At 43.0% G+C, this 57,671-nt stretch carries 46 protein-coding genes, 2 rRNA genes, 1 other RNA gene and 1 riboswitch (2 of these 50 running past the window's edge); of the genes, 15 read left to right on the top strand and 34 right to left on the bottom strand.

The genetic code is table 11. The annotated features are described in order from the left end of the window. The 5 genes from tmk to HXT29_RS06020 form a co-directional block, all read right to left on the bottom strand. Positions 1–409, bottom strand: the 5' portion of a protein-coding gene (gene tmk, locus HXT29_RS06040; protein ID WP_162861608.1) for a dTMP kinase. The gene continues 296 nt to the left of window position 1, outside the view; 409 of the gene's 705 nt are visible here — the first part of the coding sequence; its start codon is at positions 407–409; the stop codon falls past the left edge of the window. A 48-nt stretch (positions 410–457) separates the two neighbouring features. After that, a complete protein-coding gene (topA, locus tag HXT29_RS06035; protein WP_422118351.1) occupies positions 458–3,313 on the bottom strand; it encodes a type I DNA topoisomerase in 2,856 nt (951 codons plus the stop codon). Between the two features lie 131 nt (positions 3,314–3,444). Next, positions 3,445–4,752 (bottom strand): phosphatase PAP2 family protein, encoded by a 1,308-nt coding sequence (locus tag HXT29_RS06030; protein ID WP_116971479.1) that lies wholly within the window; start codon positions 4,750–4,752, stop codon positions 3,445–3,447. A gap of 45 nt (positions 4,753–4,797) precedes the next feature. After that, positions 4,798–4,894: signal recognition particle sRNA small type (ffs, locus tag HXT29_RS06025), an RNA gene on the bottom strand. A gap of 41 nt (positions 4,895–4,935) precedes the next feature. Continuing rightward, the gene (locus HXT29_RS06020; protein ID WP_004118456.1) at positions 4,936–6,078 is read right to left on the bottom strand and encodes an inositol-3-phosphate synthase; all 1,143 of its coding nucleotides are present in this window, start codon (positions 6,076–6,078) and stop codon (positions 4,936–4,938) included. Positions 6,079–6,250: 172 nt separating this feature from the next. On the opposite strand from HXT29_RS06020, the gene HXT29_RS06015 reads away from it, so the two are divergent. Then, positions 6,251–8,575 carry a transglycosylase domain-containing protein gene (locus tag HXT29_RS06015; protein ID WP_422118350.1) on the top strand — a complete coding sequence of 775 codons (2,325 nt, stop codon included), beginning with the start codon at positions 6,251–6,253 and terminating at the stop codon, positions 8,573–8,575. A 94-nt stretch (positions 8,576–8,669) separates the two neighbouring features. Here HXT29_RS06015 and HXT29_RS06010 read toward each other — a convergent pair whose 3' ends face one another. The 13 genes from HXT29_RS06010 to HXT29_RS05950 form a co-directional block, all read right to left on the bottom strand. Next, positions 8,670–9,413 (bottom strand): HAD family hydrolase, encoded by a 744-nt coding sequence (locus HXT29_RS06010; protein WP_004118454.1) that lies wholly within the window; start codon positions 9,411–9,413, stop codon positions 8,670–8,672. Positions 9,414–9,563: 150 nt separating this feature from the next. Next, positions 9,564–10,160 carry a heat shock protein transcriptional repressor HspR gene (locus HXT29_RS06005; protein WP_004104765.1) on the bottom strand — a complete coding sequence of 199 codons (597 nt, stop codon included), beginning with the start codon at positions 10,158–10,160 and terminating at the stop codon, positions 9,564–9,566. Between the two features lie 87 nt (positions 10,161–10,247). Next, a complete protein-coding gene (locus HXT29_RS06000) occupies positions 10,248–11,300 on the bottom strand; it encodes a DnaJ C-terminal domain-containing protein (protein ID WP_004118453.1) in 1,053 nt (350 codons plus the stop codon). Positions 11,301–11,426: 126 nt separating this feature from the next. Continuing rightward, positions 11,427–12,110: a nucleotide exchange factor GrpE gene (gene grpE, locus HXT29_RS05995; protein ID WP_422118349.1), complete on the bottom strand. Its 684-nt coding sequence runs from the start codon at positions 12,108–12,110 to the stop codon at positions 11,427–11,429. Then, positions 12,110–13,993 (bottom strand): molecular chaperone DnaK, encoded by a 1,884-nt coding sequence (gene dnaK, locus HXT29_RS05990; protein WP_004104772.1) that lies wholly within the window; start codon positions 13,991–13,993, stop codon positions 12,110–12,112. The genes grpE and dnaK overlap by 1 nt, the downstream gene beginning before the upstream one ends. A 267-nt stretch (positions 13,994–14,260) precedes the next feature. Further along, entirely contained in the window at positions 14,261–14,992 is a 732-nt protein-coding gene (locus HXT29_RS05985; RefSeq protein WP_004104774.1) for a HesA/MoeB/ThiF family protein, read from the bottom strand. A 35-nt stretch (positions 14,993–15,027) separates the two neighbouring features. Next, positions 15,028–15,840 carry a thiazole synthase gene (locus HXT29_RS05980; protein WP_004104776.1) on the bottom strand — a complete coding sequence of 271 codons (813 nt, stop codon included), beginning with the start codon at positions 15,838–15,840 and terminating at the stop codon, positions 15,028–15,030. A gap of 89 nt (positions 15,841–15,929) precedes the next feature. Continuing rightward, on the bottom strand, positions 15,930–16,136 hold the full coding sequence (gene thiS, locus HXT29_RS05975) for a sulfur carrier protein ThiS (RefSeq protein ID WP_004104778.1): 207 nt from the start codon (positions 16,134–16,136) through the stop codon (positions 15,930–15,932). A gap of 122 nt (positions 16,137–16,258) precedes the next feature. Next, a complete protein-coding gene (gene thiO / locus HXT29_RS05970; protein WP_004104781.1) occupies positions 16,259–17,329 on the bottom strand; it encodes a glycine oxidase ThiO in 1,071 nt (356 codons plus the stop codon). Then, positions 17,322–17,425, bottom strand: a riboswitch (TPP riboswitch). Its footprint overlaps the gene before it by 8 nt. A 671-nt stretch (positions 17,426–18,096) precedes the next feature. Then, the gene (locus HXT29_RS05965) at positions 18,097–20,844 is read right to left on the bottom strand and encodes a TIM-barrel domain-containing protein (protein ID WP_257958264.1); all 2,748 of its coding nucleotides are present in this window, start codon (positions 20,842–20,844) and stop codon (positions 18,097–18,099) included. 126 nt (positions 20,845–20,970) lie between these two features. Next, a complete protein-coding gene (locus HXT29_RS05960; protein ID WP_032835185.1) occupies positions 20,971–21,777 on the bottom strand; it encodes a carbohydrate ABC transporter permease in 807 nt (268 codons plus the stop codon). A gap of 101 nt (positions 21,778–21,878) precedes the next feature. Further along, the gene (locus HXT29_RS05955) at positions 21,879–22,814 is read right to left on the bottom strand and encodes a carbohydrate ABC transporter permease (protein ID WP_004118448.1); all 936 of its coding nucleotides are present in this window, start codon (positions 22,812–22,814) and stop codon (positions 21,879–21,881) included. 47 nt (positions 22,815–22,861) lie between these two features. Further along, a complete protein-coding gene (locus tag HXT29_RS05950; RefSeq protein WP_004118447.1) occupies positions 22,862–24,247 on the bottom strand; it encodes an extracellular solute-binding protein in 1,386 nt (461 codons plus the stop codon). 273 nt (positions 24,248–24,520) lie between these two features. On the opposite strand from HXT29_RS05950, the gene HXT29_RS05945 reads away from it, so the two are divergent. Continuing rightward, a complete protein-coding gene (locus HXT29_RS05945; protein WP_004118431.1) occupies positions 24,521–25,546 on the top strand; it encodes a LacI family DNA-binding transcriptional regulator in 1,026 nt (341 codons plus the stop codon). A gap of 148 nt (positions 25,547–25,694) precedes the next feature. Here the strand turns inward: HXT29_RS05945 and HXT29_RS05940 are convergent, their stop codons facing one another. Beyond that, positions 25,695–26,531, bottom strand: a complete 837-nt coding sequence (locus HXT29_RS05940; RefSeq protein WP_004119097.1) for a TraX family protein — start codon at positions 26,529–26,531, stop codon at positions 25,695–25,697. A gap of 77 nt (positions 26,532–26,608) precedes the next feature. After that, complete coding sequence (locus HXT29_RS05935) at positions 26,609–28,309, bottom strand: alpha-amylase family glycosyl hydrolase (RefSeq protein WP_422118348.1); 1,701 nt, start codon at positions 28,307–28,309, stop codon at positions 26,609–26,611. A gap of 258 nt (positions 28,310–28,567) precedes the next feature. Between HXT29_RS05935 and HXT29_RS05930 the strand changes: the two genes are divergently transcribed. The 5 genes from HXT29_RS05930 to malQ all read left to right on the top strand — a co-directional run bounded on the left by HXT29_RS05930 (position 28,568) and on the right by malQ (position 37,130). Next, entirely contained in the window at positions 28,568–29,797 is a 1,230-nt protein-coding gene (locus tag HXT29_RS05930) for an extracellular solute-binding protein (protein ID WP_064340169.1), read from the top strand. Between the two features lie 159 nt (positions 29,798–29,956). Beyond that, complete coding sequence (locus HXT29_RS05925) at positions 29,957–31,363, top strand: carbohydrate ABC transporter permease (protein ID WP_004104794.1); 1,407 nt, start codon at positions 29,957–29,959, stop codon at positions 31,361–31,363. Further along, on the top strand, positions 31,360–32,283 hold the full coding sequence (locus HXT29_RS05920) for a sugar ABC transporter permease (protein WP_004104797.1): 924 nt from the start codon (positions 31,360–31,362) through the stop codon (positions 32,281–32,283). The genes HXT29_RS05925 and HXT29_RS05920 overlap by 4 nt, the downstream gene beginning before the upstream one ends. 310 nt (positions 32,284–32,593) lie before the next feature. Continuing rightward, positions 32,594–34,603, top strand: coding sequence for a type I pullulanase (gene pulA, locus HXT29_RS05915; RefSeq protein WP_174143536.1), 2,010 nt, complete (start codon positions 32,594–32,596; stop codon positions 34,601–34,603). A gap of 277 nt (positions 34,604–34,880) precedes the next feature. Further along, entirely contained in the window at positions 34,881–37,130 is a 2,250-nt protein-coding gene (gene malQ, locus HXT29_RS05910; protein WP_101886209.1) for a 4-alpha-glucanotransferase, read from the top strand. A gap of 183 nt (positions 37,131–37,313) precedes the next feature. Here the strand turns inward: malQ and HXT29_RS05905 are convergent, their stop codons facing one another. The 3 genes from HXT29_RS05905 to HXT29_RS05895 all read right to left on the bottom strand — a co-directional run bounded on the left by HXT29_RS05905 (position 37,314) and on the right by HXT29_RS05895 (position 39,795). Further along, on the bottom strand, positions 37,314–37,925 hold the full coding sequence (locus HXT29_RS05905) for a DUF624 domain-containing protein (protein ID WP_004104802.1): 612 nt from the start codon (positions 37,923–37,925) through the stop codon (positions 37,314–37,316). Between the two features lie 188 nt (positions 37,926–38,113). After that, positions 38,114–38,947, bottom strand: coding sequence for a carbohydrate ABC transporter permease (locus HXT29_RS05900; RefSeq protein WP_004104804.1), 834 nt, complete (start codon positions 38,945–38,947; stop codon positions 38,114–38,116). Further along, positions 38,944–39,795: a carbohydrate ABC transporter permease gene (locus HXT29_RS05895; protein WP_004118392.1), complete on the bottom strand. Its 852-nt coding sequence runs from the start codon at positions 39,793–39,795 to the stop codon at positions 38,944–38,946. The genes HXT29_RS05900 and HXT29_RS05895 overlap by 4 nt, the downstream gene beginning before the upstream one ends. Before the next feature lie 302 nt (positions 39,796–40,097). On the opposite strand from HXT29_RS05895, the gene HXT29_RS05890 reads away from it, so the two are divergent. Further along, a complete protein-coding gene (locus tag HXT29_RS05890; RefSeq protein ID WP_004118390.1) occupies positions 40,098–41,111 on the top strand; it encodes a LacI family DNA-binding transcriptional regulator in 1,014 nt (337 codons plus the stop codon). Between the two features lie 162 nt (positions 41,112–41,273). Here HXT29_RS05890 and HXT29_RS05885 read toward each other — a convergent pair whose 3' ends face one another. Both HXT29_RS05885 and HXT29_RS05880 read right to left on the bottom strand, forming a co-directional pair. Then, positions 41,274–42,617 (bottom strand): ABC transporter substrate-binding protein, encoded by a 1,344-nt coding sequence (locus HXT29_RS05885; protein ID WP_004104821.1) that lies wholly within the window; start codon positions 42,615–42,617, stop codon positions 41,274–41,276. Between the two features lie 360 nt (positions 42,618–42,977). Further along, positions 42,978–43,688 carry a histidine phosphatase family protein gene (locus HXT29_RS05880; RefSeq protein ID WP_064340164.1) on the bottom strand — a complete coding sequence of 237 codons (711 nt, stop codon included), beginning with the start codon at positions 43,686–43,688 and terminating at the stop codon, positions 42,978–42,980. A gap of 169 nt (positions 43,689–43,857) precedes the next feature. Here HXT29_RS05880 and HXT29_RS05875 point away from each other — a divergent pair, with 169 nt between their 5' ends. Together HXT29_RS05875 and HXT29_RS05870 are read left to right on the top strand one after the other, a co-directional pair. Beyond that, entirely contained in the window at positions 43,858–44,316 is a 459-nt protein-coding gene (locus HXT29_RS05875; protein ID WP_064340163.1) for a hypothetical protein, read from the top strand. 44 nt (positions 44,317–44,360) lie between these two features. After that, complete coding sequence (locus HXT29_RS05870) at positions 44,361–45,167, top strand: nitroreductase family protein (RefSeq protein WP_421789050.1); 807 nt, start codon at positions 44,361–44,363, stop codon at positions 45,165–45,167. Positions 45,168–45,202: 35 nt separating this feature from the next. Here HXT29_RS05870 and HXT29_RS05865 read toward each other — a convergent pair whose 3' ends face one another. After that, positions 45,203–45,460, bottom strand: coding sequence for a hypothetical protein (locus HXT29_RS05865; protein WP_032841754.1), 258 nt, complete (start codon positions 45,458–45,460; stop codon positions 45,203–45,205). 319 nt (positions 45,461–45,779) lie between these two features. On the opposite strand from HXT29_RS05865, the gene HXT29_RS05860 reads away from it, so the two are divergent. Further along, positions 45,780–47,306 (top strand): aminotransferase class I/II-fold pyridoxal phosphate-dependent enzyme, encoded by a 1,527-nt coding sequence (locus tag HXT29_RS05860; protein ID WP_421789052.1) that lies wholly within the window; start codon positions 45,780–45,782, stop codon positions 47,304–47,306. A 136-nt stretch (positions 47,307–47,442) separates the two neighbouring features. Then, on the top strand, positions 47,443–48,705 hold the full coding sequence (locus HXT29_RS05855) for an MFS transporter (RefSeq protein ID WP_422118347.1): 1,263 nt from the start codon (positions 47,443–47,445) through the stop codon (positions 48,703–48,705). Between the two features lie 44 nt (positions 48,706–48,749). Here the strand turns inward: HXT29_RS05855 and HXT29_RS05850 are convergent, their stop codons facing one another. Genes HXT29_RS05850 through HXT29_RS05835 form a run of 4 tightly spaced genes read right to left on the bottom strand, consistent with a single transcriptional unit; the run spans position 48,750 to position 52,106 of the window. Continuing rightward, entirely contained in the window at positions 48,750–49,274 is a 525-nt protein-coding gene (locus HXT29_RS05850) for a hypothetical protein (protein WP_421789056.1), read from the bottom strand. Between the two features lie 27 nt (positions 49,275–49,301). After that, the gene (locus HXT29_RS05845) at positions 49,302–50,513 is read right to left on the bottom strand and encodes an ABC transporter permease (RefSeq protein ID WP_421789058.1); all 1,212 of its coding nucleotides are present in this window, start codon (positions 50,511–50,513) and stop codon (positions 49,302–49,304) included. After that, a complete protein-coding gene (locus tag HXT29_RS05840) occupies positions 50,497–51,207 on the bottom strand; it encodes an ABC transporter ATP-binding protein (RefSeq protein WP_032842256.1) in 711 nt (236 codons plus the stop codon). Before HXT29_RS05840 ends, HXT29_RS05845 begins: the two co-directional genes overlap by 17 nt. After that, the gene (locus tag HXT29_RS05835; RefSeq protein ID WP_032842258.1) at positions 51,204–52,106 is read right to left on the bottom strand and encodes an efflux RND transporter periplasmic adaptor subunit; all 903 of its coding nucleotides are present in this window, start codon (positions 52,104–52,106) and stop codon (positions 51,204–51,206) included. The genes HXT29_RS05840 and HXT29_RS05835 overlap by 4 nt, the downstream gene beginning before the upstream one ends. A gap of 476 nt (positions 52,107–52,582) precedes the next feature. Between HXT29_RS05835 and HXT29_RS05830 the strand changes: the two genes are divergently transcribed. The 3 genes from HXT29_RS05830 (at position 52,583) to HXT29_RS05820 (ending at position 54,941) form a co-directional block, all read left to right on the top strand. Then, positions 52,583–53,254 (top strand): response regulator transcription factor, encoded by a 672-nt coding sequence (locus tag HXT29_RS05830; RefSeq protein WP_064340328.1) that lies wholly within the window; start codon positions 52,583–52,585, stop codon positions 53,252–53,254. After that, positions 53,251–54,411, top strand: coding sequence for a hypothetical protein (locus HXT29_RS05825; protein ID WP_064340327.1), 1,161 nt, complete (start codon positions 53,251–53,253; stop codon positions 54,409–54,411). The genes HXT29_RS05830 and HXT29_RS05825 overlap by 4 nt, the downstream gene beginning before the upstream one ends. 161 nt (positions 54,412–54,572) lie before the next feature. Continuing rightward, positions 54,573–54,941, top strand: a complete 369-nt coding sequence (locus tag HXT29_RS05820; RefSeq protein ID WP_004104853.1) for a hypothetical protein — start codon at positions 54,573–54,575, stop codon at positions 54,939–54,941. Positions 54,942–55,128: 187 nt separating this feature from the next. Here HXT29_RS05820 and HXT29_RS05815 read toward each other — a convergent pair whose 3' ends face one another. From HXT29_RS05815 to HXT29_RS05800, 4 genes are all read right to left on the bottom strand, one after another. Continuing rightward, a complete protein-coding gene (locus tag HXT29_RS05815; protein ID WP_241760333.1) occupies positions 55,129–55,479 on the bottom strand; it encodes an XRE family transcriptional regulator in 351 nt (116 codons plus the stop codon). Between the two features lie 21 nt (positions 55,480–55,500). Further along, on the bottom strand, positions 55,501–56,220 hold the full coding sequence (locus tag HXT29_RS05810; protein WP_004104849.1) for a nitroreductase family protein: 720 nt from the start codon (positions 56,218–56,220) through the stop codon (positions 55,501–55,503). A 396-nt stretch (positions 56,221–56,616) separates the two neighbouring features. Then, positions 56,617–56,733: ribosomal RNA gene (gene rrf / locus HXT29_RS05805) — 5S ribosomal RNA — on the bottom strand. Positions 56,734–56,912: 179 nt separating this feature from the next. Continuing rightward, positions 56,913–57,671 (bottom strand): 23S ribosomal RNA (locus tag HXT29_RS05800); it runs 2,303 nt beyond the window's last position.

Raw genomic sequence — 57,671 nt, 5'->3', positions numbered from 1 at the left:
TTAATTCGCGACCGCCTGCTTGGTAAGCAAGCGAAGAATCAATATAACGATCCGTTATTACTACTGCACCACGGCTAAGTGCAGGGCGAATTACTTGCGCAACATGCTGTGCACGATCCGCAGCAAAAAGCAAAGCTTCTGTTCTGGCAGATACACTCGTGCCATGCAAGAGTATTTCGCGCAAAGTTTTACCCAACTGCGTACCGCCAGGCTCACGCGTCACTACAACTTCTCGCCCCGAAGATTGCAAATAATCCTTAAGAGCCTCAACTTGCGTAGTTTTGCCAACGCCATCAATGCCCTCAAAAGAAATAAATAAGCCTTTATTTGCATAAGATTGCTCACTTCTGCAGCCGCAGTTTCCTCCGCAAGCGCAGCCACCAGAGAAATCGTCATTCTTAGATGCCATATTTTTTGACTCCATATGCAAGGTTTATTTAATCTTTAGATTTCATTCCTATGCTTTTTTAGCGGTAGATTTCTTTGAAGTAGTCTTCTTTGTAGAAGTTTTCCTTGCGGTAGATTTTTTCGCAGTAGACTTCTTTTCAGAAGATTTTGCAGTGCTCTTAGTCGCTCGCTTTTTGCGTTTTACGGGACCTGCGGCACGCTTTTGCGCCAAAAGTGCAAATGCATCCTGCGGATCAATCGATTCAGGAGTATACTGCTTTGGCAAAGTGCGATTCGTTTCGCCATCAGTAATATAAGCTCCGTAGAAACCATCCTTAATCACTACTGGCTTCCCAGTTTCAGGATCTGCACCAAGCTCACGAAGAGGCGGCTTGGCGGCACCACGAGTACGCTTACCGTACTTTGGTTGCGCAAATAAATCTTTCGCTTCTTGCAAAGTAACAGTAAAAATAGCATCTTCACTAGAAAGAGATCGCGTATCCGGCTTAGATTCCACAGTTTCTCCAGCAGAAGTATCTACAGCAGAATATGTTTTAGTTAAATATGGACCGTAACGACCATTATTTGCTTCGATACGAGCTAGTTTTACAACACCTTCTGCGTCAACTTCTTCATATTCGCCAACAAAACGTGGCAAATTCAAAAGTTGCAACGCTTCTTGCAAAGTTAAAGTCGCTGGATCCATGGTTTTAAACAAAGAAGCCATTTTTGGACGAGCTTTAGCAGCCTTAGAAGACTTAGAAGATTTAGAATCTTCCGCATTATCCTGCTCTTCTACCAGTGCCACATACGGACCAAAACGACCATTGCGCACTTCTACGTTCCCACCCGTTTCTGGATCTACTCCAAGCACACGTGGACCTTCAGCATTATTCTCAAGCAATTCTCGAGCAGCATCAACAGTTAACTCATCTGGAGCTAAAGTTTCTGGCAAAGAAGCGTGACGAGGGTTGCCTTCAGCATCAAGATTCTTAATGTCTTCCAAGTAAGGACCATAGCGTCCAATACGCACATGCAAACCATCGCCAATGTCTATGGTATTTATTTCACGCGCATCAATCTCACCAAGCTCTGCAACCTGCTGTTGCAAACCAATATGAGCTTCATCAGCAGAATTAGCGGCACCTTCACCAGAACCGAAATAGAACCTAGTTAACCAATCGCGACCGGTTTCTTCACCGTGCGCAATTCTGTCCAAACCATTTTCCATATCAGCAGTAAACGCGTAATCAACATACTTCGGGAAATTCGCTTCCAAAAGCTTAATTACAGCAAAAGCAAGCCAAGAAGGAATTAACGCACGTCCACGCTCATAGACGTATCCGCGATCAATAATTGTGGAAATAATCGTTGCGTAAGTAGAAGGGCGGCCTATTTCCTTAGCTTCCAAAGTTTTAACTAAAGAAGCTTCAGTATATCTTGCAGGAGGCTGAGTTTCGTGAGAATCCGCACTAACACTTTTAGCTTCAAGAATATCCCCAGCTTGCATTTGAGGAAGCGCCTTATCGCTTTCACCTTCAGATGCATGCGCATTGCCAAAAACCTTCATAAAACCAGCAAAAGTAATTACTGTTCCAGAAGCTTGGAACAAAGCTTCTCCATATTCTCCAGCAGAAGCATTTAACTTAACAGTTGCTGTAAAACCTGTAGCATCAGCCATTTGTGACGCAAGGGTTCGTTGCCAAATAAGCGTATACAATTTCAGCTGATCCGCAGGTAATTTATCTGCAAGCTCGTCCGGGCTTAAGAAACGCGCTCCAGCAGGGCGAATACATTCATGAGCTTCCTGCGCTCCTGCAGACGTAGTTGCGTACTGCTTAGGAGATTGCGAAACATACTCGTCGCCAAACGCTGCACGAGCGGCACTACGCGCAGCTTCGATAGCTTCTTTGGAAAGCGTTACGGAATCCGTACGCATGTAAGTGATATAGCCGTTTTCGTATAAAGATTGCGCAGCTCGCATAGTTTGGCGAGAGCTCATTGAAAGTCGGTTTCCAGCAGTTTGCTGCAAAGTTGATGTAGTAAAAGGTGGCAAAGGACGACGATGATACGGCTTCGTTTCCATAGAGTCAACTACAAAATCTGAATTTTCAAGAGCTTTAGAAAGCTTAGATGCAAAATCAGCATCAACATGCAAAGCTTTTTGTGATTCATCTTTTGTAGAAACCAACTCACCTTTTGAATTGAAATCTTTAGAACCAGCCAGACGGCGACCAGAAAGCTCGCTCATACGCGCTTCAAAATCAACACTTTCACCATCTGAGCCTTTAGAACTTAAAATCGCGCTAATATCCCAGTAAGACGCCTTAGTAAACGCCATACGCTCGCGTTCACGCTCAACAATCAACCTAGTAGCAACAGACTGCACGCGTCCAGCAGAAAGACCAGGACCAACTTTTCTCCACAAAACAGGAGAAAGCTCATATCCATACAAACGGTCTAACACACGACGAGTTTCTTGCGCGTCAACCATATTGTCGTCAACATTTCGAGTATTACTGAGCGAGGCTTGAATTGCATCCTTAGTAATCTCATGAAACACCATGCGCTTTACTGGCACAGTTGGCTTCAATGCTTCTACCAAATGCCACGCAATAGCTTCACCTTCGCGATCCTCATCAGTTGCCAGATATAATTCGTCAGCTTTTGCGAGCGCAGACTTTAAATCGGAAACAGTTTTCTTTTTATCTGAGCCAACTACGTAATATGGCGCAAAACCATGATCGACATCTACACCAAACTTACCAAACGCCGCTTTGCGTGAGGCTGGAACTTGGCTTGGCTGAGCGAGATCGCGAATATGCCCAACTGAAGCCATGACGGTATATCCATTGCCTAAATACCCGCCAATTTTTCGCGCTTTCGTGGGAGACTCCACAATGACTAGCTTATTCTGTGCTGCCATATTCGCTCCTTTCCTAACACAATCGAACATATAATTCCGAACTATATGTTTCACGCTAACTGTATCGCAACTTAAGTTATACGTCTATTACATTCCACCTCGGTGGATAAAAGCAGATAGAGTAGACAATATTACTTAGAAGCAGATGGAGGCGTTGGCGGAGCGCCTACTAATCCAAGCCTACTCAACGGCGAAGCTGTAGAGTGACGCATTACCATAATTACGCCAAAAACAAGCAAAGACACGCCTATAATCAGCCAATAAGTTGCTACATAAGATACGCTTGCAGCCCATTGAGCAAAAATATCAACACCAGGAAGAATTTGCCATATTAAATAAAGTGCATACAAACACGCCAACACACCAATCGTAATCATAGAGCTTCCTACAATTTGAACGCTAATTGAGGAACGTCGATAAGCTGGCATATCCATTCCACTACTGCGAGTGCATGCGAGCATAATAAGCGTTACAGCACCAACGATAAGTAATGACATAAGAACGTCAGAAACTCTATGCCAATGTGCTGCAACCAAAGAAAGTTCCACAAGAATGCTTATAAAAGCTGCAACTACTGACGCCCATGCGCGCCAAACACGCGAAACTACACAAATAAGCAACGCACATGATGCAGTAATAAGTAGGGTATGACCTGAAGGTGCTGAATTTGCAGACAAATATTCAATACTTATAAGCATTGGGCGCGGAAGAATTTTTTTCAATGGTTCAGCAGCAGCCGAAAGAATAATAATTCCAGCACATTGACCAAGAAGCCACCAACGTTTACGAATACAAACTACTATGAGTGAAACAAGAGCAATTATTATGCCAGTAACTATAACAACCATAGAAACGCTTATAGGTCGCAAGCAAAATGCAAGCCAAGACGGCATACCATGAGAGCCAAATCCATCAATTACCATTTCTTCATAGCTTTGACCAAGTACTGTTTGCACACTAATAAACCATATGAACGCAGCAGAAGCCAGGAAAACAATTGCAATAGCAACACACCACAATATGGTAGATATTCGAGGACGCTTTACGAGCGGATCAAGCTGATCAATATCATCTGCATCCGATGAAGAATCTTCAAAAGATAACTGATTAGTTGAATACGACAAATCAGACAAATCAGACAAATCAGATTGACGTTTAGTTTGTTTCACAAACTGTTTTACAGACTGTTTAGAAGATTTCTCTTCAGTATTTTCTGGAAATAAAGGCGATATTTTTTCGTCATTATCCTCAGATGAGATTGGGGAAAATGGCGTAATCGTATTAATCGAATCCAAAGGATGCGAATAGTCACTACCTTCACTGTTGCGATTAATATCTTGCGAAGTTCCACCTACCGGCAGCGCATCACTTTCTCCAGCAGAATCATCATGCTGATTGTCAATGCTATTGGATTGAATTCCTGCAAATTCTTCACTCATACTTTAGACTTTACGACAGTATTTACGACCGCGCTAGTTTTACGCATAATAAAACCTCCGCGCACCCACCAGAGGCCACTTACCCTTGCTGCATTTCTGCCCTGGGGGGATTGGGTGACTTAGTGCCACACGGAGGCTTTATCTATATTACACGATTTTCGCTACATGTCGAGTAGTAATAAATTATGCGCGCCACACACTCTTGCCATGTTCTTTTGCAAATTCAGTATCTTCATCAAGCTGAGACTCGTTAGCTTCAACATCACCAGCAATATAGCGTTCAACTAATTGGCGAGCTTCACTATCTTCATGCTGAACTGCAGGAGACTTCATAAAGTATGAACTTGGAGCCAAAACCGGACCAGAAAGCTTGCGATCCAAAGCAATTTTTGCGGCTCGAACAGCATCGATAACAATTCCGGCAGAATTTGGAGAATCCCAAACCTCAAGCTTGTACTCCAAATTCAAAGGAACATCACCAAAAGTAGTACCTTCCAAACGCACGAAAGCAAACTTGCGATCATCCAACCAAGCTACGTAGTCTGAAGGCCCAATATGAACATTATGCTCATCCATTTCATGAGGCACGATTGAAGTTACTGCACGAGTCTTAGAAATCTTTTTAGATTCAAGTCTTGAACGCTGAAGCATGTTCATAAAGTCCATATTTCCGCCAACATTCAGCTGATACGTGCGATCCAAACGCACACCGCGATCCTCAAAAAGTCGAGCCATAACGCGGTGAGTAATAGTTGCACCTACCTGACTTTTAATGTCATCGCCAATAATAGGAACTCCTGCATCACGGAATTTTTGTGCCCACTCAGGATCAGAAGCAATGAAGACTGGCAGGCAGTTTACAAATGCACAGCCAGCTTCCATCGCAGCAGTCGCATAAGCTTTATCGGCTTGCTCAGATCCTACTGGAAGATAAGAAACAAGCACATCCACATGCTTATCTCGCAAAACTTGAGCAACGTCAACAGGTTCAGCCTCGGACTCATCAATCATTTCACGGTAGTAATCACCAAGACCGTCATAAGTTGGACCACGCAATACTTCTACACCCAAATTTGGTACATCAGCAAAACGAATTGTGTTATTTTGTGAAGCGCCAATTGCTTCACTTAAATCATGCCCAACCTTTAGAGAATCAACATCAAACGCCGCAACAAACTCAATATCGCGCACACGATACTGACCAAATACAGCGTGCATCAACCCTGGAATTTTCTCACCGTCATCAGCGTTTTTGTAATATTCAACGCCCTGAACCAGCGACGAAGCACAATTGCCGACACCGGCAATGGCAACGCGGATGCTCATATAGACTCCTTGCCCTGCAAAATAAGCGACATTACATTATGCCGCACCATACACATTTCATAATACTATTGCTTTAACAAATATGTACTAATATTCAATATTTTTAATCTTTTCTAAACAAAAACATGCTGTTTTGTAGAAAAATTCAACACCGGACGCTACGGTGGAATGTATGGTTGCACGTAAAGATGGAAGACGAGCGTCTACTTCGCATGAGAAAGCTACTCGAAGCATATCGTCACAATCACAAAAAAATACGAATATGCCTTCATCTGTCCCACCAAGCGGACAAGACTCATACCGTCCACATTCGTATTCTTTTGAATCAAACAAAAGCAGCCGTAATTCGAGATTCGAACGTTCTCGCGCAGCAACACGCAGAAGGCGTCGTAGAACTTGGCGAGGCAGACATCCTATTATTTTTTGGGCACTTATCGTTATTTTTGTACCAATTTTGCTAGGCACAATTGTTTTTGCTTATCTGTACGCAACTACAGATATACCTGCACCAGACAAAGTTGCTATGGCAGATAAGACGAAAGTGTACTATTCAGATGGCAAAACTGAATTAGGCTCTTTTGCTGAGCAAAATCGCGAAATTATCAATTGTTCAGTACTACCTAAATATGTTGGTAAAGCAATAGTTGCTTCAGAAAATCGTTCCTTCTACCACGATGGCGGAATAGATTTTAAAGGAATTGGACGCGCATTACTTCATAACGTTACAAAGCACGGGCGTTGGGGCGGCTCAACTATTACGCAACAATATGCGGAAAGATATTATCTCGGTGAAACAAAAACTTATTTTGGAAAACTAAAAGAAGCTATTTTAGCTTTGAAAATTGCGCAAACCCAAGATAAAGATACAGTACTTTGCAATTATATGAATACTATTTACTTGGGTAGAGGAGCATACGGAATTCAAGCTGCAGCTAAAGCATATTTCGGTATAGAAGCAAAAGATTTGTCACTTTCGCAAGCTGCACTTTTAGCAGGTATTATTCCAGCACCAAGTAGCTGGGATCCTGCAATTGGTCCAAAAGAAGCAGGCATTCGCTTTAAGCGCGTGTTACGCATTATGAAAGAAGATGGCTACATTACAGCTTCTCAAGCAGCGCAAGCAAAAATGCCTAAAACTATTACTCAGACGACTCAAAACATTTACGCAGGTCAACAAGGTTACTTATTGCATATGGTTCGCGATGAGTTAACTAGGAATGGTGCTTTTACGCAGGAAGATCTTGACAGCGGCGGATATCGCATTATTACTACTATCGATAAAGCTAAGCAAGATTTAATGTTCAAAGTTGCAAGTCCTTCTCAAGATGGACGAGGAATTGTGCCAGAAGGACTGCAAGTTGGCGGAATTTCAATAAACGCAAAAGATGGTTCAATCATTTCCGTTTACGCAGGAGACGATTATCTAAAGAAACAGCTTAATAACGCTACACAAGCGCTTTACGAGCCAGGCTCTACTATGAAGCCTTTTGCGCTTATGGGAGCAATTCAGGCTGGCACTAGCTTGGATACAATGTTCAATGGCAATTCTCCACGCAAGTTTGATGGTATTGATAAGCCTGTTGGAAACTTTGCAAACATGAGCTACGGCACAATTAACTTATATAGCGCAACTGCAAATTCTGTGAACACAGTATATATGGATTTGCAAAGTAAACTTGGTGCTAAGAAAATTGCTAATACTGCAGTTATGGCAGGTTTAAACCCTGACCGCGTCAATGGTAATAATCCGTTTACTGTTCTTGGAAATGATTCTGTACATGTAAGCGAAATCGCGCGCGCATATGCAACATTTGCAAACCAAGGAAGACGCCCAGATCTGCATATTGTTGCCAGCGTAAAAAATCCTGACGGTAAAGAGTTCTACCGCGCACCAACGGCTGGAAAGCAAGTATTCTCACCAGCTGATGCCGCTTTAGCTACAAAAGCAATGATTGGCGTAGTGCAACATGGTACAGCAACCGAAGCTCGCTCTGTAGGTAGAGAAATTGCAGGAAAGACTGGAACAGCAAACGACGAAACTGCTGGTAGCTTTGTAGGATTTACGCCAAATATTGTTACCGCATTTGCCATATGGAATCCAGACGCAAAAGGTAGCCCACAAGTAATTAAACCGTTCCACGGATATCTTGGCGGAAGCGACTACCCTGTGCACTTGTTTACAAGATACATGCGTCAAGCGGTAATAGGAACCCCGAATACTAAATTCCCTGAAGCAAAAGACACAGGCAAAATTGGCGGACCTGATGGAAAATGGGGATTAGGCGAACAACATACATTCACGCATATAAAAACTGAGAATGAGGGTAAGGATAAAAACAAGGACAAAGATAAAGACAAGGACAACGACAACGATTTAAACCTTGATAGTCAGCTGTATGGTCGTGACGATTCATCATCGGGCGGCGTTGGCAGCTACGATAATAATTCTGGCGGTCATGGTTATGACAATAACTATGACACAACTGGAGGAAACTAGTAAATCAACTGTAGCTAATTTACGAACAGATATGCGAATAGCTAGCTAAGTAAATAGCTAAATAGTTTGTTAATTAGTTTTGCTAGTTTGTTAATTAGTTTCGGCTCAAAACAATATTCTCAAGCATTTTAGCAGTAACATTTTCATAACCGTTAAGTTCTGCATGATGCTTGCTTTCAGATATGTTTGCGCGCGAAAAACCTGTTTGCGCAATTACAGTTGCTCCGGAATTAACTGCGGCAGTAAGACCAGATAGAGAATCTTCTATGGCAATGCAATTAGCCATCTGCTTTGCAACTTCCTCATCCGTGCCCTCAATGCCAATCATTTTCCCTGCAGCAAGATACGGCTCAGCACTAGGCTTCGGTTTAAATCCATCGTCTCCACACACATACCCAGCGAAAGCACCTTCTGGAGCGTGATTCACAATATTTTCAACCAAACAACGCGGCGAATTGCTCACCAAAATCGAAGTAATGCCGGCATCCGTAAGACTTTTAAGTACATCTAAAACTCCTGGAACCCACGGCACGGATTCAGCCTCACGAGCAGCAACGTAATCAACCATGCCTTTGCCAATTTCTTCTACTGTAAGTTTTGTACCAGAAGGAATCATCTTATTGGCAACAGTTTCAAGGGATCCACCGGAACATTCCCAAGCTAAATCTTCATCCCAGTATCCACCGTATTTTTTTACTAAATAAAATTCCGACTCATGCCAATACGGCTCGGAATCTATAAGAGTACCATCCATATCCCAGAAAACTGCACGCAACACATGTTTTTCTTCACTAGAGTTAAGAGTATTTGCACACATATTCGTCGTCTGTTCAGCCATTCACAATCCTTTATATTGCATATATTTGCTTTAGCTTTTGTAGCACATCATTTTCGCACTAATTCTGCATTACTTTTCGCACTATTCATTCTTCTCGTTAATTCTCACTAATTTCTCACTTAAGCACAATAAGTAGCCATACCTACGTTACTATATGCTCCACGCTCTCCACAACACCACAGATTTTTCATCCGAAGACTTTCGATTTTTATAATTACTGTTATAGCTTTCCGAAGAATACGACGAAGGTAACGCTCGCCTCTCTGTAAGAATATCCCGCCTCCAGCGACGCGCATTGCGAGAACGCTGCATTTCCACAATGTCACCATCTGCATTTGCAGCAAAAATATTGCGTTCTGAAGACTCTGCAGAATCAAGCAAATGCCTTACTTGTCTTTTAAGCTGTCGATTTTCTTCTTGCAAATCAAGTATTTGCATGATGCCAGCAAGATTGATACCTTCATTTTGGCTTAAATGCTGAGTTTGCACAATCCTGTCTATATCTCGCAAAGAATAGCGGCGAGCGCCACCTTCAGTTCTATTCGGCATTATTAAATGAAGCCTATCATACTGTCGTAAAGTTTGCGGGTGCGTATTGGTTAGGCGTGCCACATGGCTTACGGTAAATATTGGCAAATCAAGAACAAATCCTACTTCATCTGCCCCGTCAAGCGTTGCGGTACCACGCACTAAAGCAACTGCACACATTTCATACAGTGCTTTAGTTTCACGCGTTATTGGTGTCATAGCACGCCTTCCTTTGCTCTTTTTAGTATGTTTAAAGCACTGTTACAAGCAATTCAACAGTGTTTAACCTACTAAATTATTGTTAACTTAGTTTTGTCTTAATTTTTTAATTTCTTCAGCATAAGTTTCGCCAGCAGTTTTATCAAATTCTTTTGCAACGCGTCTAAGAGACATGCTCGAACGCTTTGGCAAACGAATCTGCACAACACCAACAAAATCGCCATTCTTTCCGGGCACTCCAGCACCTTCTATACGAACTTCATCACCGCTTGAAACACAAGCTGGAACTTTGAAAGTAACAGGATTGCCGTCTAGGTCGTTTATACTAACTTTTGCACCATGCACTGCTTCACTTAACGTTAGCGGCAATGTAGAAATCAAATCGTCGCCTCGCAAAGTAAATTTATCTGATGCTTCTACTTGAACATGCAAGTACAAGTCACCTGCAGCACCACCGAACTTGCCTGGCTTGCCTTTTCCTTTCAAACGAATTTTCTGTCCGGTTTTTACACCAGCTGGAATATGCGTTTTAAAAGTTTCACCAGCCGCACGCAACGATACTGTAGCGCCTTTAAAAGCTTGCTTAAATGTGAGCTTTATATCGGTTGTTATATCTTCGCCAACTTCAGGCACGTCAGCTTCCTGCGGTTGAGAATACCTCTCACCGCCAAAGCCACTCGTACCTTGGAATCCTGCTGAATCTTGAGAGCGCTGACCTCCACCAAACATGGAGAAAATGTCGCTCATATTTGGTCCAGCACCGTTGGATGTAAAGCGAATGCGCGAACCGTTTCCGCCCATACCACCCATGCCAGAGCCGCCGTTGAACATGGAGAAAATGTCCGAGAAACTCGACGCATCGAAACCGCCAGCACCACCTGCTCCTCCAGCGAAACGAGCACCACCAGCACCAAATTGGCGGATAGCATCGTAACGTTGACGAGTTTGACTATCTTTTAATACGTCATAAGCTTCAGAAACATCCTTAAATTTTTCTTCAGCTTCTTTTGTTTTGTTTAAATCAGGGTGATATTTACGAGCAAGTTTGCGATACGCTTTGGTAATCGTTGCCTCATCTGCGTCTTTGGAGACACCGAGAACCTTATAAAAATCCTTAGCTAACCATTCATTTTCAGCCATTTGTGCCTCCTTTCTTCACAAGCACATTGGCTATTTCGCTTTTGACCAAATATAGGCTGCTCGTGCCAACTCTTATGAGTCAGCACGAGCAAGTTATGCAATAAAGTCACGAAAGAGTTTCGTTAGTCATTGCTGTGGTGAAGAAACGACCACACGAGCGGCGCGAATAACGCGATCTCCTATTCGATATCCTGCTTCAACTACAGCATCAACAGTTTCTTTTGTAGCGTCTGGATCTGGTCTGTGCAAAATTGCATCATGCTTGGTCGGGTCAAAATCTTCGCCCTTTTCACCAAACTTTTCCACACCAAACTTTTCAAAAGCCTTATCTATCTTAGTTGCAACAGCCTTGAACGAATCATCCATTTCGCTATACTCGCGAATGCGGTCAATATCATCCAATGCTGGAAGCAATGCTGTCAGCACGTCAATAATTCCATGCTGTCTGAAACGATCCTGCTCTTTGGCAGAACGATTTCTGAAGTTTATAAACTCAGCACGCTCTCGCTGTAACGCTTCCAAGTACTCTGCAGCTTCTTTCTTAGCTTTACCTAAGGGAGTTAAACTGCCGCTATCTGCGTCTTGGCTGTCTTTCGATTCTGAAGATTCAGTGGAATTCGCCGTATCCTCAGAATTTGCGGAATTCGCAGAAACGTTAGCATCAGCTTTCGTTTCTGCAGGATTTGCACCTTCAGCAGCTTTCGATGAAGATTGCGCAGACGATTTCGCAGAATCACCTGTAGCTTTTACATCCAGCGAGTCAGCATCTTCCATATCTTGCAAATATTCGTTGGCGTTAAAGTCGGACATTACTTGTTGTCCTTATCGTCCTTGTCGTCGTCCACCACTTCGGCGTCAACTACATCATCATCCTTAGCTGCAGAGCCAGCCTGAGCACCAGCAGCAGACTGAGCACCAGCTTCGGCACCAGCAGCACCCTGCTGAGCGTAAAGCTGCTGACCGATCTTCTGAGCAGAAGTCATCAACTCGCTTTGAGCAGACTTAATCTTCTCAACGTCGTCACCCTTCAAAGCTTCCTTCAAAGCATTAACCTTGTCGGTAACTTCCTTAGAGATTTCATCGGAAAGCTTGTCTTTATTGTCGTTCACGAGCTTTTCAGTCTGGTAAGCAAAGGCTTCTGCTTGGTTGCGAACTTCAGCTTCTTCCTTACGCTTCTTATCTTCAGCTTCGTGAGCTTCAGCTTCCTTCACCATGCGGTCAATTTCGTCCTTTGGCAAACCAGAACCACCGGTAATAGTCATGGACTGTTCCTTACCAGTGCCCTTATCCTTAGCGGAAACGTGCACAATGCCGTTAGCATCAATATCGAAAGTGACTTCAATCTGCGGAACGCCACGAGGAGCTGGAGCAATTCCAGTCAACTCAAAAGTGCCAAGAGGCTTGTTATCGCGAGCAAACTCACGTTCGCCCTGGTAAACCTGAATCAACACGGATGGCTGATTGTCTTCAGCAGTAGAGAATACTTCCGAGCGCTTCGTAGGAATAGCAGTATTGCGATCGATAAGCTTTGTCATAATTCCACCCTTGGTTTCAATACCCAAGGAAAGTGGAGTTACATCAATAAGCAGAACGTCTTTGCGATCTCCCTTAATAACGCCCGACTGAACGGCTGCACCAACTGCAACAACCTCATCTGGGTTCACGGACTGGTTAGCTTCCTTACCGCCTGTAAGTTCCTTCACCAAATCCTTCACAGCTGGCATACGAGTTGAACCACCAACAAGAACCACGTGATCGATCTGGCTTACTGAAATACCAGCGTCAGAAAGAACGTTGTTAAATGGAGTACGGCAGCGGCCAAGCAAGTCGGAAGTCATTTCCTCAAAGTGAGCACGAGTCAAAGTCTCATCCAAATGCACTGGAGTGCCGTCAGGAGTCATTGCCAAGTACTGCATAGAAATTGAGGTAGAAGTAGAAGAGCTAAGTTCCTTCTTTGCCTGCTCAGCAGCTTCCTTCAAGCGCTGCAAAGCAATCTTATCCTTGCTCAAATCAACGCCATACTTGTTCTTAACTTCGCCAACGAGCCAGTCGATAATCTTCTGATCCCAGTCGTCGCCACCCAAATGGTTATCGCCGTTAGTTGCTTGCACCTGAATTGTGGAGAATCCGTCGTCATCCTTACCAATTTCAAGCAAGGACACATCGAAAGTACCGCCACCCAAGTCGAATACCAAAATGCGCTCGTCTTCCTTGCCTTTTTCAAGGCCGTAAGCCAAAGCTGCAGCAGTTGGTTCGTTAATAATACGAAGCACGTTCAAGCCTGCAATCTTACCTGCATCCTTAGTTGCCTGACGCTGAGCATCGTTGAAGTATGCTGGGCATGTAATAACGGCATCGGTTACCGGCTCGCCCAAGTAAGCTTCAGCATCGCGCTTCAACTTCATCAAAACCTGTGCAGAAATCTCTTGTGGAGTCCACTTCTTGCCGTCGATATCAACAGTCCAATCAGTGCCCATATGACGCTTTACTGAGCTAATCGTGCGATCAACGTTTGTTACAGCCTGACGCTTAGCAACTTCACCAACCAAGATTTCGCCAGACTTGCTGAATGCCACAACAGATGGCGTGGTACGTGCGCCTTCAGCGTTTACAATAACTGTTGGGCTGCCACCTTCAAGAGTAGCAATGCAAGAGTTGGTTGTTCCCAAATCAATACCTACTGCGCGTCCCATAATTTCTCCTTAACTAGGTATTGCACCTTTTGTGCAATTACGCTTTCCTTCAAGTTTTGTAGTTACGTAAGCTGAACCTTATTTAGATTCCTTGTTGGAAACTATGTAAAGCATCAGCTTTTTTACTTTCCAAAACTTGAGCCTACTACACTCAACTTATAAAAGTCAACTTTTATTCCCAAAAATTACAAAAAACTTTATACAACTAGACTCAAGTTTTGCAATTTAAGCAAAATTAATGGGAAATTCTGAAAAATTCAGTAGGATTCACGCGCTGAACTTAAAGCGACGCAAAGAATTATCCAGAGCGTTATAACGCGCTAAAACACCAATAAGCGGCGTGCCAATACCGGTTATAAGTTTGATTGCTTCAGTTGCCATCATTGCGCCAACAATAGCTGCAGTCGCACCCAACACAGCCGATTTTGGCACTTTTTCTTTAGGAGGAGGGCACGCATACAAATCACGCAAACCAGGACCTTTTCCTGGCACGAAAACGCTTACTTGACCTTCATAATAAAGTACCGAGCCATAAACTTCCGGCGTACCAGCGCTCCAAGCAGCATCCGCAATCAAAAAGCGAGTAGCAAAATTATCACAACCATCAATTATCAAGTCGTGATTTTCTACAAGCTGCTTTGCGTTGTCTTCATTAAATCTATCTACAAGATTGATTTTTAAACCTGGAGATAACGCTTGTAGACGCTTAGCTGCAAGTTGCGCTTTAGATTTACCGCACTGATCGACAGTATATAAAGTCTGCCTCTGCAAATTAGAAAGCTCAACAACGTCGTCGTCACAAATCGTGATTTCGCCAACTCCTGCCGCAGCAAGCGAAAGCAAGCATGGCGAACCAAGTCCACCTGCACCGACCATGCAGATTTTCGCATCGCGAAGTAACTGCTGATGTTCATTAGTAAAGCCCGGCAGGAGCAAGTGGCGGCAAGTGCGTTCCGCTTCAAGCTCCTGCAGGTTGTCGTAAATTTTATTAATCGTCATGTCGAACAATATGCCGAAAAATTACAGTACAAAATTTACAGTACAGAATCAGCCCAAGCTCGACCTTCAACAGGCGAAGAAGCGAGCGCATGTTCACGCTTAGGAATACGGCCAGCATCGTGAGCAAGCTTGCCAGCAGTTACAGCAGCAGCCATTGCACGACCCATCTTCACTGGATCTGGGCAGCGAGTTACAGCACTTGCAAGAAGCACACCAGAGCAGCCAATTTCGAAAGCTTTAACAACATCGGAAGCAGTTCCAACACCAGCATCCAAAATTACAGGAACGCCAGCTTCCTTGCATTCTTGAACAATCAGCTCAATGTTTCGAGGATTCAAAATGCCAAGACCAGTTCCAATTGGAGCACCACCAGGCATAACAGCCTTCACGCCAAGCGAAACCAAGCGACGAGCCACAATCGGGTCGTCATTCGTGTAGCAAAGCACGCTAAATCCTTCTTCAATAAGCTTTTCTGCAGCAAGCAATACTTCACGAGTATCTGGGAGCAAAGTATCGTCGTCTGCAATTACTTCGAGCTTAATCCAGTCAGTTCCAAGCGATTCACGAGCCATTTTTGCTGTAAGAACAGCATCATGCGCAGTTTTGCAACCAGCAGTATTTGGCAAAACGTTAATATTGTGGCGCTGCAACATGCCGTAAATATCCACGCCAGTTTTTGCGTGACGACGCATGGCAACTGTTGCCACTTCCGCACCCGAAGCAACAAGCGACTTTTCCATAATATCAATGCTCGTCATGCCGCCTGTACCAAGCAAAAGCCTTGAGTGTAAAGTCTTACCGCAAAGCTGCCAAGTATCGGCACTTTCTTCTGTATTATTTTCTGTCATTTTAAGCCTTTTATTTAATATTTAATATTTAAACTTAATTAAAATTAAATAATTAAGCGCACTAATTTCACGCTTAATTTTGTGGTGTTTCAGCCGCCTTGAACTGCGCTAAGAATTTCGACTTGATTCCCATCACATATGACTGCTGATTCCCATTGCGCGCGAGAAAGCACATCGTCGCCAATTGCGACCGCTATACCAGGTCCTGCATCCGAACCATAACGTTGCGCAATAAGCTGAGCAACAGTTAATCCGTCTTGCACTTCAACAGTTTCACCATTGACTACGATTTGCATAATCTAACCTTTACTAACTAAAAGCTGAATTACTAAAAGTACTTTCTGCATCACACTTACGTCTATATTTGAACGCTTCACAAATTCGCAGCGAAATATAGCAAATTCACCGAAATTAGCGATTAGAAGCGTGCAGGATTGCAGCTTTCCAAGAATCCCTTTTCCTTCTCAGTCAACTCTTGCTCAAGCACGAGTTTTGTGGTCAAAGAAGAGCCTAAAGCGGTGAGCAAAATTCCGTGACGGAAGTAACCGGTGGAAATCGTGGTGTGCGTCTTAGGATCAATGCCAATGAATGGCAAATCATCTGGAGTTCCAGGACGACCGCCAGCAGTAACCTCAGTAATCGAGCATTCCTGAATGCCAGGAAGCACGCTTGCGGCATCGCGAAGCAAGTCAAGCACGCCACCGACTTTTGGAATATCGCGGTCATCTTCGCGGGAAGTAGCACCGAGCACAAGCTCGCCTGTTTCCTTAGCGCGAGGCACCAAATAAACTGGGCGGTCATGCACAAACCCACGAACCACAGAGCTCAAAATTGGGCGCAAAGGCTCTGGAATAGTCATACGAATCATATCGCCCCACACAGCGCGAAGCTTAAGCTGAGGAAGCATATCCTTAGCACCCAAGCCAGATGCCAAAACTGTGTCTGGACCCAAATCGTCTGGAGTGCTTGCGCGACGCTCAATAACAACACCGCGCTTTTCAAGTGCATCAATCATTGCTGCAGTGAAAAGACGAGGGTTGATTTGATGGTCGTCCGGCACGCTTACAGCGCCTGCAATCGTCGGCGAAAGCGCAGGCTCAATTTCACGAAGCTTACTCACAGAAATATGCTCAGCTCTACGTCCATAACGGTGCTGCAAGTTTAGCAACTCGTTCACGTGCTCGTTATCTGCAGCGTCACCACCGATTACGTAAGAGCCGCACTCTAAGTAGCCGGTTGGCTTATCGGTGTACTTTGCAACCGAATCAACCAATTCCTTATACATAGTTGCAGACTCAAACATAAGAGGATACAACGCTTCTTGCTGATATTGCATTTCTGCGGTAGGAGCTAGCATGCCGGCAGCATGGTGAGAAGCACCGGAGACTGGATCTGGATCAATTATGCTAACTTTTACGCCAGCTTCCGTAAGTCTCCACGCTGTTGCTAAACCAATAATACCTGCACCAATAATACGAATATTTCGCATATATACTCCTTCCCTACGGCGGCATTACCCGCATCAGGTTTACGGTCGGCTTTCGCCCTCTCAGCCTGTGTAGAACAGGCTCCCGCGGTGTAACCTTGACTTTCAAGAATTACAAATGCAGAACGTTTCAATATTGCTAACTTAGCAATATGCAAATGCTGCAGGTAGATGTAACAAAATTATGTGAATTTCATCACACTACCGTGCAGCATTTTAACACTTCTACAGAAAATCTGTTAATTTATCCGGTATGTCAAGCTGTGAAACTAAGCAATTTTTGTTACTGACGCAGTCAGCGCTCGCGTGGATTACGCGCTCGCTTACGAAACTCGCGTTGGAAGTCCACTGGACTCCCAACTTAAGCGAGTTTCCGCTCCGAGTTGCCTTCGCGCGCGCTTTGCCTGAGTCTGAAATTATTGGAATTTCAGACTCCTTCAAAGCGTGATTTGGCTTAATTGTGAAGCACGGTGTGCTTCACATGCCAAATCAGCCGAACGGCTATGCCGTGAGGATATGCGCTCAGGCAGATCGTCAGCGCACACAAAACACAACCCAGTTTCTAAAACCCAACCACACAACTCTGCCCTGCCTTCGCCAATCGAGACGAAGGCAGACCTCGCTTGCGTTGAAAGCACACCGTGCTTTCAATCTTGAGCAAGCTCGGCGCTCCGAGTTGCCTTCGCGCGCTAAATCGCATCGCTCAGGCAGGTCGTCACGCTGCGCAGGCAATGCATAACTCCGTTTTTTCGTTACTGGCGCAGATTAAATCACTCAACCGAGCGCAGCAAAATCTCCTCAAGCGCATGCTTCACAGAAACAGGCAGAGTGCAACGCCATTGCGCCCACTTCACTACGGAAGGCTGATCAGTTGCGTAAGCGTTAAGCATATCAACATTGTTGCGATACTTTTCTGCTTCCGATTCGTTTTCGTATTCAAGAGTTGAGATTGCAGCAATAGCGCCTGCACTTCCGTTAGCCTCGCTCACTGCATCAAAAGCCATTTCCTTACCGCGGTACGGCACTTGTGCTTGAAGCAGGAATCGGTAAGCGTCACCAACTTTAGGATCGGCAGCAACTTGCAATCCTCCGTCAACAATTACGCGAATTTCCGAACGAGCCGGCACGTCTTTTACAGAAACCGACAAACTCAAAGTCGACTCTTCACCTTCGTAAGAAATCGCAAACTCGCTTGCGTTAAGCTCTTGGCTCCCCACAAACACGCGCACGTGAGCAAAATCTGTGCAAGCAACTCCTCTAAATACAACATTCCAGTTGCGTTTTTGCGGCACAGATTTTACGGCAGCATCTTCCCCGGCAATGCCTGAAATAATGAATTGCGAAGAACCATTGCCGTCTCGCCACACAAAATTCATACGCGTGTTGGCAGTATTCCCAGCAGACGCTGCAGCAAAGTCACCGTTATCTTCTCGCATTACGAACTCGCCGTCAGCTCCAGGGAATGCAAGAATTCGCAAAGCCCGCGGATTTTCAATGCTATTAACCGATTCAGCAGCATCAGCACTACGCTCGCAATCTGCAACTTCCGGCAAAACTTGCAGAGGCACAATTGCTCCAGCACACGCAAAAGCAGGCACGCGATCAAGCGAGCGCCATGCTTCAAATCTGCGACCATTCAAGCCGCGAGACACATACCTGCGCCCGTCAAATAAATCGTACCAATCACCTTCCGGCAACCAAACTCCAGCACATCCGCGCAAAGCAGCCGCATCATTAGGAGAAACAATCGGCGCTACTATAAGCTCACTTCCAAAACGGTATTCGTTAGGAATTTCGTAAGCCATGCCAACTTCCGGCGACTGCCAGTACATTGGCTCAACAATCGGTCTGCCTTCAAAAGCTGCGCGATAATTCATCGTATAAACGTATGGCAAAAGTTCCGCGCGCAAACGAAGCATTTTCACCATTGCTTCGCGAGTTTCCGGAGGGAAATTCCACGGCTCTTTTCCAGCAAACGGCGAACAAGTCGAGTGCAAACGATTAATAGGACTAAACGCGCCGAAAGCGTACCATCGCGCTTCCAGCTCGTTATTTCTAACGCCAAGCATGTGTCCGCCAATATCGTGACTCCACCATCCGTAGCCAATATTGGAAGCTGTAGCAGTAAAATAAGTTTGGAAAGCAAGCGAATCCCAAGTAGTAACGGTATCTCCCGAGAATCCAACTGGGTAGCGATGCGAACCAGGCCCAGCATAACGAGAGAATGTAAGCGGCCAGCGACCTTCGCGCGCAGCATCCTCATAATGCATGTGATTTAGCATCCAAAGAGGATCCAAACCAGGCTCGCGCGTCACGCCTCCCTGCTGCCAGTCAATCCACCAAAATCGCACGCCTTCATCTTCCATACGATGATGCATATTGAAGTAAGCTTCAACAAATTGCGGATTTGTTAAATCAAATTCCACAGCTTCACCGCTTGCAGGATCAATTCCCATCTCTCGCGCAACTTGCGGATAATCTTTTTCAAACGCACGCACGCCGTCGCGCGGATGCAAGTTCAAAGTTGGAGCCAAGCCAGCAGCGTTAAGTTTACGCAAAAAAGCGCGATGATCCGGGAAAAGTTCCTCATTCCACGTGTAACCAGTCCAACCGGAACCATATTTTGCATCAACATCCGTAACATGCCAATCCATGTCAATAACAGCTGCACTGAAAGGTATGCCTTCGCGTTTAAAACGATTATGCAATTGCAAATATTCGTCTTGATGGTAGCGATAGTATCTGCTCCACCAATTGCTTAGCGCAAAACGTGGAAGCAGCGGCTGAGCACCTGTGAGCTTATAAAGGTCTTGAATTGCTTGAATGTAGTGGTGTCCGTAGCCGAAGAAATACAAGTCTTTATATCTTCCAGCTTGCTCACTAACCTTGTGCGCACGCGACTTAACCCAAGCCCCATACGGGTTTGATTTACCATTTATTTCCTCAGCCGGAGCAATTTCGCAAGTTGCAGAATCATCTAAAATAGACCATCCATCGCGCGAAAGTATGCCTTTATCGAGCTTTACTGGGCCGTTCGCCTGATCCAAAGTTCTAAAAGTTCCAAGAAGATTTCCCGGGCAATCGTCGCCATAATGCCACGTATTAAACTGCGTACATGGCACTCCGCGCACAACAATACTTAAGCCTTCTTTGCTAAAAGCTTCGCAGTTATAAGTAAGGTGAAGCTTTTCAGTTTCTACTTCCAGCCATCCATTTTCGTTTTTATGCGCACTAAATTGTGGCTGAGCATCCGCGCTCTTCTGAGCAAAATTGCGACAAATCACAGTTTGCGTAGGATTGTCAACAAACTCTCCATCGTCACTCCACTCAAGACGCAACAGCGAATCTGTAATAACTGTAATTCGCCACTTTTCGCCCTTAATTACCTGACTATCCTGCGCCTTTGCATACTGCGAATTTGCAAGGTCAGCAAAAATTTGAGATTGCGAATCCGAATACGTCACAGCTTCACCGATAATTTGTGATTTATCTTGATTGCTTATATTTATCACACTCATAGCAGCACCTTTACTCAGTACGCAATGCCACACTGCAACATTTGTCACACAACATTTGTCATACAACACTTGTTGCACCACGCTTTCGCGCACAACACTTACGTATCTTCTCTTCACTTATGCGGGTTACTTACCGCTACCAGTGGAAATACCTGCAATAAACTGCTTTTGGAAAATTACGTACACTATAATAACTGGCACAATCGCCAAAGAAGTCGCTGCAAACAAGCCACCATAATCAGTGCCATATCGCCCAGTAAACACCTTCAAGCCCACTGCGAGCAGCTGCTTCTTTTCGTCCGAAATCATCAAGAACGGCCACAGATAGTCCTCCCAGTTCCACAAGAAAGTAAAGATGGCGAGCGCCGCAATCGTGTTATGGCTCATAGGAAGAATAATACTGTGGAAAATACGAAAATCAGATGCTCCGTCCAGTTTTGCAGCTTCAATGAGTTCGTCAGAAATACCTGTTATTGACTGACGGAAGAGGAAAATGCCGAAAGCGCTAATTAATCCCGGGACAATTAAGGCTCGGTACGTATCTTGCCAACCGAAACTTGTCATCATATCGTACTGCGGAATAATAGTTACAGCCCACGGAACCATCATGGTGCTCATCACTATACCAAAAAGCAAATTACGGCAACGGAAACGCATTTTTGCAAATACATATCCCAACACTGCGCTGGTATAAATGGCAATTACCGTTTTTGCTACAGCAACAAACAACGAGTTGCAGAATAATCTCAAGAAATCAAATTTTTCCTGAATACCAACGTAGTTATCAAACGTACTAGGCATAGGAAATAGTCCACCATCGACACGCACAATATCACTATTTGGTGCAAATGAAGAAATGAACATCCACACAAATGGAATAATTGTTAGCGCAGAAAGCAGAAAAAGAAAAATAGTAAGCGACCAACTCAACACAGCATGACGAGTGCTGCTTCTTGCACAGTTACGTAATTTTTTCACAATACCCCCCTTAGCCGGCACCGTAACAACAACTCCAGTCGTTTCCGTTTTATTGCTCACACCAACTCACCGTCCTCAGAAGCTTTGAACATGATTATCGTGAGTACGCCAGTAAAGATAAAAAGCACTACGCTCATGGCTGACGCAATACCAAAGTTATACTTTTGGAAGGCTTGATCAAAGATCAAGTAGCTAATAGTGTAAGTTGCTGTTCCTGGGCCACCGTTAGTCATAACTAAAATCTGCACGTAGGCTTGCAGGTAAGCAATCATTGACGTGATCACAATGAATAACGTTGTAGGTTTGAGTAGAGGCAAAGTAATGCGGAAGAATTTTTGCACACTGTTAGCACCATCAATATCGGCTGCTTCATACACATCTTTGGGAAGGTTCATTAAGCCTGCTAAATATAGCACGGTTGCGTAGCCAAAATCTTTCCAAATGGTCATGATAATAATTGCCGGCATGGCCCAAGTAGAACTGTGCAGCCAATTAATATTCAATCCCGTAACTTTATCAATCATGCCAAACTGCGGATCAAACATCCACATCCACACGAAGCTTACTGCGACAAGTGGTGTAATCGTTGGCATATAAAATAGGCCACGCAGCGAATCTTTGCAATGCACGAGCTTGGAGCTGAGCAACATTGCCAAACCCAAACCGAGAATAATGCGGAAAATTACGGATATTGTCATGAAAATAGCTGTATTACCGATTGACTTCCAAAATAGGCCGTCGGTTAAAATCTGTTTGAAATTATCGAGCCCAACCCAGTTGTACGTTCCAACCAACGGATTCCACTCGTGGAAGCTGCCGGCAAACGCTTTATAAATAGGATAGGCAAGGAAAATCGCGAAATAAGCAACCAGAAATGTCACTGCCACATTGCGAAATGAGAAGGTTCGAGACAACGCAGCGGTTACTTTTGCTATACCACCAAATTTTTTCCCTAGAGGAGTTGAATGAGATTTCTGATCTAATTGTTCCATGATTTCCCTTGCCTTACTTGAAAGAACACACTTCAGTTTATGAATCTTTACTTGTGTTCTTTGAAGAATTCATACTTGCTTTCTGCAGACTTAAAGTTGGAATTCTTCATGTCTTTTACCATGGTCGCCTGTGCTTCTTTTACTGCGGAATCAATAGATTGACCATTTTGCATAACGTTTTGGAACGCTGCCTTGCTGCTGGTTTCCACCGTAGAAGGAGTGATGCCTGGCCAAATCAACCTATTCACGCGAGGCTGAATAGCCGCCATTACCGGGGCCTTAAGAATCTCTGGATCGTTCTGTAGCGATTTCTTCGCTGGGAACGAGTTCAGATGTTTCACTGCAGAGCGAATAAAAGCGTCGTTAGCGAGAATGAACTTGATAAAGTCTTGTGCCACGGCCTGCTGTTCTTTACTTTGGTGAGCGTTGATTCCTGGAGTAGATTCGCCATTGTAGCGATCATAAGCGAATGGCGTTTCTTTCGTGAATGTTGGAGTTGGGAAAATACCGTATTCTACGTTCGGATATTTTTCTTTCAGTAGGCCTTCAAGCCAACCCCAAGCGTATACCATTCCGGATTGTCCGTTGCCAAAACTTTGCGTGTAATCAGTACCGAAGTCTGTTGCAATAACTTTGTCTTTGTCGTACAAATTCTTTAGGAATTGCATGTTTTCGCGCGTAATTTTGTTGTCAAAATTAGGCTTTTTGCCACTTTTATCGAACGCAAGTTCGCCACGTTGATAGTTCAAGCCTTGGTTGATTGCAGCGTATGCATCACCATTAACATTGAAACCGGCTTGTACCATTTTGGAACCGTTCCACTTGGTAAGTTTCTTTGCCACCTCGCGCAACTCGTCCCAAGTCGTAGGAATATCTGCTTCTGTTAAACCGGCTTCTTTCCAAAGCTTTTTATTGTAGTAAATATTGCCAGTATTGATGACCGAGTCAATATACTTTACTTTTCCGTTGGAATCTTCGTGTGCGACAGAAGAGCTGTAGTCAGCTTCCATTGCTGCCTTGTCAACGTTGTAGTCGGCAGCGTATGGGCGTATAAGCTCATCCTTGGAATTGTGAATATTGAACAGAGCTGGGCCGCTTTTGCCTTTGAGTGCTAACGGTAGTTTTGTCCAATAATCGTCCCAAGCAACGTTCTTCGTTTTGAACGTTACGTTAGGGTAGATTTTCGTATACTGCTTGATCATATCGTAGATTGGGTCGGTACTACTGTCTCCCCAGCTCCAATATTCCAAAGCAATTGGCTTGCCTTGATTAACAAGATGGTTAGGGTTATATTTCAATGCTTCACCCATTACCGGCAAACCTTTATCTTTTTTTGTGTCGGTTACACCGGCAGAATTGCTGCCACACGCGCTAACACTAGCAAGCATGCCTAAAACAGCGACACATGAAATACATATTTTTCTAATGTTCATTGTTACTCCACTTCTTCGTGAAATTAATGGGTAAAATCTATAATATTGCGAAAAGTTTTCACTGGTCAAACAGAAAAAATGTGAATGTAAAGGTTTTCATTTCGAATCCGTTAAACTGCACCATTTTTGCGAAAATAAATACTTTTTTACCCGCGTGTCTAAAAATGTAAACCTTTACATTTATTGTATTTACATAACACTTATATGTTCTTTTTGAAGGGTATATATAACACTCTTCATATTTGAGCAAAAACAAAGAACAGAAGAAATAAAATGTCAAAAAACAGTATTAGCGATGTAGCTACGCTAGCAGGGGTTTCCATAGCCACTGTCTCTAGAACTTTCGCTCACCCAGACAAAGTAGCGCCAGCAACACGAGCAAAAGTTACGCAAGCAGCAGAACAACTCGACTTTACTGTATCAAGAACCGCAGGAGTACTGAAATCAGGCAAATCATACCGCATAGCACTACTTATTGGTAGCAGTCGCATAGAATGGTTTAGTGCTTCTATTATTGAAGGATTAAACGCTACGTTGCACGCAGCCGGATATGATCTAGTAATTTATTCAGTAGATGGTATCGAACAGCGTAAAACTTTCTTCAAAGAACTACCTTTACGCGGTAATACTGATGCCGTAATCGTATCTTCTTTCGATATCAGCAACAATGAGGCAGAGCAACTTCAACGCATAAAGGTACCTATTGTGGGCATTAATTGTGTAGCGTCTAAAATTCTTTCTGCAGCAATCAGCATTGACGATACTGCAGGAATTAAACTTGCAGTGCGCCATCTCACTACTTTAGGCCACAAAAAACTACTGTATGTTTACGAACATTTTAATTCACCACTTCGCTTCAGTTCTTCGAGACGAATTACCAGTTTTGAAACGATATGCAACGATACACCAGGAGTTCAAGGGAAAATCTTACCAATTGACTTTGGAGACAATCCCTTAGATGCCACTATTTCAGAACTATTTTCAAGCAGCAACCCTCCTACTGCACTGTGCTTTCACCAAGATTCCACAGCTATACCGTTCCTGTTTCGTTTACAAAAACTAGGCATACGAGTGCCAGAAGATTTGTCTATTATTGGTTTTGACAATAGTACTTTTGCAGAAGCATTAGGCTTAACTACCATTCGACAAAATCCATGTCTGATGGCTCAGCAAGCCGCAAATATTGCTTTAGCACTTATTAACGAGCAGCCAATTACAAGACGCCATATTACAGCTCCGCTTCAGCTTCTAATCCGAAACTCAACTGGTCCTGCCCCAGACATTACATCTGCAAACTGATTAGCGAATCAGATTAGAAAACTAGGTTTAAACGCTATGCAAGGCGTAGTACCAAACTCGCTTTATAGCAAACCCTGATTTGCTATAAACCCTGATTTGCGGTAAAACTCGCCTTACAAACAAATCCAAAAACTGCTACGAAATGTTTTCAACGCAAGAATACTGCAAACACTGACGCAATGATCAACATCAGCGGATACCACACATACATAACACAACGGAATGTCGTCGAGTTTTTAGGACCATCACCATAAGCGCTACGATAATGCAACACAGCCACACCAATACCAGGTGCAAGCATCGACATAGCACCGAACATTCCTGCAGTCATCTCCATAGTAATTTCGCGCTTTTTTAATAATTCAAAAAGAAGTACGAAAATAAGCAAAGTTACACCGCCGAAGAAAATTCCATGCTGCACAAAAACTTTTCCTATCAAATTCCAAAGAAGACCCGCAATGATAAGCACAGTAATAGCAAAACCTTTACTAAATCCGCTTAAACGCTCCCTAATTGTATCTATACTCGAAAGTACAAATAGTGCGATAACCATTGCAAATACAGGATTTTGCGAACGCATGTCGAACAAACATTTTGAATTCACCAAATCGTATGGAACTTCGCAGACCACTGCTAAAATCAACAATCTTAACATGTAAAGATTCAAATTATGAGTATTGTGATATCCGCGTACTAATATCCACGCATACCATGGCACTGCAGTCCAGCTTATAAATTCGCAAACTAATATGACTGTCAATGCGAACATATTATTGGTTACTGTTCCGCCGAACATTCGTGCAATTACTGTGTTACTAAATGCACCTAGCATAAGCATAAAAGCGCCGAGCATTTTAAGTTTATTGAGCGTGATTCCAGTTTTTATGTTACGGTCAGCACGAATTGGTTTGCCGTTTGCGTCAAGCATTTCCTTATTCGCGTTACCGCTATCACGCATTATTGCTTTACCACTATTAATACCCATTGCACGTCCTTGTTTATTTGCGCATACCTAGTTTATATAAACTTTATCTGTAGTTACGTATCTAACTAACCTGTAATTTACATTCCAAACACTGCAAAACTTTGAGCGCCGAGTGTTAAGCAATCACCATTAACTGATATTTCTCCAATTTTCAGTAATGGATTGTAAGCAGATTCTTGCGTAAGATTCGCTAATGCTTCTAATGAAACTGTTTCGCTATTTACACCTGGGTTCATAACCACAATGCTTCGTTCCACAGCTGATTCTCCTACGTCACCTTTTGCGCAACGCTCGTAAGCAAAGCCGCGGCCGTCAACCGGAGCATACAAAACTCTCCAAGACGCGTCAGCTTGCAAAGATTTGCGACTATGGCGAAGCGCAATAAGCGAGCGCACCCACGAAAGGAAGGAATCTTCGCAATTAATTTGCGCAGAAACAGTTGGAATTTCACCACTTTCCATTGCTTGTTTTCGAGAATTTGCGCAAGTTCTTCCGTCTGCTCGCGCTTCAACAGGCAAGTATAATTTAGATTTTGCAGCCATCGAGAAGCCAAAATTCTTTGCATCGTCCCATTGCATTGGCGTACGAGTGCCCGTACGAGCGTAGCCGCCTTCTTTTGTTGGAATATCGCGATATTTCATGCCAATTTCGTCGCCATAATACACGAATGGCACGCCTGGCATAGTGAGTATCATGCCGAAAGCCACGCGACGCTCACGATCGCCAAGACGCGGAGCAAGACGCGGCGTATCGTGATTGCACGTGATGAAACTAAAGTAACCTTGCGAATGGGTTGACTCATATTGTGGGCAATAATCGTCTAAAAATGGGCAAATACTGCCGCCGCCGTGCGCATTAAAGTAGCTGTGATCATGCTCAGGATTGCCGTCTAAAGCATTATCAACATCACGAGCTAAACGTGCGTAACCGTTAGGGTTTCCATCCCAGCGCCAATTCAAATAGAAGTCCATGTCGAATCCTGCAGTAAGAGCCTGACGTGGTCTGCCCCATTCGGACACAAAAGCAGCCTGCGGATACTCTTCTTTCACAGTGCCAAGCATTTCCTGCCATGCGCGAATTGTATTGTCTTTGCCAAGGCTTCCTTCGCCATTATTGTCATCGTTTTTTACAAGCGAATCAGCCATATCAACTCGGAATCCATCCGCACCAAGCGAAAGCCAAAATCGCATAATATCAACCATTGCAGCGCGAGTTTCTGCCGCTTCTTTGGAATCTGGAGCGGATTGCCAAGCTCGATCCCTATGTGCAAAACCGTAGTTTAATGCAGGCTGACATTTGAAGAAGTTTAGAATATAAGTGGCGTCACGCTCAGTTTCACCGCCAATAAACGGCATAGAATAGCCGCTAAACGCACTGTCTGTCCAAATATATCGCTTGCTAAATTCGTTTTCTTCAGCTTTCGAACTTTCCTTAAACCACTCGTGTTCTTCACTCGTATGACCCGGCACTAAGTCAAGCAATATGCGGATTCCTCGATTGTGAGCTTCACTAAAAAGCTGCTTTAAATCTTCGTTCGTTCCGTAACGCGCAGCTACTTTTTTGTAGTCGCGCACGTCATAGCCCGCATCTTTAAAAGGCGAGTCATAGCAGGGATTAAGCCAAATTGCGTTGCAACCAAGCGATTTTACATAGTCTAACTTTTCGATAATTCCTTGAATATCGCCTATGCCATCGCCATTGGAATCACAAAAACTTTGCGGATAGATTTCGTAAAAAACCGCGTCTTTAAGCCACTGAGCATGATCGTATAATGCCATTATTTCACCCTTCTAGCGTTGTGCTACTTAGTTTACACACAACCACTTGAAAAAATTTATAGGGCAAAATATACAGACTAACCCGCCACTCATTTGCAAACGACACGATATCCGTGTATACTACACAGTGCTTACGAACGGATTTGTGAGACTTGTGACGCTGCTCTACGCAGCAATCGCGATGTTGCGCCACAACGGAGTCCGTTACTACGCCACCAAATGATATGCCGGTTTTTGGCATGATATAGGAGGTCAAGGATGACGAATATTAAGAAGATGCTGGGTGCAGGTCTTGCAGTTGCTACTTTGTTTGGATTTGCAGCTTGCGGTTCAAGCACTAACAATAGCGATAAGAAGGCTGCTGATTCAGCACCTGTTCAGCTCACCGTTTGGGGTTCTGCTGACGATCAGAAAGATGGCGGCTGGATTAAGACTGTTGAAGCAGAATTCAAGAAGGAAAATCCAAACGTTACTTTCAAGAACGCTGTTGTTGAGCCACCAGACGCTGCTAAGGCTGTTAAGCAGGATGCTAAGGCTGCTGCTGATGTGTTCCTCTTCCCTAACGATCAGCTCGGCGACTTGGTAAAGGCTGGAGCAATCGGCGAATTAAGCGATGACGCCACAAAGCAAGTTAAGGAACAGAACGAAGATACTTTGATCAAGTCTGTTACCGCTCAGGACGGTAAGCTTTACGGCGTTCCTTACACCGGCAACACTTGGTTCATGTACTACAACAAGTCCAAGTTCTCCGCTGATGACGTTAAGTCCCTCGACAAGATGCTTGAAAAAGGCAAGGTTTCATTCGATCTTGCTAATGCTTGGTATCTCCCAGGCTTCTACCTCGATGGCAATATGACTCTCTTCGGCGAAAGTGGAAACGATGCTAAGGCTGGCATGAAGCTCAGTGATAAGGCTGCTGAAGTTACCAAGTACATTGCAACAAAGCTCGTTGGAAACGAAAAGCACTTCGTACTTGATGGAAATGGTCGCGGCTTGGCTGGCTTGAAGGACGGCTCCGTTGATGCAATATTCTCCGGTTCTTGGGATGCAGCCAAGGTTAAGGACGCCTTGAAGGATAACTATGCTGCAGCTGCTCTTCCAACCTTCAAGACTGAGTCTGGCGAGCACCAGATGAAGTCCTTCGCTGGTTCTAAGGCTGTTGCTTACAACACCAACACCAAGTCTCCAGAGATGGCTGCTAAGTTCGCTGCATTCTTGGGCTCCAAGAAGTCCCAGCAGATTGCTTTCGAAAAGGAAGGTGCAATTCCTTCTGACAAGTCCCTTGCTGACAGCGTAAAGGCAGAGCCAGCTGCTGTTGCTCAGATGGAAACCATTGCTAAGACTTCTGTCTTGCAGCCAGCAATTCCTGAAATGGGTAAGTTCTGGGATCCAGTTCAAGCATTCGGCACTTCTATCTCCACCGGTAAGATTACTGGCGATAATGCTGCCGCGCAGACCGCAGAATTTGCTAAGGGCCTAGAGAAGTAAGTAAACAAAACTTACTCTAGCCAACAAATCTAAATAGATGCATAAGCAGTGTTTTATGCACTTTGAGTAAAACAATGCGCCCCAGCCCCCGCTCCGGCAAGGGGTGGGGCGCATTGTTTATCTTCTACAAAATAATTTTGTTTACATGAAAGGCATGTCATGACTGGCACGACATCCACAAAGCGAGAAAGACGCCAGAAGAAGACGTCAACTGCAGAACGCTTTGCTCCTTCACCTTATTCACTGAAAGAGGCTGCAAAACATGCGGACATTCTTTCATGGATTTCTGTTGTTATATTTGGCTTTGGCAATTTTGTCCGCAAGCAATACATCAAAGGCGTTATATTCTTAGCGTGTGAAGCAGCTTTATTCGGATTCTTATTTACAATTGGATTGGATTATCTTCCAAAAATTAACACTCTTGGCACAGTAGAACAGGGCAGAGTTAAAGTCAACGGATTCTGGCGATACAGTGCGGGCGATAATTCTGTAGAAATTTTACTGTATGGAGTTATGTCGATATTAGCGATTGTATTGCTTGTATATCTGGCAACTCTCGCTCTTCGCAGCGCGTACAAAGCGCAATCTGTAATGGCAGACGGCAAGAAGCCACTTAATTTCATTGATGATGCTAAGACTCTTCTTGACGAAAAAGCACACGTCGGTTTTATGACTCTTCCAACTGCTGGCATTGTGTTATTCACAATTTTGCCATTGTTCTTCATGATTTCTATGGCTTTCACAAGCTATGATGAGAATCATCAACAAAAATTCAGCTGGATTGGGTTAGACGTTTTTTCTCAATTCTTAACCGGAAAAAGTGATTTAATTAAAGCTGACGTATTCTTTGACGTATTAATCTGGACTCTTGTTTGGGCATTCCTTGCAACCTTCCTGAACTTCTTCCTCGGCATGTTCATTGCAATGATAATCAATAGAAAGTCCACTCGTCTTAAGGGATTGTGGCGAACTTGCTTCTCACTTACAATTGCAGTTCCGCAGTTTGTTTCATTGCTTATTATGAACAATATGCTTAGCCAGAACGGTGTTATTAACATTGTCTTTAAGCAAAACGGTTGGATACATCAAGAGCTTCCTTTCCTTACGGATGTAACTTGGGCTCGAGTGACGGTAATTCTTATCAATCTTTGGGTTGGTATCCCATTCACCATCATGCAGATTACAGGTATCTTGCAGAACGTTCCTGCAGAACTTTACGAAGCTGCAGAGCTCGATGGCGCAGGTTGGTGGCAACGTTTCATGAACGTCACAATGCCATACATCATCTTTGTTATGACTCCATATTTGATTACTACCTTTACTGGCAACATCAATAACTTCAACGTTATTTACCTCTTAACAAAAGGTGGCCCAGCAAGTAGCAAAGTCAACAGTGCAGGCGGCACCGACTTGCTTATCACATGGCTCTACAAGTTGACTGTTGACCAGCAAAACTACAACGCAGGTGCAGTAATTGGTATTTTGACATTCATGGTACTTGCCGTCGTAGCACTGATTACGTATCGCAACTCTGGATCTTACAAGAATGAGGAGGGATTCCGGTGAGTGATAAAACTACAACTAAGAACGAAGAAGCTGTTGTAAAGAGCACTCGTAGTGTTTCTTTCCTTAAAGATCAACATGTCAGAAGAGTAATTGGAGATACTTTCTCGCATCTGTTCTTGCTGGTGTTGTCAGTTATTTGGTTGATTCCAATCTTGTGGGTTTTGTTAGAAAGCTTCAACAAGAACACTGGTTCCTATCAGAAAACCTTCTTCCCAACTGAATACTCACTAAATAACTATATAAAGTTATTTACCGATACCGATGACATTAATTTCCCACGAATGTTCCTCAACACTTTGATCGTGTCAATTTTCGTGTGCATTATTTCTTTGGTGTTTGTGTTAGCAGTGTCCTTCTGCATGTCTCGTCTCCGTTTCAAAGGACGTAAGACATTCATGAATCTTGCTCTGATTCTTGGTATGTTCCCAGGTATCATGGCTGTTATTGCTATCTACTTCATTTTGAAGGCTCTTGGTTTAACAAAAGGTTCGATTGTATTAATCGCACTTATTATCGTTTATTCTGCAGGTAGCGGTGCTGGCTTCTACATTATGAAGGGCTACATGGATACTATTCCAAAGTCTTTGGATGAAGCTGCATACTTGGATGGATGCACAAAGTGGCAAGTATTCTGGAAGATTATTGTTCCAATCTGCAAGCCTATGATTGTGTTCCAAGCAATTACTGGATTCTTGGGACCATGGCTAGACTTCGTTATGGTGAAGACAGTAGTGAGAGACAATAAGGAAAACTACACAGTTGCTTACGGATTAATGGAGATGCTTACCAAAAAGTATCTACCTGATTGGTACGCTGCATTCGCGGCAGGTGCTGTGTGCATTTCCATACCAATCGTAATCCTGTTCATTATTATGCAGCGCTTCTACGAAGAGTCCATGTCTGGCTCCGTTAAAGGCTGATAATTTACAGGATATAAATCTACTGAAGGCTGAGACGCTTTCGAGCGTTTCAGCCTTCTCTTTCGCTAGACAACACGAACACATAAAAATAAAAAATAACTTAACACACTCGCCGTTTGACTTAATACGATAATGGCTATCGCATAAACCCTACCGTGTTTAGCCAAATAGTGCCGCAAAACATAAAAAACTTGATAACAGAACAATAAGTAAATAATAAAATTTAAAAACTGTATAATTACTAATACGATTAAATAATTTAGAAAATTTAGACGATTCGCAAAATAGCGAAAGAAGAAGGATACCCTATATGACGACTCCATCTTCGGCAACATGGCCTGTATACGAAGGACCTCTTGGATTTACTTTAAATGCTAAATCTACAACATTCACCGTATGGGCACCAACTGCACAGAATGTGACGTTAAGACTTTTTGAAACTGGAAACAACAGTGAGCCAATTCAAACACACGAATTGAAACCGTTGCATGACGGAGCTTGGCGGATTAATTTCCGTAAGCGTTTAGACGGCATATACTACGATTATCTTGTTACTTTCCAAGATGGCACAGTAAATCGAACTAGTGACCCTTGGGGTGTAGCAAGCGGTGTAAATGGTGAGCGCAGCCTTGTCATAGACGATGAGCGAGTGTCTCCTGCCAATTGGCATAAAGATAAGTCTCCTAAGTTTGTGCGCCATGCAATGGTTGTGTGGGAAACGCATGTTGCAGATTTCAGCAGCAATCCTAATGGCGGCTTTAAGCCAGAGCATAGAGGCCAATATCTCGCTTTTACTGATGAACATACATCTTTGCAAAATCCAAATTCTTCTGAATGCAACTTCCCTACTGGCTTGGATTATTTAAAGCAGCTTGGCATTACTCATGTGCAACTCGAACCTATTTACGATTTTGCAACAGTTGACGAATCCACAATCGACAATGCGCGCAAAAACGGTGCTTCAGCAGAAGAATTAGATTCTCTATACAACTGGGGTTATGATCCTCACGCTTACAACGTTCCTGAAGGTGCTTATTCTAGCAATCCTTACGATGGCACTGCGCGAATTCGCGAATGCAAGGCAATGATTGCGGCATTACATGCTAATGGTCAACGCGTAATTATGGATGTTGTTTATAATCACATGTACAAGTCCGCAGAAAACGCTTTCGAATGCATGGCTCCTGGGTATTTCTGCAGGCGAGACTCTGACGGATCTTTTGCTAACGGCTCTGGCTGTGGAAATGAAATGGCTTCTGAACATCCTATGTTCCGCAGGTTTATTATTGAATCTTTGCTGCATTGGGCACGCTGCTATCACATTGATGGCTTCCGTTTCGATCTTATGGGATTGACTGATACTGAAACCTTAAATCAGGCACGAACTGCATTAGACAAGCTTCCTGGCGGTAAAGATATTGTTATGTATGGAGAACCGTGGGGTGCTTCGGATCCTGCTGTTGATGAGAAAGTTCCGATGGGAGATAAAGACGGCAGAGACACTCTTAACGAGCGCATAGGCTGGTTTAGCGACGAGTCTCGCGATTCCCTCAAAGGCAATGTTATGAACCATCGCGACCGTGGATATGTTAATGGCAATGAGTTCTGGTGCTCAGATGCGGCTCGCCAAACTCTTAATGCATGGCGTGATACTCCTTCTGCAGGTAAAGAAGTTGGACAGATTGTTCAATATACTTCTGCTCACGACGATTTGACTTTGTGGGATAAGCTTTGTATCTCTATGCGCGAGAATGCTAGCGATTTTGAGTTTGACGCTCAAGATGTACAACAAGTTGCGGATATTTTGAACGCTAATATGTTTGCAGCTGGAATTGTTTTGTGCTCTGCAGGCACGCCGTTTATGCTAAGCGGAGAAGAGTTTGGACGTACTAAGCACGGTTGCGATAATTCTTATAATCGCGGTGTACTAATGAACCAGCTTGACTGGGCGCGCACTGAACGTTTCAATCCGCTTGTTCAATGGTATCGTGCACTTATAAAGCTTCGCGCTGAATATAGCTCATTGTATGACGGCAAACGCAAACAACTTGAAACGTCTAACCATACTGTTTTGGCTACGCGCATTGGCAATAATTTAATTGTTTGCGCAAATCCTATGTATCATGAAGATGCAACTATTCAACTACCTGCAATTCATAGTGCAAAATCTCAAGAGTGGCATTGCGTACTTAATTCAAGTGATTATTTTGCTAAGTGGACTGGAAAACAGCCTGACACCAAGGTAAATATTACAACTGAAAAAAGCACTGCTACCCTACACTTGCCTATCAGAACTTTTGTTGTGCTTAGCAACAAGTAATTGCGTTTTAGTAAGTAAAAAAAATAATAAACTATTAGACGATTGCAACTAAACATGAGTAATCACAACACTTGTGTTTAGTTGCAATTACTTATAAAAACTAACAAATATGTCGCAACGCTAATTTGCAAACGATGTCAGGTATTTATATAATTGACAGGCAGGGTGTATTTCAATCCAGAGATGTATTGATTTACGCACTATCGCCATAGTTGCACATTTGGCACGCTTACGACGATGTTAGGAATGTGCCAAATCATAAAGTAGAAGGAGCACCATGACAACAACAGCTACTGGCAAAGCTGATGCTGATAAGCCTATGGAAGAAAGCGCAGAACGTCTTGCACGTCCACTTATTAAGCTTGCTAAGGCGTGCGGCGTTGCCACTTTTTATATTGATCAGCAAGGAAGCTACACCGAAATTACAGATGAAGCATTAGTTGGAGTACTTGATGCATTAGGCATGTCTGCCGACACTCAAGACAATATTGCAATTTCATACGAGAAGGTTCAGCGCAAACGCTCTAGCGAATTATTGCCACCAACTGTCGTTTCGTTTAATGGCGCAAAAACTTGCGTACCAATTCACGCAGGAGATGCCAAAAAAGAGCAAATTCATATTTCTCTTACACTCGAAGATGGAACAGATTATGAAGGCTCGTTAGGCGATATTCAATCCGAAGACAATGGAGATTTGTTCATTGAGCTTCCGGATGATTTGCCAATGGGCTACCACACTTTGCATGCTAAAGTAATCAACACGAATGGCGAGACAGCTCAACACGCTGATGTTACATTGATTGCTGCACCTGCGCGTATTCCGTTGCCTGAAAGCGTTAAGCAAAAGCATCGTTGGGGATTCATGACGCAAATGTATTCTGTGCGTTCAAAAGATTCTTGGGGAATTGGCGATTACGGCGATTTGCGTCGCCTACTTAAGGATGCTGGAGAAATTGGTAAGGCTGATTTTATGCTGATTAATCCAATTCATGCGTGCGCTCCAGTAACACCTCTTGAGCCTTCACCGTACTTGCCTGAGTCTCGTAGGTTCTTGAATGTCACTTATATTCGTCCGCAAGATATTCCGGAATATGCTGAATTAAGCGGAGAGGATCTTGCTAAAGTAGAGCAATTGCATGAGTCTATTGCTCCTCAAAACAATAATCCAAATCCTATAGATATCAACGCTGCATGGGATGCCAAGCTTCCTGCGTTGCGTATTATTTTCAAGCAACCTCGTTCTACCGAACGCGAGCGCGAGTTTAGTGAGTTTAAGCATCGTTCTGGTGAAGATCTTGACGCTTTTGCAACTTGGTGTGTTGCGTTTGAAGTTTGGGGTGCTCCTTGGGGCGAGAATTTGTGGTTTGACACTACAGGCAAAGGCACTCCGCAAATTGAGCGACTTAAGCGCGAACACGCTGATTTGTTTGAGTTCCATCGTTGGCTTCAGTGGATTGCTGATGAGCAAGTTGCTGCAGCTCACGCTGAAGCTAAAGCTGCTGGTATGGCAATTGGTCTTATGCAAGACATGGCAGTTGGCGTACACGGCTACGGTGCTGACGTTTGGTGGAGTCCGGAACGATTTGCTAATGGCGTAAGCGTTGGTGCTCCTCCTGATTTCTACAACCAGCAAGGTCAGGATTGGGGTCAACCTCCATTCGATCCAAATTATTTGGATGAAACTGGCTATATTGCTTACCGAGACATGGTTCATAACGTGTTCTTGCACGCAGGAGCTGCTCGTATTGATCACGTTCTTGGATTGTTCCGCTTGTGGTGGATTCCACAAGGACAAGGTGCTAGAAACGGCGCATATGTGTACTACAACGTAGATGCAATGCTCGCAGTTCTTACTGTTGAAGCAACTCGCGCAGGCGGCGTTGTTATTGGCGAAGATTTGGGCACTGTTCCGAAGTATGTTTCTAAGGTTCTTGCATCTCATGGCGTGCTTGGCACTGTTGTTGAATGGTTCACTCACGACGACGAAGCTGAAGCTGCTACTAAGAAGGCTGGAAAGAAGCAAATTATTTTCGCTAATCCGTCTACATATCGAGAGTATGCTCTTGCTTCCGTTACTACGCACGATATGCCACCTACAGCTGGTTATCTTGCCTTTGAGCATGTCAAGCTTCGCGAGCAGCTTCATCTGCTTACAGACTCCGTAGAAACGTTCCAGGAGGCTGCTCAAGCTGAACGCGATGCAATGATGAAGATGCTTCTTGAGAACGGCTGGATTAGCAAAGATGCTGCTGAGGATGTTGAAGGCCATGTACAAGAGATTGTGGAAGCTATGCATGCGATTATGCTCACTTCCCCATCTTTGCTTTTGCAAGTTGCTTTGGTTGACGCTGTCGGCGAGAAGCGTTCACAGAATCAGCCTGGAACTAGTACAGAGTATCCAAACTGGCGTATTCCACTTGCTGATGCTGATGGTCGTGTAGTTCACACCGATGAAGTATTTAAGTCACCACGAGTGCTATCTATGACGGCAGTTATGCGCGGCGAAAATACACGGAAGCATGTATAATTTAATGGTTGGTTTACTGATGAACTGACTCTATTCCCCCTCGTAAGGAATATGATTTGCATAGTAGCAAATCAAAATATTTCTTACATGATGTCCTATGTGAGGCGAGCATCTATAATAGTGCTCGCCTCATTAATTTTTTGCCACTTACCCCAATTTTTTAATTATTCATATAACTGTCAACTACTCTTGCTTAATATACTTTGCAAATACACGCTCTAAAATCGGAGTATGCAGCATAATAAGCGATCCCCAACCAATGAATACCAACAAAGGCAAACCCTGCGGCAAATATACGATTGATGCAAATATTAACACAATAAACACTATATCTAGCAGTGTCATTATAAGAGTTTCTTTCCAATACGAAATACCAAAAATAAGAGAATTAACCACTGTTTTATCAATTGAATTTTTAAAACGCGCTTGTAGTGCAAACACCCATTCGGCAACAATAACCCACAATATGCTCAGAATAAATTTAATAATTAAAAGTGGAGTAGACCACACGCAAAGCCATAGCCAAATAATAGCAAGCAAAACTGGCCCCATTACAGCCCAAATAATAGTAGATTCCAAAAAATTGCTAGCAAACGCGCGAAAATAAGCTGCAGTAATATGTCCTTCACCTTGCTCTGTACGTCTTGCAGCATCATGACCGGCACAAAGAGAAGCACCGATAGTAATTAAAGGAATGCTTGTTAAAATCATCAATATTGTAAGCCACACGGCATCAGCAAATGTTTCCATGCTTTGCGCAAACTTTGAATCTGGGCTTCCAAACGAGAAAATCATTCTATACTATCTCCTGGTTTTATGACGCAATTCCTATGCTCTACTATCTATAGATACCTTTAACAACGAACTCTACCACCTAATTACAAACTAGCGTAACTATTAAAAATAATGACGGTGTGCACAAACGTAATAGTATGCGCACACCGCCGCTTTTACTGCCACTTGAATTTTGGAGGAGAATTAATTTATCCCTTTACTGCACCAGACATAACACCTTTAATAATGTACTTCTGGCAGATGAGGTAGAAGATTATGATTGGAACAATTGCCATAACCAAGCAGCCCATCATGGCACCCATCTCAACAGATCCATAGCCGCCCTTCAAATACTGAACAGCTATAGAAATCGTCTTATACTTGTTGAGATCGAGCGTCAAGAATGGAAGCAGGAAGTCATTCCAAATCCACATTGCCTGCAAGATTGAAACCGAAATAATAGCAGGTCGCATAATCGGCACAATAATCTGGAAGAATATACGTGGCACAGAAGCACCATCAATCATTGCAGACTCTTCGAGTTCTTGCGGAATACCCTTAATCACACCAGTGAAAATAAACACTGCAAGTCCTGCACCAAAGCCTAAGTAAATAATCCACAATCCCCATGGAGTATTCAACTTTAAAGTGTTCGTAATGTAAGCAAGGGTGTACATAACCATCTGGAACGGCACAATCATGTTAAACAGGAACAAAACGTATAGAAGTTTTGCTGCCCAATTGTTCACACGAACAATCCACCATGCACACATTGACGTGCACAGAAGAATGAGGATTACAGAACCAACAGTTACAACAATAGTCCAGAGGAAACTCATTGGAAAATCAGTACGATTTGAACCTAATACGTAGTTAGACATTCCAACAAACGATTTTGAACTAAAAGTAAAAGGATTGCTTGCAATATCAACCTTAGACTTGAAAGAATTCAGTACCACTAAAGCTATAGGGAAAATCCATAACAAGCTTATAAGAGTGAACAGCACAGTCCATAACGCAGGATGCTTTGTTTTCTCGTTCATGCCGCTACCTCCTTTGACCTAGTGAGCATATTCTGAACCATAGCAATAACAGCCACGACAATGAAGAACATGACTGCCTGAGCCTGACCAACGCCTTCACATCTTGGAGTAGTGAAAGTTCTATAAATATTAAGAGCTAACATCTCTGTTTTCCTTGACGGACCACCGTTAGTTAATGCGAAGTTCTGATCGAAAAGCTTGAAGCCGTTGGTAATTGTTAAGAATGTGCAAACAGTAATAGAAGGCATCATCAATGGAATAGTAATCTTGAATAAAGTCTGCCTTGGGCTTGCACCATCGACAGCAGCTGCTTCCATAACATCTCCAGGAAGAGCCTGCATTCCTGCGATATAAATAATCATCATATAGCCAATTTGCTGCCAGCAAACAACAATCACAAGGCCCCAGAAACCGAATACTTCAGAGAACGTAATCGTACGATTGAAGTAGCCGAGTATACCATTTAACAAGAGCTGCCAAATATAACTTAAAACGATACCGCCAATAAGATTTGGCATAAAGAACACGGCTCTGAATATCGTCGTGCCCTTGAACTTCTTAGTAAGCATGTACGCAATTGCAAAAGCAATAACATTAATAATTATTGTTGTAATAACTGCAAAAAGCGTTGTGAACAAAAACGAATAAACAAGATGCGGATCTTTTAAAGCTCTATAGTAGTTACGAAAACCCACAAACTTACCATCAGTCACAGTAGTGAATTTTCTAAAGCTCAAGTACACACCCATAATAAATGGCACTAAGAAGCCAACAACAAACGCAGCAAACGTTGGCAGCGCAAATAACCACCACCATTTACGTATTGCTTTTCCGCTCATACTAATCATGACTCGTCACTTTCTCCTCCTTGAGCGCGACATCCACGTAGACATCGCTGTCCCGAACCAATAACTTCATTCTACTACATGAATTAGCTATGTCAAACGTTGTCATTTTCGATATGTCACTTCAAACAAATATCAGAATTTAGTTTTAAAAAAATTGCTTATTATCGTTGGCATTCCAGCAAAATTTGCTAGAATAGAAATGTCTGCAAACGTTTGTTTGTTTCGAACTATAAAAGTTCGCACTAAACAATTAAACACAAGGCTGTGCTACACGTTTGTTATACGCGAATAAAGGAGTTCACATGTCGGCAAATATTCAAGATGTAGCGAATAAAGCTCATGTGTCAGTTTCTACTGTGTCACGCTCATTTACACGACCAAACTTAGTATCTGCATCCACTCGCAATAAAGTATTGGCCATTGCCGAACAATTGAATTTTTCTATTTCGAAATCTGCAGCAGCACTAAAATCTGGTAAAACCTTGCGCATCGCTTTATTGATTAGCGATCAAATTCGCCTATGGTTTTCTGCATCTATTATTCAAGGATTGAATCAAGTATTCCACACAGCTGGATACGATTTGTCAATTTTTCAGATTTCCAGCAGCAAAGAGCGTAGCGAATTTTTCACAATGCTCCCAACTAGACGTAATGCTGACGCTGTTGTTGTGTGTTCCTTTGACGTAAATACCAACGAAATCGCACAACTTAAATCAACAGGCGTGCCAATTGTTGGCATAAACTGCTTATATCCACAAAAATGCGATTTTGACGCGACTATCAATATTGACGATGACCAAGGTGCAAGACTTATGGCACGCCACTTAATCGGTTTAGGGCATCACAATATTGCATATGTGCGCACAACTCGTGACGTTTCACTACATTTCAGCGTATTGCAGCGTTACCATTCTTTTATTGATGAATGCCAAAATAGCGGAATCACACCTACAGAAATTGTGGCACCTGCTAATTCTGATCGCATAAGTGCCATAGTTTCTATGCTTCTTGGAAGTTCAATTATGCCAACAGCAATTGCATGCCAAGAAGATGGGATTGCAATACCACTTATGTTTCAGCTTGCCCGCAGCGGGTATTCTACTCCAAAAGATGTGTCAATTATTGGTTTTGACGATAGTTTTTATGCGCATGAAACTGGCTTAACTACTATTAGACAGGATCCAGTTGATATTGCTTCTACTGCGGCAAATATCACGCTTGCACTTATAAACGCAGAGAAAGTTGAAGATCAGTATCGCATTGTTCCAGCGCAACTTATTGTGCGTTCAAGCACAGCTGCATTATTAAAAGAGTAGACCTTTTATAGTTTTCTAGAAAATATCGAAATAACAAAATATCGAAATAACAAAATCCGCTAGGACTTAGCACTATGATGTGCCAGTATCCTAGCGGATTTGCTTACGTCACCTTTGCTTGCTTACGTCAGCAGGTGCAACGTCTATTTATTTATTAATGGATCAGTCGTCATCTTCATGAGCCTGAGAATATTCCTTAGCCCAACCATCCACGAATGCTGTCTTAACCTTATCCCACTTGCCGGTGCCCTGAGCGTACTCAAGCAAAGCAGAGCCGAGGTCGTTCTTCCAGTTATCAGATGGCATTACGGTGAAGTTCCAGCTTACTGGAGTCTTACCAGACTTAGCATCTTCAACAGCTGCCTGAGTCAATGGGTTGTCGGACTTGATATCTGCGAAGCTCTTGAATGGAGTGGTGAAGCCCATCTTCTTGGACAAAGCATCCTTACCAGCATCGGAAGTAAGCAGCCACTTCAAGAAGTCCTTAGTTGCCTTCTTGTTAGCGTCAGACGTCTTCTCATTGATGCACCAATAGTTCTCAGAACCAGTTGCCAAACCTTGCTTCTCTTCGCCCTTAGCGCCAATATAAATTGGAAGCATACCAAGGTCTTCAGCCTTCATACCAGCCTTGGAGAGGTCACCCCAAGCCCAAGTACCATTCTGGTAGAACACAGCTTTACCCTGGGAGAACTCAGCATTAGCATCTTCACCAGTCTTGGAACCAATCTTTGTTGCTGGTGTAGTGGAGTCAGTAATGTAAAGATCGAAAATCTTCTTATAACCGTCAAGGAAGCTACCCTTTACCTTTGCAGGCTGCTTGGTAACATGATCTTCCTTGAACTCATAGTACAAAGGAAGATTTGCAAGGTGGGTCTTAAAACGCCAATCAGAGCTGGAATCAAAACCAGCAGAAGTGAACGCGCCTTCAACACCAAGATCTGACTTGTGCTTTTGAATATCATCTGCAACAGCCTTCAACTTATCGAAGGAGTTGATTTCTTCAGCAGACTTTACCTTAGCGTCCTTAAGCTCGGTGTACTTCTTGAGCAAAGCCTTATTATAAATCAAGCCGTAGGTTTCCATTGCATATGGGATACCAACAACCTTATCTCCATCCTTCAAAGCAATATCCTTGTTCTGAAGTTGGCTATAAAGCTCAGTATCCTTCAAATCAGCAGTGTAATCCTTCCAGCTTGCGTAACCAACTGGACCGTTGATCTGGAAGAGTGTAGGAGCTTCATCACCCTTACTGATTTCACTCTTCAAAGACTGCTCATAAGTTCCGGAAGCAGCAGTTTGAACCTTAACCTCAACACCTGTTTTCTTGGTGTATGCCTTAGCTACTTCCTTCCACTGATCTGCAGCTTCTGGCTTAAAGTTCAAGAAGTAAACCTTACCTTTAGCAGAGCTGTCACTTGAGGAGGATCCGCAAGCTGCAAGCGCGCCAAAAGCCATTGCCGAGCAAGCTACCAGTGCAATTGTTGATTTAATTGTACGATTCATCATCGAACCTTTCTCCTATGCCGACAATCCCGTCATTGGACTGCCACACCTCTAGGTGTCCTTATCGACAATATTTATTATGCCTCAACTGCTGCAATATTGCAAACGATAGCATAACTAAATTAACGCGTGTCGTCATAAAAACACTACACTCTAATATATTCGATAAAATTAGCACGTATTTTTGGCAATAATTAAAGGGATTACGCAACAATTTAGCAAACGATTGCGCAATCTCTTGAGGATCATAGTTTAAAACAAATTATTTAATTAGCAGCTAACCCTGCCCACGAGCAATCTTATATTCCTTAGCCCATCCGTCCACAAACGCGGTTCTAAGAGTATTCCATGCCTTTCCGTATTTCAGCAATTCCAATGCACAATTACATTATCGCCTTTGTACGCGCCCAACACAGAATAATGCGCGGTATCCATACGAAGAAGTCGTGCAAAATCTGGGCTTACTCCAAGCCAGCGCGCAGTAAGAATACGCAACACATGAGCATGCGCAACAATAAGCACGTCCTTACCTAATTTCAATTTAGGCATTGCCATATCAATAATCTTTTGAGTACGATCCGAAACCTCTTGCAAGCTTTCTCCAGAAGTTCTGTGCACATCCACTGCTTCTCCACTAGGAAGCACCTCTTTAGCATCACTAACCATGTGAGAAGGAAGAACTTTAGGACCATGCTTCCACACATCCCAAGCCTCAACGCCACTTAGTTTAGAAATATCAGCGCGCGTGCGACCCTCAGCAGCACCATAATCCCACTCCAGCGCACTATCGCAAATTGTATACGAATCAAAACCAGCAAACTGAGCTGTTTGCTGCGCGCGACGAAGTGGACTTACAAGCACACAATCCTTATCAAAACCTTTTGTGAACACACACTGCAATCTAGCGCCAGCCTCTTTTGCCTGCTCAACACCAACTTCAGTAAGAGGCAAATCCGTGCGCCCGGTATGTTGACCGGACACACTCCAAGCAGTTTGGCCGTGGCGAAGTAACACCAAGCAACCCTGCTTCGAGCATTCTTTCTGAGAGGATTCTTTAGTGCCGTTATTTTGCATAGTCTTCACATTCCTCACCAGCGCCATGTACACACATCGCACTGGACGCCTAGCAGCACGATTGCTTTACGTAAGCATTTCTTAACTTGCAGCCACTTTGCCGCAAATCAAGATCACTGTTCCATGGTACCGCCAAAATTGGTATTTCGTTACCACTAACATAGAAAATATGACGCAATTATCATCGGCTAATACTAAAACTCAACGAAGCCATCGTGCGGCTCAAGCTACCGTACAACGACTTAATGCAGCAAATCGTAAGATTGAGGCCCTTCGCGAGCGCCGATTGAGAAATCAAAATACTTTAGGAGATTCATTACTAAAATCTGTACTTCCTTCTTTTGCAACGTTTATTGCAGGGCAGATTGCGCATTTAATATGGGAAAAACATGTTGATACTAGAAAAATCAATTTAAACTCTAATAGTCGTTCTAACAATCTTTCTAAAGAAAAAATTGCGCAAAAGCAGCGTATTAAGCAAGAAGAGCCGCTGCTACTGTCTCTTGGATTTGCAGTATTTTCTGCGATTCTTACTACGATTGTTGGTCGCTTAGCAAGCCACGGAACCTTGTTTTATATTGCGCGAAGGCAAAGAAAAAGACAATTGCGCTCACAAAAACGATTTTAATTTATTAAATTTTATAAACTAAATGGCCTTATTTTGAAACGAGAATGCTGAAAGGAATAAGAAATAACGTGCCAAATTTACGCCACAACGAAACTATCGATACTTTACTGAATCGCCGCTCCATTCGCGCTTTTTGCAACGAAGCAATTGACAACGATACAGTTGTCACTCTTGAAGCTGTAGCTCAGCGCGCTGCTTGTAGCCAGTTTTTGAACGACTGGTCAGCGATTAAAATTACGGATAGCTCAATTAAGCAAAAGCTTTCCGAAATTGGCAACCAAACATATATTGCTACAGCTCCACTACTGTACGTTTTTATTATTGATCAACATAGAAACGCTGCAATTGCGCACAAAAATGGCGTAGATACCAGTAGCGACGAGTTTATGCTTAAAACTCGCTACCGCTTTACACAGGCTCAAAATGACGTTATTTTGGCGCTTCATGCCATGGAAACTGCCGCGGAATCTTTGGGGCTTGGTTGCGTAATTCTCGGTTCAATTTTGAACAGTAGAACTCAGCTTATTGATATTTTGAATTTGCCTAAATACACGTACCCCGCGCTCGGCCTGGCAATTGGTAAGCCTGCGCAAAGCCCAGAATTAAAGCCGCGAATGAGCGCTGACATGCAGATTTTTGAGAATACCTACCCTGCTGACGACGCTGAATTATTAGAAAATCTTGCTGATTTCGACAATCGCGTGCATCAATATTACGATTTGCGAAATGCTAGCAGACCAGTTGATGCTTTCAGCGCACAAATTCTTGCTATAGCAGCAGACGATATTGCCAAAAAACACGAAGCAGAAGATGTTGAGCAGGTTGCAAGGCAAGGTTTTAACGTTGCGTAAGATTTAGCACCGTTTTAATTTAGTGCCGTTTTAACTTAACGCCGTCTTGGCTTGTACCCGCGCTTTCTAGATTTCGGCTTTGCGCTTGCGGATGGCGAGCGCATATCGGAATACATGCGATCTACCGGATTCTTATGCGTCAAATGCCAGCAACCACAATATTCACAAGCATAAACCCATAACTGTGTTCCACGCTCTCGCAAACTTTGCTCCGCCGCCATAAGAGCCTGCCCTTTATTCTTGTACATGATTTTTTGGGTAGATTCGCAACGCCTCGGAGTAAAGAAATACATAGCTTTTATGGTAGCAAACCGCTTAACAGAGCTTATACAAAACGCACGCAATGGCGTAAATCATGCATTATTCCTGAACTTAAGCCACAAAACACGTTCACAAAAGTTCAAAATAAATTCAATTTATTATAATTTAGTTCAATTTTTCTACTATATTTCTACTATTTTTTACTATTTCTCGTCATTTTTTGAAAAATTACTATACAAAATAATTTTTGCGACTAATATTGAGCAAATAGTTCAATTTAATACTTATATTTTGAACTTTGCTATAAACTTGTTCAATTTATAAATGCCAATTTTACAAGAAAGACAGATTATGGCACAGAATTTTGCTGATGAGCTTAAGAAAGCTATGAAGCGCAAAGGGTACAAGCAGATTGACGTAATCGAGCTTGCAGCAAAAAACGGTCATAAGCTTGGCAAAAGCCAGTTAAGCCAGTATTTAAGCGGCAAAACTGAGCCTCGCAAAGACGTGCGTAACATGCTAGCTGAAATTCTTGGAATCAGCAGCGACGGAATCAAAGGCGGTCATTCTTGCGCAAAAGTCGAGCAAAACTGCCAGTCTGCAGAAGAACCACAATTAAATCAGCCACAGCTTACAGAAGCTGAACTTTCCAAAACTCTAAAGCATCGCACATTCAACAAATCCACAAAACTTGAACACGTGCTTTACGACGTTCGCGGTCCTGTTGTTGAAGAAGCAAACCGCATGGAAGCAAACGGAACGCATATTCTAAAGCTAAACATTGGAAATCCTGCGCCTTTTGGCTTCCGCGCTCCAGACGAAGTAATTTACGACATGCAGCAGCAGCTTATTGACTGCGAAGGCTACTCAGATAGTCGCGGACTTTTCTCTGCGCGCAAGGCGATTATGCAATACGATCAGCTTAAGGGCATTCCAGGCGTGCAAATGGAAGATATTTACACCGGAAACGGTGTTTCCGAGCTGATTAACCTTTCTATGCAAGCGTTGCTTGATTGCGGCGACGAGATTCTTATACCAAGCCCAGACTATCCTCTGTGGACCGCGTGCGCGAGCTTGGCTGGCGGCACTCCTGTGCACTACATATGTGACGAAAAGTCGCATTGGTACCCAGATATTGCCGACATTCGCTCTAAAATCACGCCGCGCACTAAAGCAATCGTGATTATTAACCCGAATAATCCTACGGGAGTGCTGTATAGTCGCGAAGTTTTGGAAGAGATTGTTAAGATTGCGCGCGAGTTTAATTTGATTATTTTTGCGGACGAGATCTACGACCGTCTTGTTATGGACGGCAAGAAGCATATTTCGATTGCTTCTCTTGCTCCAGACGTGTTCTGCGTAACTTTCAGCGGACTTTCTAAATCGCATATGATTGCCGGCTTCCGCATTGGTTGGATGAGCCTTTCGGGAGATAAATCCAAAGCTCGCGACTACATTATGGGACTTAACATGCTGTCTAATATGCGATTGTGCTCGAACGTTCCTGCGCAATCGATTATTCAGACTGCTTTGGGCGGATACCAAAGCGTTGAAAAGTACTTGGAGCCAGGCGGACGCGTGTATGAGCAGCGCGAATACTGCTATAACGCGCTTCAGGAGATGGATGGCGTAAGCGTCGAGCGACCGGATGCCGCTTTCTACATGTTTGTAAAACTCGATCCAGACCGCTATAACATTCACGACGACGAACAGTTTGCGCTTGATTTGCTGCGCGATCAGAAGTTGCTGATTGTGCACGGCAAAGGCTTTAATTGGCAGACTCCAGGCTACTTCCGCGTAGTCTACTTGCCGCGCTTGCAAACGCTTCGCGACGCAATGAGCAAACTTTCCAACTTCCTCTCCTACTATCGCCAGTAACAGCAACCCCCACCTATAAACTGCGACAAAACACTCATTTCACTCGCAGTCCAGAAAAAGGTGTATATCAAGAGGCATATATTATTCAGAATATGAAAGACATTCATAACATGAAGAAAGAAAAAAAGAGAAGGAAATGAACGCTGCGGCACGAATTCGCACAACTCTTATTATTGCCGTTTTATCGCTTAATGCCTTTCTTATAACAAGCTGTAGATTTGGCGTAAGCCTATATCTTTTAATACATGTCGACTTATCTCACGCAGCGCTTAACGCGGTATCAGTAGCGCTTATGACCTGCATAGCAGCACCGCTTGGCGGCATTATCGCAGATAAATATCCACCAACTAGATTGTTTATAACTCTAACGTTCTGCTTTGCCTTGCTGTGTACTGGATACGGTTTCGCTTTAGTAGCACAGCATAATCTTATTGCTATTACGGTTACACTACTCAGCATAATATTCGGGTTCTTTACTGCATTTTCTTCGCCTAATCAAAAAGTATTAATGGCATATAGCGCGCCAGCTGGCGAAAAAACCAAATTTTTAGCAAGCATGCGCATGTGGATTAATCTCAGCAGGCTTGCTGCACCTGCTATCACTGGCATATTTGTTGATATATGCAATCCGCTCATTTTCTTTACGAGCATTGCTATTGTGATGATACTAGCGGCGCTACCTCTACTGTTAGTTAATCTAAACCAGCAAGCACAAAATAGCGCAAACAATACGAAGACAGGAAGCAGTAAAACTGCTGGTTTTGCAGCTTCTCTACACTATATGAAATCTACACCATGGTTAATAGTCTTAGGAGTAGTATCAGCATTACAATCTGGATCATGGCTTGCTGCATTCAGACTAATGGGAGCACACCATTGTCTCACACTTTTTCATTCGGCATCCACGTGGGGATCAATAGTCAGCATATTTAACATTGGCATGATTGTAGGTTCGCTATTATGCAAATATATTGTGCTGCATTATGAGATTTTATACTCTATTTTACTACCTGGATTCCTTTCTATTCCTTTACTTATTTTCGCACTTAATAACTGGATTGCTCTTTTTCTTTGCTCTGCTTTCATTGCGGGTATTATTTTTGACGCAACTATTGTCTATGGGCAAACAGCTCTTCTCGACGGCATACCAACACACATTCTCGGCGCAACTACTACTTTTACTTCTATTATGGAGCAATGCGGCATTATCGTAGGGTATGCAAGCGTACTAGCATGGGGAAATCTAAATTCATCATTATTCATAATGATTGCTTCTGGCGTAATACTTGTTTCAACAGGTATAGCCTTATGGATTATTCAAACTCGTAAACAAACATACCCATCAATGCTTACCAAAGATTATTGGACACCATCAACATGGGTAAAAAGAAGCATATAACAAGCTATTTAGTGAGAAAGCACAATAAAGCTATACAAATGCAATTACATCACAGGACAATTAGCTTGCACATCCTGTTGGAATCCTGACGGATCTCCCAGTTTTGCTTTACGCATATGCTCTTTGAAAAAGTTTCGCGTTGCATCATCACAACGGTCTGGACCCATAAACGGCATGCTAGGCACTTTTTCAAGCTCATGCAAAGCTTTACTTGCCGCTTGTTCATCACTAGCATACGTGTCTAACCATTGCCGTTCCCAAGCACACTGATAATAATTAGATGCTTGCGTATCACCATATCCACTCTGGAACTGGCCGTCTTTTTCTTCTCCAACCAAGTTTGCAGGAGCTTTATATTTTTCAGGCCAACTAAGCTTTGCCACAGATTCCTGATATTCCTTCTCTATATGAGCAAAATCAACAATCTCTCTAGGCGAACTATTTTGCGAGCGCGCACCACCCACACCACTCGCATTATTGTTGCCTATTCCTCCACACGCATTAAACATAAGAAGCGCACTAAGCACACCAACAATAAGAGTTGCTTTACCAATAGTATGATTATTCATTATTCCTTCTTTCTTATTTTTTGAAAATTAACGCAATGCTAATGCTGGTTGTAAACGCGATGCTTTTATTGCCGGCACCACACTTCCAGCAAGCGCTGTAATAAAAGCCGCAATAACAGCTCCAATAGCGGCTTCATATGGGTAAACTGGCGGACTAACTGGGCTTGCTACATCCCAAAAACTTGATGCTGTAGACACAAGGCCAAAAGAAACAGCGACAGCAGCAATCGAAACTATCAGCGCTAAAATAATCGCACTGCCTAATACGAGTGAAGCAATCGACCATCTAGTAGCACCCAAAGCTCTGCGTATAAGCAGTTCATGCGTGCGCTGCTCCAACGATGCTAAACCAATATTGATTAAACCTAACGCGGAAACAAAAAGCAATAATACTGCTACGATAGCAAAACTTAATTGCAGTACTGTTATAACATTCTCGTAATCATCACTATTATCATGTCTTCTAATTTCGTTTACTTGTCCACCACAACAGTCGTAAAGAGCGTCTGAAACATAAGATTTAATTGATTTTTGAGAACGATTTTCTTTATTCAACCAGTAGATTGAGCCTTGAGCTTCTTTTCCAGAATATTCCCAAAGAGTTGGAGCGTAACGTAATAATCCTAGAATATTCACGTATACTTTTGCTGAGTCTACGCCATCGTTCACAACTCCAACAATCCTTATAGGACTCATTTGTGTTGTTTTACGAGAAGTAATAAATGCTACTTCACCAATCTTGTATCTTTTGCTAGCAGATTGGTTTACTACCATTTCTAATGCGTTGCTTTTAGCGCTATTACTAAACCATCTTCCACTTACAATAGGTAAGTTATAAACTTTGTTGTATCCTGCCGTAGTGTAAACAGCGTCAACATATTGAAGATTGCCAGTCTTATATTCTTTGCTTATTTTTACACTCTTCGAGGCTGGCATAGAAGCGCTAAACAGTAGTCCAGTGTTTGGTTGTAGCATAACGTTAGCGTTACGGTTTACGGATTCAATGCGATTTAAGAATTTGTTAAATACTGAATATTCGTCAAAATTTTGTGCTGAAAAAGTAATCTCATATGTTGGTCTACGACCGTTTAGCTGTTCATTAGTTGCAATAAGATAGTCCTTACCAACCGTGCCAATAAGCACTGACGCAATAACGGCAATGATGCCTATAAACATTGAAAAACCTGTGAGGAAGGATCTCATAGGAGAAAGGCGCAAATCTTTAAGCAGCATAATCATAAAGAACACCGCCTTCCATAGTAAAAATGTGAGAGCAAGAACGAGCCACTTTCATATCATGAGTGACTAATAGTAATGTTGTTCCAGATTCTTTAACACGATCATGCAACACTTGAAGCACTTTTTCTCCCGTACTACTATCGAGTGCACCAGTTGGCTCGTCACAAATAAGTAATTCGGGATTAGTGACGAGAGCACGCGCTATCGCAACTCTCTGCTGTTCACCGCCTGATAAACTTCCAGGGTATTCGTTGAGTTTATCTTGCAATCCAACAGCACATAATGCTTCTTCTATCGTTTTTCTTCTTGTCTGCTTGCTTTGTTGTAGCCCTGCGTATAAAAGCGGCAACTCAACATTTTCTCTAATGCTTAAATGCTTAATGAGAGAATAGTTTTGGAAAACAAAACCAATATTTCTAGCGCGCATATGCGATACTGTAGTATCACTACACTTTTGGATTGACTTGCCAGAATAATAGTATTTTCCAGTAAAATTTTTATTCAAAAATCCAATAATAGAAATAAGACTCGTTTTGCCAGATCCAGACCTGCCAACTACCGCGTATGTTTCACCTTGATTAAGTAGCATAGACGCAGAGTTGACAGTGGTAAGCCATTCGCCATTGCCTAGTTTTACACGCGCTGACACGTCTTGTAGTTCAACCAGTGGAACAGGATTGTTTCCCATAATCATTGCACTCCTGGAATGAGATCAGGAGAAACACCTGCTACAACATCACCCTCATGCAAACCAGACGTAATCTCAATATTAGCGCCGTCACTTATTCCAAGACCAACTTCTTTACGCTCCCAATTATCGCCTTTTTTGTATGAGACTAAACCTTTTTGAACTCTTCCAGCAACCGCACTAACGGGCAGCGTTAGAACCGATTGTTTATGCTTGCCATTAAAAACAAGCGTCGCATTTTGGCCTGATTCTACTTCTGTGCTTTTATCTATTAAACACGTTAAAACTTTTGACGATACACTAGGTGTACTTTGCGCGCTCGACTCATCTGTTTGAGTCGAATCAGCATTATCATTCTTGCTACTACCCGAGGCTGCAATATCGGTAGAAGTTCCACCGCTTTGTACTATTTGCAAACAATTGGTTGGTCCAACACCGTCTTCAATTTGGAAACGACCTTTAACATCTGTAATATCCGCAGAACGAAGTAAAGCTTTTGCATTAAGGCTTATTGAAAAACCTTCATATTTAAGAGTGAATAGTGAGAAAGATTTAGGCACGTCCGCAGATGATTCAGCTACTGACACAACTTTAGCGTCTACGGGAGCAATAATTTTGTTACCAGCATTGTAGCCTAGAACACTCCCAGCTTTTACAGTACTGCCTGCTTTTACCGATGGAGAAAAATTCCCTCTACTTACAGCAGTGATAACAAAGGTAGACGATTGTTCTATCGCTGCTTTACCCGACACAACTTGTGTTAAAGGCTGTTTTTTGACTGAAACAAGCGGAACTGAATCATGTGATGCCTGCTGTTGACTATCATCAACTGCTCTACCAGAGCATGCAGTAAGCAAACACACTGGCAGAGCAGCAAGCAAGAGTACTTTCATAAATTTACTCATAATACAAATCTCCTTACTCACCAAACTCGTAGACACATAGTATGCGTCGAAACAAGCCTCTCAAACTGATCCAAAATAAATAAAGTGCTTGATAATGTTACAATTGACGCTTTTATAATTGTCACTTTATTGAAGATTTAAGCTTTTGCTTAATAGCCTATAATCGCCGTAAAGAGTTTGCATCAGACTAAATGATGATTTTATTTATGATTCTTGGAGCTTGCGTAATACCAGAGAATGATTTGTTTTGCATAGAGTTTATACACTACTGAGCGACTTCCGTGCGCATAGCCCCCAACCACATTGTGATTAAATCACTAAGCTTTAAGCGAACTTATTCGCTGCGGAGTAAGCCCCATAAGCTCCAGTAACTACCTTTATACAATCTGCTTTGTAAAGGTTTTCCTAGACAAGATATTCATCATACAAATTCAAGTACTATTATTACTTAAATAATGCTTTTCTAAAGGAGCAATATGATAGCAAAGCATATTACTGTTGGCATTGTTGATGATGATTGTTTTTGTCTACACGGCCTAAAAACATATATTGAACAGGTTGTTCCGTCCTGCAATATTTGCTGGTTGTCCACGTGCGTCGATCAAGCAATTCAGTTTTGTCAAAATCAATGCCCAGACGTGCTGCTAATTGACATGTATATGTCTGGGGTTTCGGGAATTAAAATATTATACGAATTGCGAAGAAGATACTCACTCCCAATAATAATTGCTATAACTTCATTCCCTATCAACGATTATGCTTTAAAAGCATCAACAGCAGGCGCGCAAGGCATTGTTGGAAAGAACCACCCAGAAACCATTTGCGCCATGCTTAGCAGTATTGCCCATGGCACGTTCAAGCCACAAATAATAGGAGATCTTCATTTTGACGACACGACGACAGCATTTCAGCGTTTGCAAAATAAGCCAAAAAATGGACGCCTTGCTTTAACGAATCATGAGACTGAAATTATAAAGTTGTGCAGTAAAGGCATGACTAATGCGCAAATCGCCAAACGTTTATTTGTTGAAACTTGTACTGTGGAAACTATCCTTCGTCGCGTGTTCAAAAAATTGAATGTGACAAATCGTTCACAACTTATTACTACATGGCTGCATGATGAATATTTAGGAAATGATACACAATGATTATTTTCTTAATGCGTCGTTTACGAGAAAAGCTTATTGACAATAAAACATTTTTACTATTGGGATGTTTGTCAAGCGCAATGGATGCATATATTTACTCGAATAGCGACAATAGCACAATACAACTTGTTATAGTTTACATGATTCTTGCTGCTATAAATCTGTTTCTTTGCTTGCTCCCGCATTTTATGAGCATGTGCTATATTTTTGTACATCTCAGCATTCTTGTTATTCCTAGTCTGAATCTTCCACCAGTAACTTTCGGGCTCATCATATCATTTGTTTTTATTTCGTATTTATATCCGATTCAATTTACACTACCTTTATTCTTAGTAATAGATGCATTACACTACGTTGCATACCGATACTTATCAACTTTGTCTTTCAAGTATCTTATTGCTTACCTTTTAATAAATATATTTTGCGTTTGCACTGGTATTATTTTGCGCATTTCTCACCAAAAAATGGTTCTTTATGAAAAAGATAAGCAAACAATTAATAATCTTCATCTGGCTGTGCGAATGCACGATAGATTAACTAATAAGATTGCAGATATTGCACTACAAAGTAAAATAGCATTACTTGACAAGTCTATTTCTAAAAAACAGCGAAGTGCTATTGAGGCAATAAATGATTTGGCAGATCAGGCTTTTGAAGAAGGACATAATATTATCGACATTCTACGTGGAAATACTGCTAAGCAAGATGCTCGAAGCGAGTTCATCCAGCACATTGAAGATACACTACAAATGAACGACTCAATCAATACATCTTGTGGATTAAAAGGAAGATCCATATGCAATATATCTAGTAACGATATTCCTGAAGACATTAGCAATGAAATCATCTGTGAAGTTATTGAATTAATCGAAGAACTATATTTGAACATGCGAAAATATGCTTCTTTAGTTTATTACATCAGAATTTCGATACGCGAAAAACAAATTGTTATAAAACAGTTCAATGTTCGATTTTTGGGCGGAAAAAGTAAAGATGCAATTCGCTCAGTATCTCAAAAAGGACTTCTGCTTCATCGCGATACCATAAAGCATTTAGGCGGTTCACTCTATTTTCGAGCCTTTGGTAAGTATTGGGAATGTAATGCAGTTATTCCTTTCAAAAATGAACATAACTGTATAGATAGTATGCTTTACTGATTCAGTTTAAAAGATTAATAAATCTTAAGCAGTTTTAGTTAGTAATTATTTGTAAAGGTTTTCATATACAAGATATTGTTTACCTTTTAGCACGCCATTAATTTATAAATTGTCAAAGTTTTATATACACAATTATTTTCTTGTATCAGAAGGAGAAGAATATGAGTAATTTAGAAGATACAAAAGCACAAATTCCATCCGTATTTTGGACAATAGCCAATGGTGTATTTCTTGCTAGCGGAATTGCGCTGATTGTAATGCGTAATGATTATCTATGGGGGGTGCCTCAAATTATCGCTGGATTATTTGGTCTTGCAACCATGTTTCTCATTAAAAAACCGTGGTGCGCGCAGCTATATTTTATCGTATCTTCACTAGCTGTAATAGCAAATGGGCTTATGGAAATATTCGGCATAATCCACGGATCTGGATACGGTTATGTTCCGCTGATTATTGGCATAATCGTGCTTCTATTTATAGGCCTTGACAAGGATGAAAGTTCAAAAGCTCTTGGAATTGCCAAAAAATAAGTAAAAGCATTAGACTGCGATTTTATAACATAAAAAACATATCACAATTTTCAAAGGTCAAGTTGCATCCATGCATCCTACGGCTTGACCTTTACTTATTTATCCGTTATTTATTTGTTTTGCATAGAGTTTATGCGTTACTAAGCGACTTACTTGCGCATAGCCTCAACCACATTGCTTTGAATCACTAAGCTTTAAGCGAACTTATTCGCTGCGGAGTAACCCCCGTAAGCTCTACAACATCACGAACCGTCAAGCCCTGATTCCTTAGTATACGAACCGTTTCACGCATAAGCATAGATGCCTCTTGCTGAGTTTTTATAGCTGCCGATTTTGCATCTAACATGCGCTGAAGCATAAGCTCATCTTGCTCACTAAGTTTCGGAGTTACTTTCACGCCATTGACTTTAACATTTAAAGTTGCAGCAGCATCTTTTACCGTTGCTGCAACCTGATCAAGCCTACGCACTTGAGTAAATAATCCTGGTATTTCTGGCACTTCTATCTGATATTTTCCATAGTACTTTGGATTTTGCAAGATAGACTGGTTTGTGCGAAGTTACTTTTCTTGCGCAAGCTCGATTGGCGGATGCTCCGCGCGGAAAGCATTTACGTGCGCTTCAGACGCATACCCTAACGCAAAACCAGTAATCAGCGCATACTCCGGAGGAATGTCGAATACTTCGTCAAGCGGTGAACGCCATGTAGCAAGAACGCCAAGGGGGCATGAATCTACGCCTTGCTCTTTAGCTGCCAACAGTAACGTTTGTAGCATAATTCCAGCATCCAGCGCAGCAAACGGCAGAAAATCACGACGAACAAGCACAAATCCCATAACTGGCGCACCAAATGCCTGGAAGTTGCGCAAAGTGTGAGCATTTCGAGCAGGAAAATCTTTGCGATCAATATTTAAATGTTTATACAACGCCAACCCTAAACGAGCGCTACGCTCTTTAAGTGATTGTGGATACGGAGCCATTACAGGAAAATCTCCATCCGGCTGGCTCATTTTCTGCGCTATCAGGCGCTCTTCTTCGCTAAGGGTAGCGTCTTTAGTACGAAACATTGCTTTGCATTTTTGCGTATATGCATCAATTAACTGCTGTTTACGTTCCCCTTGAGCAATAGCGAGCATGTAGCCACGCGTATTGGACCAGCTCGGTGATTGTGTAGCTGTTTGCAAAATAGTTTCAAGTATTTTAGAATCGACTGGCTTATTTAGAAAATCACGTGCAGAAAATCGCGACTTTGCGAGTGCTTCAAAAGTTTGTGTAGTCATGCTTTTAGTATATCGCACCGAATACGCACGCAGTGTTCTCTCTCGTGTTTGTGTGACTACCTCCTTGAGTGCTTATAGCGCGAGAGTCCCGGCATTTTTGACCACAAATGCCCGCAGTTTTTCCTCGTGTTTGGAGTGTGTCGGTGTGTGTTGCGCTCCATTTGTGAGACGACACTCGCACTATACGTGCTCGCTACGAAACTCGCGTTGTAAGTCCACTGGACTTCCAACTTAAGCGAATTTCCGCTCCGAATTGCCTTCGCGCGCTAAATCGCAGCGCTCAGACAGGTCGTCGCGCCCCCGTTTGAAGGATTACAGATAACAGTATACGAAAACGAAGAACAGTATGCGAATATGAAAAAAGCGGGGAGTAAAAAACTCCCCGCTAGAAAAATAATGCGGCAGCGTGCTAGTCTCCCACACCCTATCGAGTGCAGTACCCTCGCCGTGTCAGGCCTTAGCTTCCGGGTTCGGAATGGGACCGGGCGTCTCACCTGAGCCATGACCACCGCAAAACTAGATTATACACTCAAAACCATTGAGTGGCAACACGTGGCGGTTAGGGAACCGGACATGAACGCGCGTAAAAACTCTTTTATCAACTGATCGTTAAGCAAAACATTCAGTACTCATTAACGCTAGAAGAATAATACTCATAAGGAACTCACCCTCCCCACTAGTAAAAGTGAGGAAGAATGTCACCATCGCCCGTTAGTACTAGTCAGCTCCACCCCTTACAGGGCTTCCACATCTAGCCTATCAACCACGTGTTCTACATGGGGGCTCACACACTAAAGTGCAAGGAATGCTTATCTTGGAGCAGGCTTCCCGCTTAGATGCTTTCAGCGGTTATCCCTTCCGAACGTAGCTAACCGGCAGCGCCACTGGCGTGACGACCGGCATACCAGAGGTTCGTCCACCCAGGTCCTCTCGTACTATGGGCAGGTCTCCTCAACATTCCAACGAGCGCAGAGGATAGAGACCAAACTGTCTCACGACGTTCTGAACCCAGCTCGCGTGCCGCTTTAATCGGCGAACAGCCGAACCCTTGGGACCTGCTCCAGCCCCAGGATGCGACGAGCCGACATCGAGGTGCCAAACCATCCCGTCGATATGGACTCTTGGGAATGATCAGCCTGTTATCCCCGGGGTACCTTTTATCCGTTGAGCGATGCCACGTCCGTACGCCGGCACCGGATCACTATCTCCGACTTTCGTCCCTGCTCGACCCGTCAGTCTCACAGTCAAGCCCGCTTGTGCGATTACACTCAACACCCGATTGCCAACCGGGCTGAGCGGACCATTGAGCGCCTCCGTTACTCTTTAGGAGGCAACCGCCCCAGTTAAACTACCCGCCAGGCACTGTCCCTGACACGGATAACGCGTCGAGGTTAGACGCCAGATATGGAAAGAGCGGTATTTCACCTGTCGACTCCACGCAAGCTAGCGCC

Origin of the sequence: Gardnerella sp. DNF00550, assembly GCF_049262685.1 — a bacterium.
GTDB classification, from domain to species: Bacteria; Actinomycetota; Actinomycetes; order Actinomycetales; family Bifidobacteriaceae; genus Bifidobacterium; species Bifidobacterium leopoldii.
This window is presented reverse-complemented; position numbering and strand designations above follow the sequence as displayed.

Bases quoted from the DNA above. Each gene is read 5' to 3' on its own strand.
- topA (WP_422118351.1), bottom strand. From the start codon at position 3,313: ATGGCAGCACAGAATAAGCTAGTCATTGTGGAGTCTCCCACGAAAGCG.
- HXT29_RS06030 (WP_116971479.1), bottom strand. From the start codon at position 4,752: ATGAGTGAAGAATTTGCAGGAATTCAATCCAATAGCATTGACAATCAG.
- HXT29_RS06020 (WP_004118456.1), bottom strand. From the start codon at position 6,078: ATGAGCATCCGCGTTGCCATTGCCGGTGTCGGCAATTGTGCTTCGTCG.
- HXT29_RS06015 (WP_422118350.1), top strand. From the start codon at position 6,251: ATGGTTGCACGTAAAGATGGAAGACGAGCGTCTACTTCGCATGAGAAA.
- HXT29_RS06010 (WP_004118454.1), bottom strand. From the start codon at position 9,413: ATGGCTGAACAGACGACGAATATGTGTGCAAATACTCTTAACTCTAGT.
- HXT29_RS06005 (WP_004104765.1), bottom strand. From the start codon at position 10,160: ATGACACCAATAACGCGTGAAACTAAAGCACTGTATGAAATGTGTGCA.
- HXT29_RS06000 (WP_004118453.1), bottom strand. From the start codon at position 11,300: ATGGCTGAAAATGAATGGTTAGCTAAGGATTTTTATAAGGTTCTCGGT.
- grpE (WP_422118349.1), bottom strand. From the start codon at position 12,110: ATGTCCGACTTTAACGCCAACGAATATTTGCAAGATATGGAAGATGCT.
- dnaK (WP_004104772.1), bottom strand. From the start codon at position 13,993: ATGGGACGCGCAGTAGGTATTGATTTGGGAACAACCAACTCTTGCATT.
- HXT29_RS05985 (WP_004104774.1), bottom strand. From the start codon at position 14,992: ATGACGATTAATAAAATTTACGACAACCTGCAGGAGCTTGAAGCGGAA.
- HXT29_RS05980 (WP_004104776.1), bottom strand. From the start codon at position 15,840: ATGACAGAAAATAATACAGAAGAAAGTGCCGATACTTGGCAGCTTTGC.
- thiS (WP_004104778.1), bottom strand. From the start codon at position 16,136: ATGCAAATCGTAGTCAATGGTGAAACTGTTGAAGTGCAAGACGGATTA.
- thiO (WP_004104781.1), bottom strand. From the start codon at position 17,329: ATGCGAAATATTCGTATTATTGGTGCAGGTATTATTGGTTTAGCAACA.
- HXT29_RS05965 (WP_257958264.1), bottom strand. From the start codon at position 20,844: ATGAGTGTGATAAATATAAGCAATCAAGATAAATCACAAATTATCGGT.
- HXT29_RS05955 (WP_004118448.1), bottom strand. From the start codon at position 22,814: ATGGAACAATTAGATCAGAAATCTCATTCAACTCCTCTAGGGAAAAAA.
- HXT29_RS05950 (WP_004118447.1), bottom strand. From the start codon at position 24,247: ATGAACATTAGAAAAATATGTATTTCATGTGTCGCTGTTTTAGGCATG.
- HXT29_RS05945 (WP_004118431.1), top strand. From the start codon at position 24,521: ATGTCAAAAAACAGTATTAGCGATGTAGCTACGCTAGCAGGGGTTTCC.
- HXT29_RS05940 (WP_004119097.1), bottom strand. From the start codon at position 26,531: ATGGGTATTAATAGTGGTAAAGCAATAATGCGTGATAGCGGTAACGCG.
- HXT29_RS05935 (WP_422118348.1), bottom strand. From the start codon at position 28,309: ATGGCATTATACGATCATGCTCAGTGGCTTAAAGACGCGGTTTTTTAC.
- HXT29_RS05930 (WP_064340169.1), top strand. From the start codon at position 28,568: ATGACGAATATTAAGAAGATGCTGGGTGCAGGTCTTGCAGTTGCTACT.
- HXT29_RS05925 (WP_004104794.1), top strand. From the start codon at position 29,957: ATGACTGGCACGACATCCACAAAGCGAGAAAGACGCCAGAAGAAGACG.
- pulA (WP_174143536.1), top strand. From the start codon at position 32,594: ATGACGACTCCATCTTCGGCAACATGGCCTGTATACGAAGGACCTCTT.
- malQ (WP_101886209.1), top strand. From the start codon at position 34,881: ATGACAACAACAGCTACTGGCAAAGCTGATGCTGATAAGCCTATGGAA.
- HXT29_RS05905 (WP_004104802.1), bottom strand. From the start codon at position 37,925: ATGATTTTCTCGTTTGGAAGCCCAGATTCAAAGTTTGCGCAAAGCATG.
- HXT29_RS05900 (WP_004104804.1), bottom strand. From the start codon at position 38,947: ATGAACGAGAAAACAAAGCATCCTGCGTTATGGACTGTGCTGTTCACT.
- HXT29_RS05895 (WP_004118392.1), bottom strand. From the start codon at position 39,795: ATGATTAGTATGAGCGGAAAAGCAATACGTAAATGGTGGTGGTTATTT.
- HXT29_RS05890 (WP_004118390.1), top strand. From the start codon at position 40,098: ATGTCGGCAAATATTCAAGATGTAGCGAATAAAGCTCATGTGTCAGTT.
- HXT29_RS05885 (WP_004104821.1), bottom strand. From the start codon at position 42,617: ATGATGAATCGTACAATTAAATCAACAATTGCACTGGTAGCTTGCTCG.
- HXT29_RS05880 (WP_064340164.1), bottom strand. From the start codon at position 43,688: ATGCAAAATAACGGCACTAAAGAATCCTCTCAGAAAGAATGCTCGAAG.
- HXT29_RS05875 (WP_064340163.1), top strand. From the start codon at position 43,858: ATGACGCAATTATCATCGGCTAATACTAAAACTCAACGAAGCCATCGT.
- HXT29_RS05870 (WP_421789050.1), top strand. From the start codon at position 44,361: ATGCTGAAAGGAATAAGAAATAACGTGCCAAATTTACGCCACAACGAA.
- HXT29_RS05865 (WP_032841754.1), bottom strand. From the start codon at position 45,460: ATGTATTTCTTTACTCCGAGGCGTTGCGAATCTACCCAAAAAATCATG.
- HXT29_RS05860 (WP_421789052.1), top strand. From the start codon at position 45,780: ATGGCACAGAATTTTGCTGATGAGCTTAAGAAAGCTATGAAGCGCAAA.
- HXT29_RS05855 (WP_422118347.1), top strand. From the start codon at position 47,443: ATGAACGCTGCGGCACGAATTCGCACAACTCTTATTATTGCCGTTTTA.
- HXT29_RS05850 (WP_421789056.1), bottom strand. From the start codon at position 49,274: ATGAATAATCATACTATTGGTAAAGCAACTCTTATTGTTGGTGTGCTT.
- HXT29_RS05845 (WP_421789058.1), bottom strand. From the start codon at position 50,513: ATGATTATGCTGCTTAAAGATTTGCGCCTTTCTCCTATGAGATCCTTC.
- HXT29_RS05840 (WP_032842256.1), bottom strand. From the start codon at position 51,207: ATGATTATGGGAAACAATCCTGTTCCACTGGTTGAACTACAAGACGTG.
- HXT29_RS05835 (WP_032842258.1), bottom strand. From the start codon at position 52,106: ATGAGTAAATTTATGAAAGTACTCTTGCTTGCTGCTCTGCCAGTGTGT.
- HXT29_RS05830 (WP_064340328.1), top strand. From the start codon at position 52,583: ATGATAGCAAAGCATATTACTGTTGGCATTGTTGATGATGATTGTTTT.
- HXT29_RS05825 (WP_064340327.1), top strand. From the start codon at position 53,251: ATGATTATTTTCTTAATGCGTCGTTTACGAGAAAAGCTTATTGACAAT.
- HXT29_RS05820 (WP_004104853.1), top strand. From the start codon at position 54,573: ATGAGTAATTTAGAAGATACAAAAGCACAAATTCCATCCGTATTTTGG.
- HXT29_RS05810 (WP_004104849.1), bottom strand. From the start codon at position 56,220: ATGACTACACAAACTTTTGAAGCACTCGCAAAGTCGCGATTTTCTGCA.